Annotated in this window: 50 protein-coding genes and 5 tRNA genes (2 of these 55 only partly in view); 38 read left to right on the forward strand and 17 right to left on the reverse strand. The window is 63.4% G+C overall.

Annotated elements, in window-relative coordinates:
- The 3 genes from PQ627_RS07340 to bcp all read right to left on the reverse strand — a co-directional run.
- Nucleotides 1–73, reverse strand: partial view of an ABC transporter substrate-binding protein gene (locus PQ627_RS07340; RefSeq protein ID WP_274259764.1) — the 5' portion only. It extends 1,589 nt beyond the left edge of the window; only the first 73 of its 1,662 coding nucleotides appear in the window; it begins with the start codon at nucleotides 71–73; its stop codon lies off the left edge, out of view.
- A gap of 206 nt (nucleotides 74–279) precedes the next feature.
- Nucleotides 280–361 (reverse strand) — tRNA-Leu (locus tag PQ627_RS07345).
- Nucleotides 362–414: 53 nt separating this feature from the next.
- Entirely contained in the window at nucleotides 415–888 is a 474-nt protein-coding gene (gene bcp / locus PQ627_RS07350) for a thioredoxin-dependent thiol peroxidase (RefSeq protein WP_274259599.1), read from the reverse strand.
- Between the two features lie 85 nt (nucleotides 889–973).
- Here bcp and PQ627_RS07355 point away from each other — a divergent pair, with 85 nt between their 5' ends.
- Nucleotides 974–1,441 (forward strand): MarR family winged helix-turn-helix transcriptional regulator, encoded by a 468-nt coding sequence (locus tag PQ627_RS07355; RefSeq protein WP_274259601.1) that lies wholly within the window; start codon nucleotides 974–976, stop codon nucleotides 1,439–1,441.
- 95 nt (nucleotides 1,442–1,536) lie between these two features.
- On the opposite strand, the gene PQ627_RS07360 is transcribed toward PQ627_RS07355, so the two are convergent.
- The 4 genes from PQ627_RS07360 to PQ627_RS07375 form a co-directional block, all read right to left on the reverse strand.
- A tRNA-Lys gene (locus tag PQ627_RS07360) sits at nucleotides 1,537–1,612 on the reverse strand.
- A 173-nt stretch (nucleotides 1,613–1,785) separates the two neighbouring features.
- Nucleotides 1,786–1,861, reverse strand: a tRNA-Lys gene (locus PQ627_RS07365).
- A gap of 117 nt (nucleotides 1,862–1,978) precedes the next feature.
- The gene (locus PQ627_RS07370) at nucleotides 1,979–3,130 is read right to left on the reverse strand and encodes a PQQ-dependent sugar dehydrogenase (RefSeq protein WP_274259603.1); all 1,152 of its coding nucleotides are present in this window, start codon (nucleotides 3,128–3,130) and stop codon (nucleotides 1,979–1,981) included.
- A 38-nt stretch (nucleotides 3,131–3,168) separates the two neighbouring features.
- The gene (locus PQ627_RS07375) at nucleotides 3,169–4,092 is read right to left on the reverse strand and encodes a sunset domain-containing protein (RefSeq protein ID WP_274259605.1); all 924 of its coding nucleotides are present in this window, start codon (nucleotides 4,090–4,092) and stop codon (nucleotides 3,169–3,171) included.
- A 175-nt stretch (nucleotides 4,093–4,267) separates the two neighbouring features.
- Between PQ627_RS07375 and PQ627_RS07380 the strand changes: the two genes are divergently transcribed.
- The 9 genes from PQ627_RS07380 (at nucleotide 4,268) to metG (ending at nucleotide 18,105) form a co-directional block, all read left to right on the forward strand.
- Entirely contained in the window at nucleotides 4,268–5,200 is a 933-nt protein-coding gene (locus PQ627_RS07380) for a LysR family transcriptional regulator (RefSeq protein WP_274259606.1), read from the forward strand.
- Between the two features lie 106 nt (nucleotides 5,201–5,306).
- Nucleotides 5,307–7,025 (forward strand): dihydroxy-acid dehydratase, encoded by a 1,719-nt coding sequence (ilvD, locus tag PQ627_RS07385; RefSeq protein WP_144659936.1) that lies wholly within the window; start codon nucleotides 5,307–5,309, stop codon nucleotides 7,023–7,025.
- Nucleotides 7,026–7,312: 287 nt separating this feature from the next.
- Nucleotides 7,313–9,217: an acetolactate synthase large subunit gene (locus PQ627_RS07390; RefSeq protein WP_144659937.1), complete on the forward strand. Its 1,905-nt coding sequence runs from the start codon at nucleotides 7,313–7,315 to the stop codon at nucleotides 9,215–9,217.
- 2 nt (nucleotides 9,218–9,219) lie between these two features.
- Entirely contained in the window at nucleotides 9,220–9,732 is a 513-nt protein-coding gene (gene ilvN / locus PQ627_RS07395) for an acetolactate synthase small subunit (RefSeq protein ID WP_021470923.1), read from the forward strand.
- Nucleotides 9,733–9,812: 80 nt separating this feature from the next.
- The gene (ilvC, locus tag PQ627_RS07400; protein ID WP_144659938.1) at nucleotides 9,813–10,838 is read left to right on the forward strand and encodes a ketol-acid reductoisomerase; all 1,026 of its coding nucleotides are present in this window, start codon (nucleotides 9,813–9,815) and stop codon (nucleotides 10,836–10,838) included.
- 309 nt (nucleotides 10,839–11,147) lie between these two features.
- On the forward strand, nucleotides 11,148–12,743 hold the full coding sequence (gene serA / locus PQ627_RS07405) for a phosphoglycerate dehydrogenase (RefSeq protein WP_144659939.1): 1,596 nt from the start codon (nucleotides 11,148–11,150) through the stop codon (nucleotides 12,741–12,743).
- Nucleotides 12,744–12,948: 205 nt separating this feature from the next.
- Nucleotides 12,949–15,759 carry an FtsX-like permease family protein gene (locus tag PQ627_RS07410; RefSeq protein WP_144659940.1) on the forward strand — a complete coding sequence of 937 codons (2,811 nt, stop codon included), beginning with the start codon at nucleotides 12,949–12,951 and terminating at the stop codon, nucleotides 15,757–15,759.
- Nucleotides 15,756–16,511, forward strand: a complete 756-nt coding sequence (locus PQ627_RS07415) for an ABC transporter ATP-binding protein (protein ID WP_274259616.1) — start codon at nucleotides 15,756–15,758, stop codon at nucleotides 16,509–16,511. The genes PQ627_RS07410 and PQ627_RS07415 overlap by 4 nt, the downstream gene beginning before the upstream one ends.
- 34 nt (nucleotides 16,512–16,545) lie before the next feature.
- Nucleotides 16,546–18,105 (forward strand): methionine--tRNA ligase, encoded by a 1,560-nt coding sequence (gene metG, locus PQ627_RS07420; protein ID WP_274259618.1) that lies wholly within the window; start codon nucleotides 16,546–16,548, stop codon nucleotides 18,103–18,105.
- Nucleotides 18,106–18,224: 119 nt separating this feature from the next.
- Here the strand turns inward: metG and PQ627_RS07425 are convergent, their stop codons facing one another.
- The 4 genes from PQ627_RS07425 to PQ627_RS07440 form a co-directional block, all read right to left on the reverse strand.
- On the reverse strand, nucleotides 18,225–20,684 hold the full coding sequence (locus PQ627_RS07425; protein ID WP_274259620.1) for an ABC transporter permease: 2,460 nt from the start codon (nucleotides 20,682–20,684) through the stop codon (nucleotides 18,225–18,227).
- Between the two features lie 3 nt (nucleotides 20,685–20,687).
- A complete protein-coding gene (locus tag PQ627_RS07430) occupies nucleotides 20,688–21,476 on the reverse strand; it encodes an ABC transporter ATP-binding protein (protein ID WP_274259622.1) in 789 nt (262 codons plus the stop codon).
- A 90-nt stretch (nucleotides 21,477–21,566) separates the two neighbouring features.
- A complete protein-coding gene (locus PQ627_RS07435; protein ID WP_274259624.1) occupies nucleotides 21,567–22,280 on the reverse strand; it encodes a response regulator in 714 nt (237 codons plus the stop codon).
- 2 nt (nucleotides 22,281–22,282) lie between these two features.
- Entirely contained in the window at nucleotides 22,283–23,467 is a 1,185-nt protein-coding gene (locus PQ627_RS07440) for a sensor histidine kinase (protein ID WP_144659946.1), read from the reverse strand.
- Between the two features lie 123 nt (nucleotides 23,468–23,590).
- On the opposite strand from PQ627_RS07440, the gene PQ627_RS07445 reads away from it, so the two are divergent.
- The 10 genes from PQ627_RS07445 (at nucleotide 23,591) to PQ627_RS07490 (ending at nucleotide 34,141) form a co-directional block, all read left to right on the forward strand.
- Nucleotides 23,591–24,643, forward strand: a complete 1,053-nt coding sequence (locus tag PQ627_RS07445) for a 3-isopropylmalate dehydrogenase (protein WP_274259627.1) — start codon at nucleotides 23,591–23,593, stop codon at nucleotides 24,641–24,643.
- A gap of 119 nt (nucleotides 24,644–24,762) precedes the next feature.
- Entirely contained in the window at nucleotides 24,763–25,875 is a 1,113-nt protein-coding gene (locus PQ627_RS07450; RefSeq protein ID WP_144659948.1) for a branched-chain amino acid aminotransferase, read from the forward strand.
- Between the two features lie 344 nt (nucleotides 25,876–26,219).
- Nucleotides 26,220–27,038, forward strand: a complete 819-nt coding sequence (locus tag PQ627_RS07455; protein WP_373458757.1) for an MBL fold metallo-hydrolase — start codon at nucleotides 26,220–26,222, stop codon at nucleotides 27,036–27,038.
- Between the two features lie 23 nt (nucleotides 27,039–27,061).
- Nucleotides 27,062–27,838 (forward strand): fumarylacetoacetate hydrolase family protein, encoded by a 777-nt coding sequence (locus PQ627_RS07460; protein WP_274259631.1) that lies wholly within the window; start codon nucleotides 27,062–27,064, stop codon nucleotides 27,836–27,838.
- Nucleotides 27,839–27,958: 120 nt separating this feature from the next.
- A complete protein-coding gene (gene gltX / locus PQ627_RS07465; RefSeq protein ID WP_274259633.1) occupies nucleotides 27,959–29,479 on the forward strand; it encodes a glutamate--tRNA ligase in 1,521 nt (506 codons plus the stop codon).
- Nucleotides 29,480–29,493: 14 nt separating this feature from the next.
- Nucleotides 29,494–30,222, forward strand: coding sequence for an HAD family hydrolase (locus tag PQ627_RS07470; protein ID WP_144659952.1), 729 nt, complete (start codon nucleotides 29,494–29,496; stop codon nucleotides 30,220–30,222).
- A 138-nt stretch (nucleotides 30,223–30,360) separates the two neighbouring features.
- Nucleotides 30,361–30,432, forward strand: a tRNA-Gln gene (locus PQ627_RS07475).
- Between the two features lie 128 nt (nucleotides 30,433–30,560).
- Nucleotides 30,561–30,633 (forward strand) — tRNA-Glu (locus PQ627_RS07480).
- 98 nt (nucleotides 30,634–30,731) lie between these two features.
- Entirely contained in the window at nucleotides 30,732–32,525 is a 1,794-nt protein-coding gene (locus tag PQ627_RS07485) for a dynamin family protein (protein ID WP_400453388.1), read from the forward strand.
- On the forward strand, nucleotides 32,522–34,141 hold the full coding sequence (locus PQ627_RS07490; RefSeq protein ID WP_274259636.1) for a GTPase: 1,620 nt from the start codon (nucleotides 32,522–32,524) through the stop codon (nucleotides 34,139–34,141). Before PQ627_RS07485 ends, PQ627_RS07490 begins: the two co-directional genes overlap by 4 nt.
- Here PQ627_RS07490 and PQ627_RS07495 read toward each other — a convergent pair.
- Nucleotides 34,138–34,674 carry a DUF1697 domain-containing protein gene (locus PQ627_RS07495; protein WP_274259638.1) on the reverse strand — a complete coding sequence of 179 codons (537 nt, stop codon included), beginning with the start codon at nucleotides 34,672–34,674 and terminating at the stop codon, nucleotides 34,138–34,140. The two genes, PQ627_RS07490 and PQ627_RS07495, sit on opposite strands and share 4 nt — an antisense overlap.
- Nucleotides 34,675–34,676: 2 nt before the next feature.
- Nucleotides 34,677–35,396 (reverse strand): IclR family transcriptional regulator, encoded by a 720-nt coding sequence (locus PQ627_RS07500; RefSeq protein WP_014922101.1) that lies wholly within the window; start codon nucleotides 35,394–35,396, stop codon nucleotides 34,677–34,679.
- 110 nt (nucleotides 35,397–35,506) lie between these two features.
- On the opposite strand from PQ627_RS07500, the gene leuC reads away from it, so the two are divergent.
- From leuC to PQ627_RS07530, 6 genes are all read left to right on the forward strand, one after another.
- On the forward strand, nucleotides 35,507–36,958 hold the full coding sequence (gene leuC / locus PQ627_RS07505; protein ID WP_274259647.1) for a 3-isopropylmalate dehydratase large subunit: 1,452 nt from the start codon (nucleotides 35,507–35,509) through the stop codon (nucleotides 36,956–36,958).
- Nucleotides 36,959–36,967: 9 nt separating this feature from the next.
- On the forward strand, nucleotides 36,968–37,576 hold the full coding sequence (leuD, locus tag PQ627_RS07510) for a 3-isopropylmalate dehydratase small subunit (protein WP_144659957.1): 609 nt from the start codon (nucleotides 36,968–36,970) through the stop codon (nucleotides 37,574–37,576).
- A 208-nt stretch (nucleotides 37,577–37,784) separates the two neighbouring features.
- Nucleotides 37,785–39,110 carry a UDP-N-acetylglucosamine 1-carboxyvinyltransferase gene (murA, locus tag PQ627_RS07515; protein WP_144659958.1) on the forward strand — a complete coding sequence of 442 codons (1,326 nt, stop codon included), beginning with the start codon at nucleotides 37,785–37,787 and terminating at the stop codon, nucleotides 39,108–39,110.
- A gap of 11 nt (nucleotides 39,111–39,121) precedes the next feature.
- Nucleotides 39,122–39,895, forward strand: a complete 774-nt coding sequence (locus tag PQ627_RS07520) for a lysophospholipid acyltransferase family protein (RefSeq protein ID WP_274259650.1) — start codon at nucleotides 39,122–39,124, stop codon at nucleotides 39,893–39,895.
- Nucleotides 39,892–40,944 (forward strand): NAD(P)H-dependent glycerol-3-phosphate dehydrogenase, encoded by a 1,053-nt coding sequence (locus tag PQ627_RS07525; protein ID WP_274259652.1) that lies wholly within the window; start codon nucleotides 39,892–39,894, stop codon nucleotides 40,942–40,944. Before PQ627_RS07520 ends, PQ627_RS07525 begins: the two co-directional genes overlap by 4 nt.
- Complete coding sequence (locus PQ627_RS07530) at nucleotides 40,944–42,080, forward strand: D-alanine--D-alanine ligase family protein (protein ID WP_274259654.1); 1,137 nt, start codon at nucleotides 40,944–40,946, stop codon at nucleotides 42,078–42,080. The genes PQ627_RS07525 and PQ627_RS07530 overlap by 1 nt, the downstream gene beginning before the upstream one ends.
- Nucleotides 42,081–42,087: 7 nt before the next feature.
- Here PQ627_RS07530 and PQ627_RS07535 read toward each other — a convergent pair whose 3' ends face one another.
- The gene (locus tag PQ627_RS07535; protein ID WP_144659962.1) at nucleotides 42,088–42,597 is read right to left on the reverse strand and encodes a DUF3515 family protein; all 510 of its coding nucleotides are present in this window, start codon (nucleotides 42,595–42,597) and stop codon (nucleotides 42,088–42,090) included.
- 123 nt (nucleotides 42,598–42,720) lie between these two features.
- Between PQ627_RS07535 and thiL the strand changes: the two genes are divergently transcribed.
- The 4 genes from thiL to rsmD are packed head-to-tail and all read left to right on the forward strand — an operon-like array spanning nucleotide 42,721 to nucleotide 47,600.
- A complete protein-coding gene (gene thiL, locus PQ627_RS07540; protein WP_274259657.1) occupies nucleotides 42,721–43,734 on the forward strand; it encodes a thiamine-phosphate kinase in 1,014 nt (337 codons plus the stop codon).
- A gap of 22 nt (nucleotides 43,735–43,756) precedes the next feature.
- Nucleotides 43,757–44,755 carry a DAK2 domain-containing protein gene (locus PQ627_RS07545; protein ID WP_274259769.1) on the forward strand — a complete coding sequence of 333 codons (999 nt, stop codon included), beginning with the start codon at nucleotides 43,757–43,759 and terminating at the stop codon, nucleotides 44,753–44,755.
- The gene (locus tag PQ627_RS07550; RefSeq protein WP_274259659.1) at nucleotides 44,745–47,000 is read left to right on the forward strand and encodes an ATP-dependent DNA helicase RecG; all 2,256 of its coding nucleotides are present in this window, start codon (nucleotides 44,745–44,747) and stop codon (nucleotides 46,998–47,000) included. The genes PQ627_RS07545 and PQ627_RS07550 overlap by 11 nt, the downstream gene beginning before the upstream one ends.
- Nucleotides 47,001–47,033: 33 nt before the next feature.
- Nucleotides 47,034–47,600, forward strand: a complete 567-nt coding sequence (rsmD, locus tag PQ627_RS07555; protein WP_274259662.1) for a 16S rRNA (guanine(966)-N(2))-methyltransferase RsmD — start codon at nucleotides 47,034–47,036, stop codon at nucleotides 47,598–47,600.
- 1 nt (nucleotide 47,601) lies between these two features.
- Here rsmD and PQ627_RS07560 read toward each other — a convergent pair whose 3' ends face one another.
- Nucleotides 47,602–48,390, reverse strand: coding sequence for a spermidine synthase (locus tag PQ627_RS07560; RefSeq protein ID WP_274259664.1), 789 nt, complete (start codon nucleotides 48,388–48,390; stop codon nucleotides 47,602–47,604).
- Nucleotides 48,387–49,640: an aminotransferase class I/II-fold pyridoxal phosphate-dependent enzyme gene (locus PQ627_RS07565; RefSeq protein ID WP_274259666.1), complete on the reverse strand. Its 1,254-nt coding sequence runs from the start codon at nucleotides 49,638–49,640 to the stop codon at nucleotides 48,387–48,389. Before PQ627_RS07565 ends, PQ627_RS07560 begins: the two co-directional genes overlap by 4 nt.
- Nucleotides 49,641–49,675: 35 nt before the next feature.
- On the opposite strand from PQ627_RS07565, the gene coaD reads away from it, so the two are divergent.
- The 8 genes from coaD to PQ627_RS07605 all read left to right on the forward strand — a co-directional run bounded on the left by coaD (nucleotide 49,676) and on the right by PQ627_RS07605 (nucleotide 55,957).
- Nucleotides 49,676–50,176 (forward strand): pantetheine-phosphate adenylyltransferase, encoded by a 501-nt coding sequence (gene coaD, locus PQ627_RS07570; protein ID WP_144659968.1) that lies wholly within the window; start codon nucleotides 49,676–49,678, stop codon nucleotides 50,174–50,176.
- Nucleotides 50,177–50,342: 166 nt separating this feature from the next.
- A complete protein-coding gene (locus PQ627_RS07575; protein WP_144659969.1) occupies nucleotides 50,343–50,870 on the forward strand; it encodes a YceD family protein in 528 nt (175 codons plus the stop codon).
- Nucleotides 50,871–50,903: 33 nt separating this feature from the next.
- Entirely contained in the window at nucleotides 50,904–51,107 is a 204-nt protein-coding gene (gene rpmF / locus PQ627_RS07580; protein WP_011775139.1) for a 50S ribosomal protein L32, read from the forward strand.
- Between the two features lie 23 nt (nucleotides 51,108–51,130).
- Nucleotides 51,131–51,841: a ribonuclease III gene (gene rnc / locus PQ627_RS07585; RefSeq protein WP_144659970.1), complete on the forward strand. Its 711-nt coding sequence runs from the start codon at nucleotides 51,131–51,133 to the stop codon at nucleotides 51,839–51,841.
- Between the two features lie 6 nt (nucleotides 51,842–51,847).
- Nucleotides 51,848–52,819: a bifunctional DNA-formamidopyrimidine glycosylase/DNA-(apurinic or apyrimidinic site) lyase gene (gene mutM, locus PQ627_RS07590; protein WP_274259672.1), complete on the forward strand. Its 972-nt coding sequence runs from the start codon at nucleotides 51,848–51,850 to the stop codon at nucleotides 52,817–52,819.
- A gap of 87 nt (nucleotides 52,820–52,906) precedes the next feature.
- The gene (locus tag PQ627_RS07595) at nucleotides 52,907–53,620 is read left to right on the forward strand and encodes a hypothetical protein (protein ID WP_274259675.1); all 714 of its coding nucleotides are present in this window, start codon (nucleotides 52,907–52,909) and stop codon (nucleotides 53,618–53,620) included.
- Between the two features lie 7 nt (nucleotides 53,621–53,627).
- Nucleotides 53,628–54,929, forward strand: a complete 1,302-nt coding sequence (locus PQ627_RS07600) for an MFS transporter (RefSeq protein WP_373458756.1) — start codon at nucleotides 53,628–53,630, stop codon at nucleotides 54,927–54,929.
- On the forward strand, nucleotides 54,926–55,957 hold the full coding sequence (locus PQ627_RS07605) for a PD40 domain-containing protein (protein WP_144659973.1): 1,032 nt from the start codon (nucleotides 54,926–54,928) through the stop codon (nucleotides 55,955–55,957). The genes PQ627_RS07600 and PQ627_RS07605 overlap by 4 nt, the downstream gene beginning before the upstream one ends.
- A gap of 43 nt (nucleotides 55,958–56,000) precedes the next feature.
- On the opposite strand, the gene PQ627_RS07610 is transcribed toward PQ627_RS07605, so the two are convergent.
- On the reverse strand, nucleotides 56,001–57,671 hold the final stretch of the coding sequence (locus tag PQ627_RS07610) for a DUF4082 domain-containing protein (protein ID WP_274259677.1). Its footprint extends 3,240 nt past the window's final position; only the last 1,671 of its 4,911 coding nucleotides appear in the window; its start codon lies beyond the right edge, outside the window; its stop codon occupies nucleotides 56,001–56,003.

A 57,671-nucleotide genomic window follows, 5' to 3' on the forward strand; every position in this document is an offset into this window, starting at 1 on the left:
CGGTGCAGGCCGTCAACGCCAAAACGGCAAAGACGGAACCCGCCCTGAGCCACTGCACGGTCAGGCTCCGCATTTTGCTGCTTGCCACTCTTGTCCCCTCAAGCCGGTGTGAATGCCGTGGCCGACTTAGGCCAGACCGCGTTCCAGTCTAGTTGAACGTCCTGAATGCGCCTCCCAGCGCTTTTTCAGCCAACCAAGCACCTGGATGTGGAAAACCCCCAGATCTGCATGTGCGCAGCCGGGGGTTCCCTATGGCTCAAAGCCACGATTTTCATGCTGTGCGCAAGGGGGGACTTGAACCCCCACGCCCGAAGGCACAGGAACCTAAATCCTGCGTGTCTGCCAATTTCACCACTCGCGCTGGCTGGCAGCGGCTTATGCAGCCGGTGCCATATACGGCCTCAAGTGTACCCGCTACTTGTCCAGCTTGAGGTCCCGGCGCAGCTTGGCCACATGGCCGGTGGCGCGGACGTTGTACTGGGCCAAGGACACTTTTCCGTCAGGGTCGACCACAACGGTGGAACGGATAAGTCCCTGGTAGGTCCGGCCGTAGTTCTTCTTTTCCCCCCATGCACCGTAGACATCGGCCACGGCGTGTTCCTGGTCGGACAACAACGGGAAGGTGAGTTCTTCCTCCGAGGCGAACTTGGCCAGGGCATCGACAGGATCGGGGGAGATGCCTACTACTTCATAGCCGGCCGCCTGCAAGGATGCCAGAGTGTCGCGGAAGTCGCAGGCTTCCTTCGTGCATCCAGGCGTTGAGGCCGCCGGGTAGAAATAGACGATGGTTTTACGGCCTCGGAAGTCGGACAAGCTGACGCTTTTGCCCGTGGCATCCTGCAGGGTGAAGTCCGGTGCGGCGTCGCCCGGGATAAGTCGTTCAGCCAAAATATGCTCCTTGGTTTCGGTCGCGGTTTCCCATTTTAGACCGCAGAAGCCGCGTCTTCGGCCCTTGCGCGCATATACTGTCGGCATGCCAGATATGGAGAGATGGCCCACTACCCGATTGCTTTCGACAGCTGCGCGCCTGGTGGAAATCTCGTGGAACGAAAAATTGAAGTCCATCGGCCTTACCCACGCCGGTGTCATTGCCATGCAAGTTCTTGCAGCCAAGGGCGCAATTACCCAGGCGGCTTTGGCCGAGGTTGCACGGGTTAAGGCCCAGACCATGGGAACCACCCTTGCACGGCTTGAGCTGCACGGGCATGTCACACGCCAGCGTAGCGACTCCGATCGCAGGAGCCACGTCGTTACCTTGACGGAAGCAGGCAGTGCGGCCCTTGCAGAAGCTGTGAAGCTTGAGCAGGAAGTGTTGTCGCCCGTTGCCGTGGACACCGCCAGGTTGCGGGAGGAGCTCAGGATTGTTGTTCGCGGGCTTGCAGGCTTGCCGGCCCCGGAGCAGGAATCCTCCGGCGTCGAAACCGACATCCCGCAAGCATGATGTAGAAAGCACCCCGGCCGGCTTCCCGCGCGGAATTCCTGCCGGGCAAAAGCAAAGGCTCCGGATCGTGGTGAACGATCCGGAGCCTTTTTCAGTGGTGCACCCCCCGGGACTCGAACCCGGAACCCATTGATTAAGAGTCAATTGCTCTGCCAGTTGAGCTAGAGGTGCAGCTATTGTTGGGCGCCTTCCAGGGAATTCGCATTCCTTGTTGACCTCCGCAACGACAAATAACTCTACACCACAATTCGCTGCTTCAAAACCAAGCCCAATGGGCTGCCAGGGATTGCATTCCTTGGGGAAAACAAAAGGCCTTGGAGCGAAATCACTCCAAGGCCTTTCAGTGGTGCACCCCCCGGGACTCGAACCCGGAACCCATTGATTAAGAGTCAATTGCTCTGCCAGTTGAGCTAGAGGTGCAGCTGTTGATTTCGATCAACCGTGGGGCTTTTCTTTCCCCGGCGATCTCCGCAACGACATGTAACTCTACACGACTTGGCCCGAAGTGTGAAATCGGCCCGGCGTGGCGGTCCAGGCTCAGGACCTGACCCGCAAAATCAGCGCAAAGTCAGGGTTTTGATTGTTGCTGAGCACCCATAGATCTCCATTCGGGGCACGGGCCACGTCCCGCAGGCGACCGTATTCGCCTGTGAAATAGGCCACAGGGGTACCAGCGGTTTCGCCTTGCAAGGGGACCGACCAGAGGCGCTGCCCGCGCAGGGCGCCCGTATAGGCCACGCCGTCCACGATTTCCAGTCCGCTCGGGGAGGACTGGGACGTCGATGGCCAAACGACTTTCGCATCGATGAGGCCGTCCCTGCCGGGCGCCCCTGTCACCTGGGGCCATCCATAGTTGCCTCCCGGCGTGATCAGGTTCAGCTCATCATCAACATCCGGTCCAAATTCACTCGCCCAGAGCCTGCCCGCGCTGTCCCATGCCAGTCCTTGGACGTTCCGGTGGCCGTAGCTGTACACGGGGTTGTTCCCGAAGGGGTTGCCGGGCGCCGGCTTTCCTTCCGGGGTGAGGCGGAGGATCTTGCCGCCAAGGGCTCCCTTGTCCTGCGGTTGCTCTCGCCGCTGGGAGTCCCCGGTGCCGACATAGAGCATTCCGTCCGGCCCGAAACGGATGCGTCCGCCATTGTGGGTGGATGCCTTCGGGATGCCTTGGAAGATCACCTCCGGTGCACCGAGGCCGAGCACTCCTGACGCGCCTTCGGTGACCTGCATCCTTGCAACCCGGTTGTCATTTGCCGCCGTGAAGTAGGCATAAAGTTGCCGGTCAACGGCGAAAGACGGTGACAATGCCAGGCCCAGCAAGCCACCTTCCCCGCCGGGAACGACGCCGGACACCTTGCCGAGTGGGGCTGCCTTGCTGTCCCTGATCGCCACGACGTTCGCCGAGTCGCGCTCCGATACCAAGGCAGTGCCGTCCGGCAGGAACACAACGGACCATGGCAGCTGCAGGCCGGCGTCGAGCTTTCCGATAAGTTCAAGCGACCCCGGAGATGCCTGCGACGCCTGGCCGCTTCCGGGACCGACGGTCCCGGAAGCGGTCGGGTTCGGGGTGGCAGCGGTGCCGGGGGAGGACGTGCTTCCAGTGCACCCGGACAGTGTCATGGTCACGGCTACCGCGAGGGCGGCCACTTGTCCTGCTGCCCGGTGTCCGCCCGGGAGCGACTGCTTACCCATGACTTTGCTCCTGCGGCTGGCCTGGGGTGTGAACCGGTTCAGTGCCTGCTTCGCCGCGGCGGCCGGAAACCGGCTGCCTCAGCGTGTGCCGCCGAGATGAACCATACGTCCGCTTCGACGTCGTCGTAATCCGTGGCGTCCTCATCGTGGTACGTCATGGTGGCCGCAGTCGCCTTGACGGGGTGGTCCTCGCGGGGGGTGCTGGAGGATCCTGTTCCGTAGGGTTCTTCGGCTGCGAGGTGTCCGGTCAATGCCGCAGGGTCAGCGGAGGGGTCCGGGTCCTCCGCTGCGGCCGTCTCGGCGCCGGGCAAGGTGGGGGAGTGCGGATCGGTGTATTCGTGGTGGTGGACTGGAGCGCCTGCGGAGTCCGTCCACGAGGATTCCCATTCGGCCTTGTCGGCCGCCTTGTTTGCCTGTGCGGTGTCGGCCGCCCTGGTGTCCTCAGCCCGCGTGACGTCATCCGCGGTAGGAGCGGCCTGCCAGTCGTCCACATCGCCGGCATCAACGTCGCCGGCGTCGGCGGAGTGCAGTTTCGCCTCCGTATCCACCACCGGTTCGGCGACCACTGGTTCCTCGACAACGGGGGCCGCAACAACGGGTTCCTCGACCGTCAGCCCAGGGGTTGGCGACGCCCCGGAACGCCCGGCTGGTTCATCGGCAGGCGCCGGCTCAACGTCAGATACGTCTGCAGGGGGCTCAGCAGCAGCGGCTTCCTCGCGGGCAGGTTCATCTCCGGTGGGTCCGCTGCCCTCAGCGGCCGCTTTGCCCAGGTTTGTTACTCCGGCCAGCCCTGCTACCCCTGCGGTCACCGCGCCCGGATCCGGTACCGTCCCGGTATTGGTGGGCTCCATTGCCGCGGGAGCTTGGTTTGCCGTGGAATTCGGGGCTTTGTTGCGGCTCATGAGCCACCAAACAATCGCTACGACCAAAACAATGACAATGACCCAAATTAACCAATCCATGGCGGATGCCCTTCTGCTCACAGGGGTGCAGTACGTGGTATTTCCGACGTTACGTGCCTGCTAATGGGCTGTCCAGCGTTTGGGCGGCTGGTCCCGAAATTTATCAGTCTGCTTAGTAAGGGCTGGGCGGAAATTACTTTGGAGGGAATTCCGTCCAGTCACCTACTCTGGCTCCATGGACTTCAAAAGGCTGCAGATTCTGCGCGAGTTGGCGGACCGCCAAAGTGTGGGTGCCACAGCAGATGCCATGAATGTCACTGCTTCCGCCGTTTCGCAGCAGTTGAAGATCCTTCAGGCGGAATTGGGGGTGAGCCTGGTGGAAAAAGTCGGCAGGGGAGTGCAACTTACCGAAGCCGGGCAGGCCATGGCGGCCGCCGCGGCGGAAATCGCCACGGCCATGGCGCGCGCGGAGTCCACAGTGGACCGTTATCGACAGGGCTGGCAAACCCATGTTTCGGCAGCCTTCTTCCCCAGTGCCGCCGAGATGCTGCTGCCGGGAATGCTGCGTCGCGTTGCCGCTGTCCGGGGACTGGGCTTCGATGCCCATTTCGAGGATCCGGGCACAGCACACTTCGCTCCCTTGGTGGCCGACTACGACATTGTGCTGGCGCACAGTGTGGACGGGCCCGGGGTCTTCGCCACGAGCGGACTCGCTGTGGTTCCACTGTTGGAGGAAGCCCTCGATGTCGCAATGCCTGCCGGACATCCCTTGGCAGCCAAAGAACGGTTGACTCCGGAAGACGTGGTGGGCCATCCGTGGATCGGCGTTCCGGAGGGGTTCCCCTTCGACGCGGTTCTCCGGCAAATAGAGGTCCACGCGGGACGGCAGGCCTCGCGGGGCCAACGGTACCCGGACCTGAGGGTACTTGAAGCGCTGGTGGTGGCTGGTCACGGAATCTGCCTTTTGCCCCGCTATACGGCGCGGGCCAATGCCCGCAGGGGGCTTGTCCTTCGGCCTTTGACAGGCGTGAAGGCGAGCAGGAGCATCGTTGCCCTGGCACGGCAGGAGGTCGCTGCCCGGTCCACCATTGCCGGAGTCCTCGACATGCTCCAGGCCGAAGCTGCCGGGATTGCCAGGGAGTTGGATGACGCGCCCGCCCGGAAGTGAGCCCGCAGGGCGAAACTCCCACTGCCTCCCGCAATATTCGGCTGATGCTGCTTAACCCGGCGGGGAACAGGGCCTGGGGACGCGTGGTGCACATAGACTTTGGACCATGACCGACACCAGCACTGCTTCAGAGAACGCGCCGGACATCAAACCCCGTAGCCGGGCCGTCACCGATGGCATCCACGCCGCTCCTGCACGCGGCATGTTCAGGGCCGTCGGCATGGGCGATGACGACTTTGCCAAACCCCAAATCGGCGTGGCGAGTTCGTGGAATGAAATCACCCCCTGCAACCTCTCCCTCAACCGTCTTGCGCAGGGCGCCAAGGAAGGCGTTCACGCAGGCGGCGGCTTCCCGATGCAGTTCGGCACCATCTCCGTGTCCGACGGAATCTCCATGGGCCACGAGGGCATGCACTTCTCGCTCGTCTCCCGCGAAGTCATTGCCGACTCCGTGGAAACCGTCATGCAGGCAGAACGCATTGACGGCTCCGTGCTGTTGGCCGGCTGTGACAAGTCCCTTCCGGGGATGCTCATGGCCGCTGCCCGCCTGGACCTCGCTTCGGTTTTTCTCTACGCCGGATCGATCATGCCCGGTTGGGTCAAGCTTGAGGACGGCTCCGAAAAGGAAGTCACCCTCATTGACGCTTTTGAAGCAGTCGGAGCCTGTGCAGCGGGCAAAATGAGCATGGAGGACCTCACCCGCATCGAAAAGGCCATCTGTCCGGGTGAAGGTGCCTGCGGCGGCATGTACACCGCCAACACCATGGCCTGCATCGGAGAGGCCCTTGGCATGTCCCTTCCCGGGTCTGCCGCGCCGCCGTCGGCAGACCGCCGTCGTGATGATTTCGCACGCAAGTCCGGCGAAGCGGTGGTGAACCTGCTGCGCCTTGGCATCACCGCCCGCGACATCATGACCAAGAAGGCCTTCGAGAATGCCATTGCGGTCACCATGGCCTTCGGTGGCTCCACCAACGCAGTGCTCCATCTTCTGGCCATCGCCCGAGAGGCGAACGTGGAACTGACGCTGGATGACTTCAACCGGATCGGCGACAGGATCCCGCACCTGGGCGACCTCAAGCCTTTCGGCCGCTACGTCATGACCGACGTCGACAAGATCGGTGGCGTGCCGGTCATCATGAAGGCACTGCTCGACGCCGGGCTGCTGCATGGCGACTGCCTCACCGTGACGGGCAAGACCCTCGCCGAGAACCTCGCCTCGATCAACCCGCCGGACCTGGACGGCAAGATCCTGCGCGCGCTCGACAACCCCATCCACAAGACCGGAGGCATCACCATCCTTCACGGTTCACTGGCACCTGAGGGTGCCGTGGTGAAGACCGCCGGCTTCGACGCCGACGTCTTTGAGGGAACTGCACGTGTGTTTGAGCGCGAGCAGGGTGCGTTGGATGCCTTGGACAAGGGCGAAATCCACAAGGGTGATGTCGTCGTGATCCGCTACGAGGGTCCCAAGGGCGGGCCGGGAATGCGCGAAATGCTTGCCATCACCGGCGCCATCAAGGGCGCCGGCCTCGGGAAGGACGTCCTGCTCCTGACTGACGGCCGCTTCTCCGGAGGCACCACCGGTTTGTGCATCGGCCACGTTGCGCCCGAAGCGGTCGACGGCGGTCCCATCGCCTTTGTGAAGGACGGCGACCGCATCCGCGTCGACATCGCTGCCCGCTCGTTCGACCTCCTGGTGGACGAAGCCGAACTCGAGTCCCGGAAAGAGGGCTGGCAGCCGCTGCCGGCAAAGTTCACCAAGGGCGTCCTGGCCAAGTACGCAAAGCTCGTCCACAGCGCCTCCACGGGGGCCTACTGCGGATGATGTCCTGCCAGTGACTCCGCTCCACCCGAGGGGCGGAGTCCGGCAGGCGGACATCGCTGTCCAAATAGTGAGATACGATGGTGCTCAATTGACACGTATCTCACTTTGAGGGAACACTGAACGCATGATCACATTCGTTACCGTCGGCGTCGTCGTCCTTACCAAGCGCGTGGCTTAGCCCGACTGGTAACGAACCGTCACGCGCAAACCCCTCGAAGAGCCGGAAGGCTGAGGGGTTTTTTTATTTGCAAGACCCACCATTTGTAGATCCACTAAGGAAGAGTCCGATGAGCAAAGGATCGCCGATCAGCCCCTCGCTGATGGCTGCAAAGTCCGCTGGAGCCCACAAAGCTCCGGAAAAGGTCGACCGTACGGCTGAGGCCGTCGTCGTCGACGCTGCTGCACCTCTCTCTCCTGTACTTGGGCCGAACAACGTTGTACCCCCAACGGTGATGACCGGCTCGCAAGCAATTGTCCGTTCGCTCGAAGAACTCGGCGTGGACGATATTTTCGGTTTGCCCGGTGGCGCGATCCTGCCCACCTACGACCCCTTGATGGCCTCCAGCATGAATCACATCCTGGTCCGTCACGAACAGGGAGCCGGCCACGCCGCGCAAGGCTACGCCATGGTTACCGGACGGGTTGGCGTTTGCATCGCCACCTCGGGCCCCGGTGCCACCAACCTCGTTACCGCCATCATGGATGCCCACATGGACTCCGTGCCGATGGTGGCCATCACCGGCCAGGTATCCAGTGGAGTCATCGGCACCGATGCCTTCCAGGAAGCCGACATCGTGGGCATCACCATGCCCATCACCAAGCACTCGTTCCTGGTGACCGACCCCAACGACATCCCGCATGTCATGGCCGAGGCCTTCCACCTGGCCTCCACCGGCCGGCCCGGTCCCGTCCTGGTGGACATCGCCAAGGACGCACAGGTGGGCCAGATGACATTCTCCTGGCCTCCGAAAGTGGACCTGCCTGGATACCGACCCGTGGTCCGCGGCCACAACAAGCAGGTACGTGAGGCTGCCAAGCTGATCGCTGCGGCCAGCAAGCCTGTCCTGTACGTCGGTGGCGGCGTGGTCAAGGGCCACGCCTCCGCGGAGCTCATGGAGCTCGCTCTGGCTACCGGCGCTCCCGTGGTCACCACGCTCATGGCCCGCGGTGCGTTCCCCGACTCCCACCCCCAGCACGTTGGCATGCCCGGCATGCACGGGTCGGTTTCGGCCGTTACGGCACTTCAGCAGGCTGATCTGCTGATCACCCTCGGCGCCCGGTTCGATGACCGCGTCACAGGTGTCCTGAAGACTTTCGCTCCCTTTGCGAAGGTCATCCACGCTGACATCGACCCCGCCGAAATCTCAAAGAACCGGACGGCGGATGTCCCGATCGTAGGCTCGGTCAAGGAAATCATCCCGGAACTCACCGAGGCAGTGAAGACCCAGTTCGAGCTGAGCGGTGCACCGGACCTCGACTCCTGGTGGGCGTTCCTCGGCAACCTGCGCGAGACCTACCCGCTGGGTTGGACCGAGCCGGAAGACGGCCTGAGCGCGCCGCAGCGCGTGATCAAGCGCATCGGTGAGCTGACCGGACCTGAAGGCATCTACGTTGCGGGCGTGGGCCAGCACCAGATGTGGGCTGCCCAGTTCATCAAGTACGAGCGTCCGCACGCCTGGTTGAACTCGGGTGGAGCAGGCACCATGGGCTATTCCGTACCTGCCGCCATGGGCGCCAAGGTCGGCGAACCGGACCGCGTGGTCTGGGCCATCGATGGTGACGGCTGCTTCCAGATGACCAACCAGGAACTGGCCACCTGCGCCATCAACAACATCCCCATCAAGGTAGCCATCATCAACAACTCTTCGCTGGGCATGGTCCGCCAATGGCAGACCCTGTTCTACGAAGGCCGCTACTCCAACACGGACCTGAACACCGGCCATGACACCATCCGGATTCCGGACTTTGTCAAGCTGGCAGATGCCTACGGCTGCGCCGCACTGCGCTGCGAGCGTGACGAGGACATCGACGCGACCATCCAGAAGGCCCTTGAGATCAACGACCGCCCCGTGGTCATCGACTTCGTGGTGAGCCCCAACTCGATGGTCTGGCCGATGGTGCCCGCAGGCGTCAGCAATGACCAGATCCAGGTTGCCCGCAACATGACCCCGGAATGGGAAGAAGAGGACTAGGCATGACCCGTCACACACTGTCCGTTCTGGTAGAAGACAAGCCCGGCGTACTGACCCGCGTGGCCAGCCTCTTCGCCCGGCGTGCGTTCAACATCAACTCCCTCGCTGTGGGACCCACCGAGGTTCCCGGCATGTCCCGCATGACAGTGGTCGTCGACGCCGACGGCGACTTGATCGAGCAGGTCACCAAGCAGCTCAACAAGTTGGTCAACGTGATCAAGATTGTTGAACTGACTTCTGAATCTTCCGTACAACGCGACCACATCCTGGTCAAGGTACGTGCGGATGCCGCGACACGTCTGCAGGTTACCCAGGCTGCAGACCTGTTCCGTGCCGCCGTCGTCGACGTGTCCACAGACTCGTTGGTGATCGAGGCAACCGGTACCCCCGAGAAGCTCGCCGCACTCCTGTCAGTGCTCGAGCCATTCGGCATCCGTGAAATCGTGCAGTCCGGCACCTTGGCCGTTGGACGGGGATCCCGCTCCATGAGTGACAGGGCGCTTCGCTCCGCGTGAGCAATGCCTACGCGGGCAGTGCCCAGTACCGCAGCACCACAATCAATATCTAAGAAATCCACTCAAGAGGAGTTACGCAAGTGACTGAAATGTTCTACGACGACGACGCAGACCTGTCGATCATCCAGGGCCGCAAGGTAGCCATCGTTGGCTACGGTTCCCAGGGCCACGCCCACGCGCTCAACCTGCGCGATTCCGGCGTCGAGGTTGTCATCGCGCTCAAGGACGGCTCAAAGTCGGCCGCAAAGGCCGAAGACGCAGGCTTCACGGTCAAGAACGTTGCCGACGCTGCCGAATGGGCAGACGTCATCATGATCCTGGCACCGGACCAGCACCAGCGCTCGATCTACAACGACTCCATCAAGGACAAGCTGACCGAGGGCAAGGCCCTTGCCTTCGCACACGGCTTCAACATCCGCTTCGGTTACATCGAGGCTCCGGCCGGTGTCGACGTCATCCTGATCGCTCCGAAGGCACCGGGACACACCGTGCGCCGCGAATTCGAAGCCGGCCGTGGCATTCCGGACATCATCGCCGTCGAGCAGGACGCTTCCGGTTCCGCTTGGGACCTGGCCAAGTCCTACGCCAAGGCCATCGGCGGCACCCGCGCCGGCGTCATCAAGACCACCTTCACCGAAGAGACCGAAACGGACCTCTTCGGCGAGCAGTCCGTCCTCTGCGGCGGTGTCTCCCAGCTTGTCCAGTACGGCTTCGAGACCCTGACCGAGGCCGGCTACCAGCCGCAGATCGCCTACTTCGAGGTTCTTCACGAGCTCAAGCTCATCGTTGACCTCATGTGGGAGGGCGGCATCGCCAAGCAGCGCTGGAGCGTTTCCGACACCGCTGAGTACGGCGACTACGTCTCCGGCCCCCGCGTCATCACCCCCGAGGTGAAGGAAAACATGAAGGCTGTCCTCGCGGACATCCAGAACGGTGCTTTCGCCAAGCGCTTCATTGATGACCAGGACAACGGCGCAACCGAGTTCAAGGAACTCCGTGCCAAGGCCGAGAAGCACCCGATCGAAGAAGTTGGCCGCGAACTGCGCTCCCTCTTCTCCTGGCAGCAGCAGGACGCCGACTACGTCGAAGGCTCCGCAGCCCGCTGATTAACCACTGCCCGCTGATTAACCACTGTCCAGCAGTGATGCAGCAGCACTAAGCAACGACGCCCGCCCGGCAGGTTACAGCCGGGCGGGCTTCGCTGTTTCCCGACGCATTCCTCCACCGAATTGCCGGCACGCTGCTGCTGTGAACTTCTTCACATCCCCTCCGGTCCGGGCGTAACATCGCCCCCCGGCTGGCGGAAACACCGCCCGGATTCGATATTCTGGGCTGGTCCCGGCGCCGTGCCCCGGGCCACGCATCCGCTCCTTGTCCAGTTCTGTCCCACGTTCTCCAAAGTAAGGTGCCACCCCGTGTCAGCCAGCAAACCCGTAGTCCTCCTCGCTGAGGAACTTTCGCCCGCAACAGTCGAGGCACTGGGCCCGGATTTCGAAATCCGCCAGACCGACGGCGCCGACCGTTCCCAGCTGCTGTCTGCCATCGCCGACGTCGACGCCATCCTGGTCCGCTCCGCCACCCAGGTTGACGCCGAAGCCATCGCCGCGGCCAAGAACCTCAAGGTCATCGCCCGTGCAGGCGTCGGCCTGGACAACGTGGACATCAAGTCCGCCACGCAGGCCGGTGTCATGGTGGTCAACGCACCGACCTCCAACATCGTCTCGGCCGCTGAGCTCACCGTGGGACACATCCTCAGCCTCGCCCGCCACATCCCGCAGGCCAGCTCGGCGTTGAAGAACGGCGAATGGAAGCGATCCAAGTACACCGGCATCGAGCTCTTCGAAAAGAAGATCGGCATCATTGGCCTGGGCCGCATTGGCGCTTTGGTGGCGGCACGCCTGCAGGGCTTCGAAACTGAAATCCTGGCCTACGATCCCTACATCACCTCGGCCCGGGCAGCGCAGCTTGGCGTCAAGCTGGTCACGCTCGATGAACTCCTGGAGAACTCCGACTTCATCACCATCCACATGCCCAAGACCCCGGAGACGGTTGGCATGCTTGGGGCTGACGCCTTCCGCAAGATGAAGGAATCCGCCTACGTCATCAACGTCGCCCGTGGCGGCCTCGTGGACGAAGAAGCACTCTACGTTGCCCTGAAGGAAGGCCAGATTGCCGGCGCAGGCGTGGATGTCTTCGTCAAGGAGCCCAGCACCGACCTGCCGTTCTTCGAACTGGACAACGTCGTCGTCACCCCGCACCTGGGCGCCTCCACGGATGAAGCCCAGGAAAAGGCCGGCGTGTCCGTGGCAAAGTCCGTCCGCCTGGCGCTGGCCGGCGAACTGGTGCCGGATGCCGTGAACGTAGCCGGCGGCGTCATAGCCCCCGACGTCCGTCCGGGCATCCCGCTGATCGAAAAGCTGGGCCGGATCTTCACTGCGCTCACCCATGCATCGCTGACGCAGATCGACGTCGAAGTTGCCGGTGAGATCTCCGCTTTGGACGTCAAGGTGCTGGAGTTGGCAGCCCTGAAGGGTGTGTTCGCCGACGTCGTCACCGAGCAGGTTTCCTACGTGAACGCGCCCGTCATCGCCGAGCAGCGCGGCATCAACACCCGGCTTATCACCACTCCCGACGCCGAGGACTACCGGAACGTCCTGACCATCCGTGGTGCTCTCAGTGACGGTTCGCAGATCTCCGTGGCCGGTACCCTCACCGGTCCCAAGCAGGTGGAGAAGCTGGTGGGCGTCAATGGCTACGACGTCGAAATTCCGATCAGCGAGCACCTGGTCGTGGTGGCTTACTCGGACCGCCCCGGCGTGATCGGCACCATCGGCCACATCCTCGGCATGAACAACATCAACATTGGTGGCATGCAGGTTGCCCGCCAAACCGAGGGCGGCCAGGTGTTGGCGCTCCTGACCATCGACAGCTCTGTTCCGCAGCAGGTACTGGAGGCCATCAAGGCCGGTATCGGTGCCGACATGGTCCGCGAAGTGGACCTGGAAGACTGATCCACATCAGCTGAAGATCGCGTGCCGGCGACACACCCATGGCACGCAGAAGTGGCCGGTCTGCTTACAATGGCTGGGTCCGGGATTCGGACCCGGCAGCAGGCCGGCCACTACTTTCAGCACATTCAGCCCGGTATTCCGCTGTGTTTTTTCAGGAATCCCGGACAACGTGTGCGCGCCCGCTATCAAGGTCCCAGGGAGCCCAATGAACGCCGTCCAAAGGTTCATCAGAAGCCGTGTGCTGCTGCTGACCGCGGCCATTTTGATCGTCGCCATGTGCTTGTCCGTCCTCGTCCAGAGCCAGTCGCAGGCTGCTCTGAACAGGACAGTGGACGAGAACTCGCGGGGACTCTACGACATCCTGGTCCAGGCGAAGCCGGACCAGTCACAAAATGGCGACGGCGGTGCATTGATCCAGCCGGAAATCGCCAACGGCCAGGGTGGGATCAGCTTTGACCAGCTGGAGAAGATCCGCGGAATGGGCCAGACTGCCGTCGCAGCACCCATCAGCCTGGTCTCGCGGGTATCGCAGAACCTTGAAGCTCCGCGATTGAACGCGATGGACTACCTGGGCTACAACGCAGGCCTCGCCGGCGCTGTCACCGCCGGCGACCCGTCCGCCATGGACTCCAGCAAATGGCCGGCAGCGGAGTCGGTGTTCTCGGATTCACCCAAGAAGTACCGCTTGACTGCATCAGCCACCAGCTCCGACGGAGTCAAGGAGCAGACGCTCTTCAAGACCAGCGCCGAAGGCACCCTGGGCAAGGGACGCCTCGTGCAGGAGCAGGCAGCCGGTGGCAGCAACGTCCGGATTGCCGGTCCGGATGGCGAAACCGGCATCAAGTTCCCGGCTCCCGCCCTGGGCTCCGAGCACAACCTCTTCAATCTCTCCGTGGCGCTTCCCATGGCGCCTGAGGTGACCGAGTCCGTCGTCGCCGTCGATCCCGCCGCCGAAAGGGCGCTGCTGGGTTCTGCGGGAGACTTCCTTGCGCCGTTGGAGAAGGCTCCGCCGGCGGACGCCCGCGACGCCGGTGCGATCGGCCGCCATTTCGAAAGCCTCTTCACCACGGGCCTGAGCATGCAGCAACTGGAAGAGGGCCCTGATTTCCTTGGCGTGAAGCTCAAGTATTGGGCACCGCTGATGACGCAGTACCAGCAAGCCAAGCGCGACGGCCTGCTGACCGCTGATTCGAAAGCCATTCCCTTGATTGTCCGCACGGGCACGTCCTTGGACCTGAAGTACTCGGTGAAAATCGAGGAACTCGATTCCAACGGCAAGGTCGTCAAGGACGTGGGAACCGTCACCCGTTCCCTGGACAAGGACTACCTGCCCTTCGTCTCCAAGTCTCCGTTCGCCCTTGAATGGCCCGGCTCCACTGACCACAGCCAACTCCTGGGCAGCACCGCTGCTTTCGGCCAGGGCTTGTACAACCCGGCAACCTGGAGCACGACGTTCGCGGCGGCGCCGCAGTACAAGGACGGCGATGAGGCTGCCAACGGCGCTTCCGACAAGAGCGCGACGCCGGGGGACTGGGTTACCGTCAACCGCTTGCCTGAGAAGTCCTCTTTCGGTGCCGCTGTGGACCAGACGCAGCGCAAGCCCGTGGACGAGCGTTCGTACCGGGAAGACCTCGAGACGGGTAAAAAGCCTGCCGCGCCTTTGCCCATGGTTTACGGCACCTTCGATCCTTCCGCAGTCCAGGCCGCTGCCGGTGACGTCAACAAGTTGCCGTTGGGCGGTTATGATCCCACGCCCATGACGCTGACCAAGGATGCCGAAGGCAAGGATGTCGCCAGCGCGGAGCTCAAGCCTTCGCTCAGTGCAACGGGCCTCGTCAGCCAGTCTGCCGGTGCCATTACCGACTACTACGGCCTTGCAGCGGCGCGTGGCTACGACTCCAACGCCAATGTCATCGACGCCGTTCGGGTCCGCGCGAACGCCGCCGGCAACTGGAAGACGGCACAGCCCGAGGTCGAGAAGCTGGCATCCCAGATCCGCGACCTCGGCTTGGAAGCTACGGTCGTGGCAGGTTCGGCGCGTGAAGACGCCAACATCTTCGTTCCCGGCTACAGCAAGGACGACGCCGGCAAGGAGTCTGCTCTGGGCACGGTCCAGCAGTCCTGGGTCCGGCAGAACGCGGCCGACGCTGTGTCCGGCTCTCTGACCGGAACCAACATCACCTTGCTCTTCCTGACACTGCTCGGCGCCACCCTCCTGACCGGAGCGTCCACCGTCAGTTACATCCGCCAGCGCAGGAGCGAGGCAGGAATCCTCCGGGCCATGGGCTGGACGCAAAAGCGCATCCGCTCCTGGGTTTTGGAAGAGTTCGCCGTTGGTGCTGCCGCCCTGGCCGCAGCGGGCGTCATCTTGAGCTTGCTGAGCTGGAACATCGCCACCGTCATCGTCTCGGTGACCATGCTGCTCATCTACAGTGCCGCTGCCCTGCTCGCAGCCCAGCAGCTTCGGCACCGTGTGGTGATCGACCAGGAGCCGCAGCACGACGAGCGGCTGGTAACGGTGGACTCGCCCCTGACGTTCGCCAACAGGCAGCTGACTACCAACCGGTTCAACTCCATTTCCCTTGCTGTGGCAGTCGGCGTTTTCGGCGCTGCAGTCGGTGCCCTGATCGCCTTGCTGATCGACATCCCCCGGGCGGCAGGTGCCAGCGCCCTCAGTGGCCTGGCCGCAGCCAGCATCGCCCTGCCGAGCGTGACCCTTGCTGTCTTCGGCGTCGTAGTCGGCCTCCTGCTGACCCTGGTCACCGGAAGGTTCGAGCTCCACGCCAAGCGCGAGTACCTGGGTACGCTGCGGGCCATGGGCTGGAACCCGGACATGCTGGGCCAGGTCCGGTTCTTCGAAAACGCACTTGTCGGCACAGTGGCACTTCCCTTGGGTGTCCTCGGTGCCCTGGGGCTCGGTTTGCTCCTTGCCCCCTACGCAGCGCTGTGGGCCGGGCTCGCCGGCCTGCTGGCCGTAATTTGCTGGATTCCCATTGCAACGAAAGTAGTCAAATGACTGACAACCTCAACCCCGAGCTGAAGGCCACCCCGGAGACAACGGAAGATTCGCTGCAGACCCGCGCCAACACGATCGTCAGGGCTGCCGACCACGCAACCCCCCTGGAACTGAGCCGGGTCACCATCCACTACGGCGGCGACAAGGGCGGCGCGGAGGAAGTCGACGTCGTCGATGACTTCAACCTCACCCTGCACGCAGGCGAGATGCACTGTGTCGCCGGCCGAAGCGGCTCTGGCAAGACCAGTATCCTGACGGTCAGCGCGGGACTGACGCTGCCGACGTCGGGCAAGGTCTTCTGGGAGGGCCAGCCCCTGGACGGCATGGGCGACGACGAAATCGCCGACCGCCGCCGGGCACTGATCGGCTACGTGGACCAGGGCGGCGCCTTGATCGATGGCATGAGCGCCCTGGAGAACGTGCTGCTTCCCGCTGTCCCGGATGGCGAAGTTGAACAGCGCACCGAAATGGCAAAGGACCTCCTTGACCTGGTGGGCCTCGGGCGCCGTATGCGCCACCGCCCGGCCCAGCTCTCCGGCGGTGAGCGCCAGCGTGTGGCGATCGCGCGTGCCTTGATCCTCGGCACACGCGTGCTGGTGGTCGACGAACCCACGGCAAGCCTTGACCGGGCTGCAGCGAACCGCATCATCGGCATCCTCAAGGACACCACCAGCGATGGCATCGCTGTACTCGTCGCGTCACACGACCACGAGCTGGTCCGCCTCAGCGATACGCTGACGGAACTTAACTAAGCTATTTCATTCGAAAAAAAGGTAACTTCTTAGAGTGACGTCTCCAGAGAAATCCCCGTTCTACATCACCACCGCCATCAGTTACCCCAATGGTGTGCCGCACATCGGCCACGCCTATGAGGTCATTGCCACTGATGCCATGGCACGCTTCAAGCGCCTTGACGGCCATGAAGTGTTCTTCATGACGGGGACGGACGAGCACGGCCTCAAGATGCAGCAGTCGGCGGAGAAGGAAGGCATCTCCGCCAAGGAGCTGGCAGACCGGAACTCCGCAGCGTTCAAGCAGATGAGCCAGGACCTGGGCATCTCCTACGACCGCTTCATCCGCACCACCGACCAGGACCACTACGCGGCCTCGCAGGCCATCTGGAAAAAGATGGAAGCCAACGGCGACATCTACCTTTCCAAGTACGAAGGCTGGTACTCGGTCCGCGACGAGGCCTACTACGTCGAGGACGACACCGTAGTGAAGGAGGACGGTCTCCGCTACTCCAAGGAAACGGACACCCTGGTCAGCTGGACCGCGGAGGAAAGCTACTTCTTCCGGCTCTCCAACTACCAGGAAAAGCTCCTGGCGCTTTACGAAGAACAGCCTGAGTTCGGCGCGCCGCAGTCACGCTTCAACGAGGTCATCAGCTTTGTCAGGCGCGGACTGGAAGACCTGTCCATCAGCCGTACGACCTTCGATTGGGGTGTTCCGGTTCCGGGCGATGCGAAGCACGTCATGTATGTGTGGGTTGATGCCTTGACCAACTACCTGACAGGTGTGGGCTACCCGGACATCGAGTCAGAGTCGTTCAAGAAGTTCTGGCCAGCGGATGTGCATGTGATCGGCAAGGACATTTCGCGGTTCCACGCGATCTACTGGCCCGCGTTCCTGATGAGTGCGGGGCTGGAACTTCCGCAGCGCGTCATGATCCATGGCTTCCTGACCAACAACGGCGTGAAGATGTCCAAGTCGTTGGGCAACGTCGTGGCGCCCCAGGACTTCGTGGCACAGTACGGACTGGACCAGTGCCGTTACTTCTTCCTCCGCGAAGTTCCGTTTGGTGCTGACGGTAACTACAACCACGAAGCCATCGTGGGCCGCATGAATGCCGACCTTGCCAACAACTTCGGCAACCTTGCCCAGCGTTCCTTGTCCATGGTGGCGAAGAACTGCGATGGAAAGGTCCCGCAGCCAGGTGCCCTCACGGCCGAGGACGAAGCACTCCTTGCACAGGCAGGCGCCTTGCTGGAGACAGCGCGCAGTGCCTTTGAGAAGCAGGAGTTCAGCCGGGCGCTCGAAGCCATGTGGACGGTGTTGGGTGACACGAACGCCTACTTCGCCGAGCAGGCTCCGTGGGTACTGCGGAAGACCGACCTCGAGCGGATGAACACGGTCCTGTACGTCACGCTGGAGGTCGTGCGGATCATCGCGATCCTCGCCCAACCCGTGATGCCGTCGTCGTCCGCCAAGCTCCTGGATGTGCTGGGACAGCCCGAAGGTGAGGCACGCCAGTTCTCCGCCATTGCCACCTCCCTGGTGGCGGGGACCGAGCTGCCGGCGCCCGCACCGGTCTTCCCGCGCTACGAAGAACCCGCTGAGGCCTAAGCCCTAGACGCTCTCTCACGTAATACCAACAGAAAAGAAACGCTCTCTCACTTCCCGCCGGATTCGGCGGCAAAGTGAGAGAGCGTTTCTTGTAAGACCCGCCGAATGTGAGCGAGCGATCAGGCGGTGGCGAGGCCCTCCACCGGCGACAAGCGCGCCGCGCGCCGCGCCGGGATCACCGAGGCCAGGAGCCCTGCCACCACGGCCACCCCAAACACGGCAGCCAACTGCAGCCAAGGCACCGTGGGAACCACGTTGGCCAAGTCGCCCAAGGTCGCCTGCGCGCCGAGCCATCCGTACACAATCCCCATGCCGGCGCCCATGACGGCCGCAACACCTGCAACGAGCACGGCCTCGATGGCCAACATCCCGCGCAGCTGACCGGTCGTCAGGCCGAGGGCACGCAACAGCGAGTTCTCGCGGGTCCGCTCCAGGACTGACAGGGACAAGGTGTTGGCTACGCCGATCAACGCAATCACGACGGCGACACCCAGCAGACCTGTAACCACCAACAGCAGGACATCGATGATGCTGTTGAACGTCACGCGCTCGATGGCCGCACCGCTGACGGTCCGTTCGTGGACTCCCAGGGCCGAAGCGATGTCCTTCTGGATGGCTTGGACACGGTCACCGGAGACGGAATCATCCAGCTTCACCCACACCATCCCGGGGGTTTCCGGCAGGGGACCGGAACTGATGCTGGAGGACTCGACGAATGCCGGAACATGGCGCGTCCGCAGGACCTTCGAGTCGAGCGTGACGTTGCCGCCCGCCGTCGTCATGCCTGCTGCACCCTCCGGTGAATCTTCGGGCAGGTAGACCGTACCGGGAACCGGCTTGAGGTTGTTATCGCGCAGTACTGACGCGGCATCGCCGGCGGACAGACCATAAACCGTGGCGGCACCACCGCTCGTGTCGTCATGGATAGTCCCGAGCGGCTGAAGCAGGACCGCTGCGCTGACGCCGTCGAGCCCTTTGATCCGGGCGACTGCCTGCGCGGTATCTGCCGATCCGGCCGTCTGTGCGGCGAGGTCCACGGGGTAGTTCTCAGCAAGCGTGTCGTTGAATGCCTGACGGGAGGTAGCTGCGCCGGTCATCATGAGGGACACCAGAGTGACGCCGATCAGCAGCGCGGCAGCAGTCGCCGAGGTGCGGGCCGGATTGCGCGTGGCGTTCACCGCTGCGAGCTTGCCCGGAACACCGGCCGGTGCCGCGAGACGCCCGGCCAAGGCAACCACTCCGGGAATGAACAGCGTAGAACACAGCAGGATGCCCACGAAGGAGACCGCACCGCCCAGCAGGGCAACCCCAAGGACCACGTTGACGCTGCCGTACACCAGCAGGGCAGCTCCGCCCACCAAGGCCAGCAGACCCACGAACAGCCTGACCTTGCCGCGACGGTTCCGCACTGACGCGTCGTCCGCAGGCCGCAAGGCGGCAAGAGGCGCGATGGCGGTGGCCGCCTTCGCGGGGACCAGCGCCGCAACGACTGTCAGGAACGTTCCGGCCACCAAACCGGCAATAATGGCCGACGGCGGTACGGCCAACGTAGCGAAGGCCTGCTCGGGCTGCGACTTGGCCCAGGCGATCAGGGCAGTCATCAAGCCTGTGGCGGCCAGGACGCCCAATACCGAGGAGACGACTCCGACAACCAGCGCCTCCAGCATCACCGAGCCCCGGATCTGGCCGCGCCCTGCGCCCAGGCACCGCAGGAGCGCCAATTCCCTGGTCCGCTGCGCCACCAGGACAGAGAACGTATTGGCAACCACCAGGGTGGAGACCAATATGGCAATCCCGGCGAAGGCAAGGAGGACAATCGTCAACTGGTCTTGCCCGGCGCTCAGCATGGCCACTGTCGAAGTGACTTTCTCCTGGGCTGTTTCCAGTACAGGCCCCACCGCGCCGGCAGCCTCCATGCGATGGGCGATGTAGTCCTTGGCAGCGGAAACGTCTTCACCGGGTTTGAGGGCGAATTGCAGGCTCGAGTATCCCGCGCCAGCGTCCTGGACTGCATTCAGGACGGACTCGGAGGAAAGCAGTTGGGCAGCCGAAGAAGAGAACGGGTCATTGGTGGCCTGGATCAAGCCCGAGATAGTAACTTTGGCGTTCTTGACCGGACCTCCGCCATGCAATTCCAGTGTGCTGCCTACTGCCAGGCCGAGGTGCTCGGCGGACTTGACGTCAATGGCTGCTTCCAAGGCGCTGCCGGGCATGGAGCCCGAGGCAAGCACAGCACTTTCCAAGGATGCCGGCGCAGTATTCCGCAGCTTCCCGTATTGCTCGCCGCCGCCGGCCTCAAAGGTCACGTACGTGGAGCGTTCGGCGTAGCTGGCTTCCACAGCAGGGGAGGAAGCTGCAGCATCCACGGCGGCCTGGGAGAAAGCTTCACCACTCTTCGACGTAGCCACCAGATCGGCGTTTCGATAAGCCTCCCCGATGCTGGCCCCCAGAGAAGCATTGGTGCTCGCGCCCACCATGAGCGTTGAGGAAAGGAACATGACGGACAGCATCACGGCAAGCCCGATGGCTATGAAACGCCGGTAATGCGTCGTCAATTGGGACAGGGCAACCCGCAACATGCTTCAGGCCCCCAGCTTGCCAAGGGCGGTCAGGACGGAGTCCGCCGTGGGCTGGTGGATCTCGCCCACCAGGCCGCCGTCGCTCATCAACACCACACGGTCTGCGTAACTGGCCGCTACGGGGTCATGGGTAACCATGATGATGGTCTGGCCCATCTCCAGGCTGCTGCGGCGCAGCAGCGCCAGCACCTCGCCTCCCGCTCTGGAGTCCAGGTTGCCCGTGGGTTCGTCACCGAATACGACGTCGGGACGGGTCAGCAGCGCCCGGGCTACTGCCACGCGTTGCTGTTGGCCGCCGGAGAGCTCGTGGGGGCGGTGCTTCAACCTGTCCTTCAACCCAAGGGTGGTTACGACCGTATCCAGCCAACCGGCGTCGGCCGTTGTTCCCGCCAAGCCGAGCGGCAGCGTGATGTTCTGCTCGGCCGTCAGGGTAGGGACCAGGTTGAAGGCCTGGAACACGAAGCCGATCCGTTCCCGCCGGAGAGCTGTGAGCTGTCGGTCACTGAGTCCGGTGAGCTCGGTTCCACCCAGGAGGATGCGGCCCGAGTCAGCGTTATCCAGCCCCGCCAGGCAGTGCATCAGCGTGGACTTGCCCGAACCTGAGGGACCCATGATGGCCGTGAACTTCCCGGCGTCGAAACTCACCGAGACTTCGTTCAAGGCGGTCACTCTGGTGTCGGCGCGACCGTAGCTCTTGGTCAGTTTGAAAGCCTCGACGGCGGGACGGGCGGTGTCCGACGCCGCCTGATGGCCGGTTCCGGGAGGGTGGGGGAGAGGCGTGAATGTCGTCATGGTTCCACGCTATTGTCGGGCCCGGGCCTGCGGGATCGGGCTGTGGACCCATTGTCGCCGGCCGGTGCTCATACCCTGGTCTGAGCCGGCCTAGGTCCCCGGGGCCACAACGCCCGTCTCATAGGCGATGACCACCACCTGGACACGGTCCCGGGCTCCCAGCTTGGCCAGGATATGTCCCACATGTGTTTTCACCGTGGCTTCGGACAGGAAAAGCCCCGCCGCGATTTCCGGATTGGACTTGCCCTGGGCGATGAGCTGGAACACCTCGCGCTCGCGGTTCGTGAGGGTTTCGACGGCGGCCGCGTGCTCGCTTTGCTCGGGGGTCTGGGTCCTGAGCAGGGGTGCCACGTGGTCCAGCAGGCGGCGGGTGGTCGATGGTGCGATCACCGCGTCGCCCCGGTAGACAGTGCGGATGGCTTCGAGCAGTTCTTCAGGCGGGGCATCTTTCAGGAGGAACCCGCTGGCACCGGCCTGGATGGCTGCCAGCGCATACTCGTCCAGGTCGAACGTCGTGAGGACAACGATCTTGATGTCCGCACGTTGTGAACCAGCAGGTTGGGCTGCTGCCTGTTCCAGGATGCGCCTGGTTGCCTCGATTCCGTCCATGCCGGGCATGCGGACGTCCATGAGGACCACGTCGGCGGTGGTGGCGCCCAGTGCTTGGATGGCTTCAATCCCGTTGCCTGCCTCGGCTACCACCTCGAGATCGGGTTGCGAGTTGATGAGCATCCCAAGGCCCGAACGGACCAGCTGCTGGTCATCGACGAGGGCAACCCGGATGGGTGCGGGCAGTTCAGGCATTGCTAGGCCTCCGAATAGGGAATGAATGCGGACACTCGAAAGCCACCGCCTTGTTCGGGGCCGGCTGTCAAGGAACCATCGTAGAGCGAGACGCGCTCAGCCATTCCCGGCAGCCCGTTGCCGCCACCTGCAGCCGGCGGATCGGCAGCGGCGCCCCGGCCGTCGTCGACGATGTCCAGCTGCAGGCCCCGGGCCTGCCAGCTCAGCGTCAAGTTGGCCGTTGCCTTGGGACCCGCGTGCTTCATGACGTTGGTCAGGGCCTCTTGGATGATGCGGTACGCAGTGAGTTCCGCCCCGGCGGGAAGAGGCCGTCGAGGTGTCCCGACGTGCTGGTAGCCCACTTGGAGACTGGCCGCCCGGAAGCCCAGGAGCAGTTCATCCAGGTCCGAAAGCCTTGGCTGCGGACGCGTGGTGGAATCGCCGTCTGAGCGCAGGATGCCGAGCAAGCGCCGCATCTCACCCAGCGAATCCCTTCCCGTGGCGGCGATGGTGGCCAGGGCTTCGGTGGCAAGTTCGGGTTTCGCTGCGGCGGCGTATCTTGCACCGTCTGCCTGCGTGATGATGACAGACAGCGAGTGCGCCACGATGTCGTGCATCTCTCGGGCGATGTGGGAGCGTTCGTCGGCGGCGGCCAGTTTCCGTTCCTGGGACTGCTCCACTTCCATCCGGCGGGTACGGTCCTCGAGGGCCTGGAGCTGGAGCCTGCGTACGCGGGTGAGGTCACCGAGCGTCCAGCTCACCAGGACCAGCATCCAGATCAGCACCGTGTAGAGCGCCCCGATGGTCAGGCCCATGATGCCCGACTCCACGCTGCCGGTGTATTCGCGCGTCGTGAGCATCACCCCACCCACCAGGCCGGCGACCAGTACTGTGCGGCTTGCCCACGTCGGACCATAAGCAGCGGTGGCATAGATGATCAGCGGAACGGCAATTTGGCCGGCTACAGGTTCAGCGCCGACGGCCCACTGGATAAGGCACACGAGGATGACGACGCCGGCCGCCACTGCCGGGCGCGTCCGTCGCCACGCGAGCGGCAACAGAAGGGCGCAGGACAGGACGAACAGCCAAGGCCGGTCGGCGAGCAGGTAGACGGGACCGAAGAGCAGAATGAGAAGGCAGGTTGCCGTCAAGTCCACTGTGAAGCGGTTGATCCGAAACCATTCATATACTGCGTGCCTTCTGTCCACGCTATGACTCTATGCGTTGTGTCCGGGCGCGGGCATCATGCCCTGGTTGGATGTCCCGACGCGGCCTGTTCAAGGAGTGAGACGATTTTGACCAGCATGTGGATTGCTTGGCTAGATAGACCTATGAGTGCATCGTCCATCAATCTCGCTGTCATCCCCGGCGACGGCATCGGCCCGGAGGTCATCGCCGAAGCCGTCAAGGTCCTTGAAAAGGCCGTCGCCGCCGAAGGCGTCACCCTTGAGCAGACCCACTACAAGCTCGGTGCCCAGCACTGGCTTGAGACAGGCGAGACCCTGCCCGACGAGGTTCTTGAAGATCTCCGGACGCGCGATGCCATCCTCTTCGGCGCCGTGGGCGCAGCACCTGGTGATACCCGCATTCCCTCAGGCATCATCGAACGCGAGATGCTGCTCAAGCTCCGCTTCAGCCTGGACCACTATGTGAACCTGCGTCCTTCCCGACTGTACGGAACAATAGGCAGCCCCTTGGCCGACCCCGGAACCATTGACTTCATTGTGGTCCGCGAAGGAACCGAAGGACCCTACGTCGGCAACGGCGGCACCTTGCGCGGCGGAACACCGCACGAGGTAGCTACCGAAGTTTCGCTCAACACCGCCCATGGAGTGGAGCGCGTGGTCCGGGACGCCTTCCGTCGGGCCAACGAACGCCCACGCAAGCACGTCACCCTCGTGCACAAGCACAATGTCCTGGTTTTCGCAGGGCATCTGTGGAAGCGCACGGTGGAAGCAGTGGCGCAGGAGTTCCCTGACGTCACCCACGATTACCTGCACATCGACGCGGCCACTATCTTCATGGTGACCAACCCTTCGCGCTTCGATGTGATCGTCACCGACAACCTGTTTGGCGACATCCTCACCGACCTCGCTGCTGCCGTCACGGGCGGCATCGGCTTGGCGGCCTCCGGGAACATCAACATGGACCGCACAGCACCGTCCATGTTCGAACCCGTCCACGGCTCAGCTCCGGATATCGCCGGACAGCAAAAAGCCGATCCCACCGCGGCCATCCTCTCCGCAGTGCTCCTTTTGGACCACCTTGGCTACACCACGGCGGCCCGAAAGATCGAAGCGGCAGTTGTTGCCGACGTCGAGAACCGCACCGGCGAACCGCGCAGCACCGCTGCCATCGGTGACGCCATCGCGGCCGCACTTTAGGCCCATTACGCAGGCGTAAGCTTGTCTTGAATTATTTATCTGCTTCCCTGGTCCATCGCTGAACCACACCCTTTTTGGGGCCCGGTTCGCCATGCCAGGTAGCTGACTGTGGAGGAAACATGACTCAGACTGCCCATGGCGTCGAATTCAGCCAGCAGCTCTCGGAAAACCCGAAGTCTGCTGAGGAGCGTGCAGCCATCCTGGCGAACCCAGGCTTTGGCGACTACTTCACCGACCACACCGCCGTCGTCGACTACAAAGTCGACGCCGATGGCAATGGCGGTTGGCAGAATGCCCGGATCGAGCCCTACGGCCCCATCTCCCTGGATCCTTCGGCGGCGGTCCTGCACTACGGCCAGGAGATCTTCGAGGGCCTCAAGGCCTACCGTCACGCCGATGGTTCCGTGTGGACCTTCCGTCCCGAGGCCAACGCGGCACGCCTGAACAAGTCGGCCCGCCGGCTTGCCCTTCCGGAACTGCCCGAAGAGTACTTCCTGGGCGCCATCCGCGAACTCGTGCAGGCGGACCAGGAATGGGTTCCCTCCGGCGACGGCGAGGCTCTGTACCTTCGTCCGTTCATGATCGCCACGGAGGCCTTCCTGGGTGTTCGGGCCGCACGCGAAGTGTCCTTCCGCGTCATCGCATCGCCTGCCGGCAACTACTTCGGCGGCGAGCTCAAGCCGGTCTCCATCTGGATCTCCCGTGAGTATGCCCGTGCTGGCCGTGGCGGAACTGGAGCGGCCAAGTGCGGCGGCAACTACGCCGCTTCGCTGATCGCGCAGCAGGAAGCCGAAGCCAACGGCTGCAAGCAGGTTTTGTTCCTGGACCACTTCAACGACGACGCCGTGGAAGAACTTGGCGGCATGAACGTCTTCTTCGTCATGAAGGACGGTTCCTTGGTGACTCCCGCCCTCAGCGGCACCATCCTCGAGGGCGTTACGCGTATGTCGGTGATCCAGGTGGCCAAGGACATGGGCCGCGAGGTTTCCGAGCGCAAGATCACCTTGGACGAATGGCGCGACGGCGTTGCTTCCGGTGAGATCACCGAAGTGTTCGCCTGCGGTACTGCAGCCGTGATCACGCCGATCGGTGTCCTCAAGGATGCCACCGAATTCATTGGCGCAGAAGATGCCAAGGCCGGAGAAACCACCATGGCCATCCGCGAGAAGCTTCTGGGTATCCAGACCGGAACGGTCGAGGACACCCACGGCTGGCTGACCCGCCTGGTCTAGCCACCCGAACACACGACGGCGGCCGGTCACCTTTGATTCGCAGAGGTGACCGGCCGCCGTCGTGCGTTCCAGACGCTCGCTCACATCCCACCGGTTTGGTCCAGACGCTCGCTCACACCCCGCCCGCTTTGATTCAATCGCTCGCTCATATCCCACCGGTTTGATTGAATCGCTCGCTCACGTCCCACCGGTTTGATCCAGACTCTCGCTCACGCCCCGCCCGTTTGATCCAGACGCTCGCTCACGTCCCGGGCGTCCTTGGGCCTCGGTCTTGGTGTGATTGAGGGTTGGGGTGAAGGGGTGGGGATGTGATGGAGGGTTGGAAGTAGTGCCAAGATGGGATGGTGACTTCTGAACCAACGGCGACTCCGGATGGCCCGTCCCCAACCGACGGCACTTCTTCCCTGCAGCGCAGCAGCGAGCTGACGCGCTTCCGGCTCGCTCCGAACCCCGGTCCGATGAGCCTGGACGGAACCAACTCCTACGTGATCGGTGTGCCGGGTTCCGGCCATGTGGCCGTTGTGGACCCGGGCCCCAGCGACGAGCAGCACCTGGCGGAGTTGGCGGCCGCCGGCGTGGTCGACGTCGTCCTCATCACCCACCGTCATGCCGACCACACCGAAGCATCCGCACGCTTCCACGAACTCACGGGCGCACCGGTCCGGGCAGCCTTGGAAGAGCATTGCCACGGCGGTGAAATACTCATCGACAGTGAGGTCCTGAACGCAGGCGGCGTCGAAATCCGTGTCCTGGCAACCCCCGGCCACACCTCGGATTCGCTCTGTTTCCACTTGCCGGATGACGGACCGCATGGATCGGTCCTCACCGGCGACACCATTCTTGGACGGGGCACCACCGTGCTGGACTATCCGGATGGCCGGCTGGGGGATTACCTTAACAGCCTGGACCGCCTCGAAGCGCTCGGCCCGGCAACGCTGCTCCCTGCCCACGGACCGGTTCTGCCCGCCGTCGATGAGAAGTGCCGTGAGTACCGCAATCATCGCCAGCAGCGACTGGACCAGATCAGGACGGCCCTCGAGCAAGTTGGCGCTCACGCCACCGTCGCACAAGTGACGGACGTGGTGTACGCCGACGTCGATCCTTCCGTCCGGTGGGCGGCTGAAACGTCGGTGGCGGCGCAGCTGGATTACCTTCGAAGCTAAGCCATGACTGTAGGCTTGAGCCCATGCGTATCGCCCGGTTTGTAGTTGATTCTGATCCCCTTTACGGCGTTGTCGAAGGCGAGCCCGGCAGTGAGGAAATCACTGTCATCAACGGCGACCCTTTCTTCAACGGCGTCGAACGTACCCACGTGAAGCACAAGCTGGAAGACGTGCGGCTCCTGGCCCCGATCATTCCGCGCAGCAAGGTGATTGGCGTTGGCCGGAACTTCGCAGAGCACGCCGCGGAACTCGGCAATGAAGTCCCGCAGCAGCCGTTGCTTTTCCTCAAGCCGAACACCTCGGTAATCGGTCCGAACGATCCCATCGTCCTTCCCGAGTTCTCGGAGGAAGTCTCCTTCGAAGCGGAGCTCTGCGTCGTGATCGGCCGGATTTGCAAAGACGTTCCGGAAGATCGCGTGGACGACGTCATCTTCGGCTACACCTGCGGCAACGACCTCACGGCCCGCGACGTACAGAAGACGGACCTCCAATGGGCACGCGCCAAGGGCTTCGACACCTCGGCACCCCTTGGGCCGTGGATCGAAACAGAGCTCGACCACGAGGACCTCTCCATCCAGGGCCGGCTGAACGGCGAGATCCGCCAGGACGGCAGCACCAACCAGATGATCCGCGGCGTCCGCGAGCTCGTGTCGATCGTCTCGCACGCATTCACGCTGCTCCCCGGGGACGTCATCATGACCGGAACCCCGGCCGGCGTCGGTCTTGTCAGCGAAGGTGACCGCTTCGAGGTCGAGATCGAAGGCATTGGACGCCTGTCCAACCCGGTCGTCCGCCGCTAGGCGGAACACGGCCAAAGCACGACGGCGGCAGTCACCTTTTCGCAAGGAAGGCGACTGCCGCCGTCGTCCGCATTAATCCGGGAAACTGAGTCGGTGCCAAGCGGTAAAGTTGGAACTACTATGACTACTGCTTCTGCGTCGAACGCTGCCTCCAGCGCCATCCCTGCCGTCAACGCCGAGACCCCGGTCCGCGTCCGTTTTTGCCCTTCACCTACGGGTACCCCGCACGTTGGCCTGATCCGCACAGCCCTGTTCAACTGGGCCTATGCACGCCACACCGGCGGCAAGTTGATCTTCCGCATCGAGGACACGGACTCTGCCCGCGACAGCGAGGAGAGCTACCACCAGTTGCTCGATGCCCTGAAGTGGCTCGGCATCAACTGGGATGAGGGTGTGGAAGTCGGCGGTCCGCATGAGCCGTACCGCCAGTCGCAGCGCGGCGATATCTATCAGGACGTCATCGCCAAGCTCAAGGCCGGGGGACATGTCTACGAGTCGTACTCCACGCCGGATGAGATCGAAGCCCGCCACAGGGCTGCAGGCCGCGATCCCAAGCTGGGCTACGACGGTTTCGACCGCCACCTCACCGAGGAGCAGCTCGCCCAGTTCAAGGCCGAAGGCAGGGAAGCTGTCCTGCGCCTCCGGATGCCGGATGAGGACCTGACGTTCAACGACCTCGTTCGGGGTGAAATCACGTTCAAGGCCGGTTCGGTACCCGACTTCGCAGTGGTCCGGGCCAACGGCGCTCCGCTGTACACCTTGGTGAACCCCGTGGATGATGCGCTGATGGGCATCACCCATGTCCTGCGCGGCGAGGACCTGCTGAGCTCCACCCCGCGCCAGATCGCACTGTACCGTGCGCTCTACGCTATCGGTGTCGCCGAATACATGCCGGAGTTCGGCCACTTGCCGTACGTGATGGGCCAGGGCAACAAGAAACTCTCGAAGCGCGATCCCGAGTCCAGCTTGTTCCTGCACCGCGAACGTGGCTTCATCCCCGAGGGCCTCCTCAACTACCTCTCGCTTCTGGGCTGGTCCCTCAGCGCTGACGAGGACATCTTCACGGTGGAGCAGCTCGTGGCCAACTTCGACATCCACGATGTCCTGGGCAACCCTGCCCGTTTCGACCTCAAGAAGGCCGAGGCCATCAACGGAACCCACGTCCGCATGCTTGCACCCGAGGACTTCAAGGAGCGGCTCGTTCCTTACCTCCGCGCTGCCGGTTTCGTTGGCGAGATCCTCACTCCACGGCAGGAGGAGATTCTTGCCGAGGCGGCGCCGCTGGTCCAGGAGCGCATCACCTTGCTCGGCGAGGCTCCCGAGATGCTTGCCTTCCTTTTCAAGGCAGACGACGCAATCGACATCGCAGACGACGCCCGAAAGGGCCTGCCTGCCAACCTCGAAGAAGTTCTCGACGCGGCTCTGGCCGCTTTGGAACGCATTGAGGAATGGACTGCGGAGAACATCCAGACCGCGCTGAAGCAGGCGCTGGTGGAAGATCTGGGCATCAAGCCCCGCGCTGCCTTCGGACCTGTGCGCACGGCGATCTCGGGCCGCCGGATTTCCCCGCCGCTGTTCGAGTCCATGGTGATCCTGGGCAAGGATTCCTCCTTGGCCCGCGTTCGCGCTTTCCGCGGCTAGGAGCGGCACCCGTCATGGCTATTGCAACTTCCTTTGGCACCATCCGCGGTGTCCTCTTCGACATCGATGACACCTTGGTGGATCTTGAGTACGCCATGACGACCGCGTTGCGTGACGTCAGCGAACATCTCCTGCCCGGCCTGGACCAGGCCGGGTGGGTGAAGTTCGGCCGCATCTTCACGCATGAGACCACGCATTTTTACGACCGCTACCTGGCTGGCGAGCTGACCTTCAACGAGCAGAGGCTGCTCCGCGGACGCGCTGCTTTGGGGCACTTCGGCGTCGAGCTTGAGGACGGCGAGGAGTCCCAGGCCTGGGTGGCTGAGTACCACAAACGCCAAACGGCCTACGTCCGGGCCTTCAACGACGTGGAAGAAGTGCTCGACGCCCTGGATGCGGCCGGCGTCCCTTATGGCGCGGTGAGCAACAACGTCCACGACTACCAGCGTGCAAAGTTGGACGGCGCCGGCCTGGAACGGATCAGGATCCTGGTCGGCACCGACACCGTGGGTGTCGCCAAGCCGGATCCTGCGATTTACCTGGAGGGTGTACGCCTTCTGGGCACCACGCCGGGGGAGACCCTCTACGTAGGCGATAACCGCTTGCTCGACGCCGATGGCGCGACGGCGGCCGGCTTGGTGGGCGTGTGGCTCAACAGGGTGGGTGAAGAGGTAGCCGGGTTCAGTGGCCGCCAAGTGGATTCGCTCCGGCAGCTCCTTGCCACGGCCCCGGCGGCCACCTGATTTTGCATGTGATGCAGGTAACGCCTTACGGATTTGTGCAGGTGGCAAGACTCCGGTAGAGTCATTACTCGTGCTGAGGGGCACGGAGGGAAAAGCCAAGGGAAACCGGGGCGAGGAACTCCGGTCCGAAAGTCACTTTGGGATATGGTGTAATTGGCAACACTACGGTTTCTGGTACCGTCATTCTAGGTTCGAGTCCTGGTATCCCAGCTCTGAAAATCCGCGTAATCACGCTGGAAATTCGGAAGTTTCAAGCCGCGAAAGCGATTTGGAACAGAGCTGAAAGTATGAAATACTCATTCAGCTTGATCGCCGGAAACGGTGATAAGAAAGTGCAAGGCCCCATCGTATAGCGGCCTAGTACGCCGCCCTCTCACGGCGGTAACGCGGGTTCGAATCCCGCTGGGGTCACAAGCAAATCCCCCGGAACGCATGTTCCGGGGGATTTCTTTTTGCCCTTTGCGCCTGCCCGCCGTTGGTATGGAGTGCCGGACTGGCATGATGATGCTGTGACTGCACACGAAGACCCGTCAGCCTCCCGGGCCAACCCCGAGCCGCGCGTTGCCCCACAAGGGGTGGCCGCCGCCGTCGAGACGTTGGAAGCTGCCCGGGCCGAACTCGCGGCCACCGCTCTTCCTTTGGCAGTGCCCGAAGCGCAGGAAGCCCGCCAGTGGATCCGGGAGTCGTTGGCCCAGCTGGACGACTACATCATTCCCCGCTACCGCAGCCTGGATGCCCCGCTGCTGGCCGTCGTCGGTGGTTCAACCGGCGCCGGCAAGTCCACGCTGGTCAACGCCCTGGTGGGCTTTCCTGTGACCCGTGCGGGCGCGATCAGACCCACAACCCGCCAGCCGATCCTCCTCCATCACCCCGAGGACGCAGAGTGGTTCGAAGGGCAACGGATACTGCCCGGCCTGCAGCGGATCCGCGGGACGGTGTCGTCGGTTCCCGTCCCGGCCAACCAGGCAGGCGCGGCTCCCGATCCGCAAGCGATCACGTCGTTGGTGCTGGCTGCGCATGACACGGTACCCCAAGGCATAGCGCTCCTGGACGCGCCGGATGTGGACTCCATCTCAGACGACAACCGCCGGCTCGCCGGTCAACTGCTGGCAGCAGCTGACCTGTGGATCTTTGTCACCACCGCCAACCGCTATGCCGACGCCGTTCCGTGGCGGCTGCTCGTCGACGCGGCTTCGCGGGACATCACCGTAGCCGTGGTCCTGGACCGCGTGCCCGCGGCGGCCGAGGAGGAAGTGAAAACCGATCTTCAAGCAATGTTGGACCGACAAGGACTCGGCCAGGCAAAGCTCTTTGTCGTGCGGGAGAGTGCCTTGGACGGGTTGGGCATGCTCCCGGCGGAATCGGTGGAACCCCTGCGGATATGGCTCGGAGCCTTGGCTGCCAACGCGGCCGGCCGCGCCGACGTCGCCCGCCGGACACTCAACGGCGCCGTGAAAGCGGTAGGTCACCGGCTGGAAGGCATTGCTGCCGCCGCCAGCGCACAGGAAGCTGCAGCACGTGACCTCGGGCGTTTGTGCGAGGAGGAATATGAACACGCGCTGGCCCGCATCCTGGACGCCACGAAGGACGGGGCACTACTGCGCGGCGAAGTCCTGGCCCGGTGGCAGGACTTCGTGGGAACGGGGGAGTTCTTCCGCGGCCTCGAACAGAACATCGGACGCATGAGGGACCGGATGGGCGCTTTCTTCCGCGGCGAACCGGCTCCAGCCGTGAAGGTGGAGACCGCAATCGAAACAGGGCTCCAGGCCGTGATCCTGGACGAAGCTGCGAACGCGGCCGAAAACGTTGACAGGCGTTGGCGTTCGGACCCTGCGGGCCGCCAGCTATTAGGTACCGATGACCTGTCGGGAACAAGTGAGGGATTTGATACGAAGGCGGCCGCTGCAATTCGTACGTGGCAGGAGGGCCTGATGGAGATGATCCGCACACAAGGCCAAGGTAAACGGACCCAGGCGAGGTGGTTGTCCTTCGGCGTCAACGGACTGGGTGCCGCGCTCATGGTCGTGGTGTTCTCGATGACGGCCGGACTGAGCGGACTGGAAATTGGCATCGCGGGTGGAACGGCCGTGGTCGGCCAGAAGCTGCTGGAAGCAGTGTTCGGCGAGGACGCGGTCCGTCGCCTGGCCCAGCAGGCAAGGCAGGATCTGCACACGCAGTGCCAGCGCCTCCTGGATGAAGAGCGGCAGCGCTTCCTCAGCAGGATCGAGGCTGCCCCGACAGGCTCCGGCGTTGACCTGCTCAGGCATGCCACGGCGCTCGGCCGACTGGCAGGGGCCGCATGAGCCGCCACAGCCAGGTCCGTGAATCGTCCCAGTTACAGCGACAGCTCGAAGCCTTGAACACCGCCCGCGAGCTCGCCGAGGGTGTCCTTCCGGATCAGGTGCTCCAGTCCGTCTATGACGTCCTGGAACGGGCGGCATCGCGGCGTTCATTGTCGGCGGGGCATACCGTAGTGGGCTTCTTCGGTGCCACCGGCAGTGGAAAGTCATCGTTGTTCAACGCAGTGTCCGGCAGTGATGTGGCCACTGCGGCTGCGCGTAGGCCAACGACGTCGGAGCCTATGGCGGGCATCTGGGGCGAAGAGGGCAGCGGCCCGCTGCTGGATTGGCTGGAAGTGAAGGAGCGTCACGTGTTGCAGGCGGTGCCGGGGTTCGCCGACGACGACGCCGGGCTGGTGCTCCTTGATTTGCCGGACTTCGATTCGACCCGACTGGAAAACCGGGAGATTGTCCAGCGGATGGTCGGGATGGTGGATGTCCTGGTGTGGGTCCTGGACCCGCAGAAGTATGCTGATGCAGCGGTGCACAACGGGTTTCTCCGACCGATGGCCTCCCACGGCGCTGTCACCTTGGTCGTGTTGAACCAGGTGGACAAGCTCAGCGCCCCGGATGCTGCCGCAGTCATGGAGTCGTTGAAGGGGATCCTTGCCCGCGATGGTCTGGAGAAGGTCCGCGTCATGGGTGCGTCAGCCCTGACGGGCGACGGCGTACCAACCGTCCGCGCTGCCATCAGGAACGTCGTGGTCCAGCGGGCCGCCACCACACAGCGCCTGGCCGCCGATGTCGCCACGGCTGCCGCCGGATTGAGCGAAGTGTCCGGCGACGGGGAAGCGAAGGGCATCACCAGTGGCGCGAAGTCCCGCCTGGCCCAGGAGTTGGCGACGGCGGCCAACGTGCCAGTGGTGGTGGACGCGGTCCAGCGTTCTTTCCGGAGGGAATCGGCGCGCAGGACGGGGTGGCCTGTGACGCGATGGTTGCTGCGGTTCCGGTCCGACCCCCTGCGGAGGCTGAACCTTGGGCGAAGCGACACCAAGCCCGAGTTGAGCCGGACGTCCTTGCCGCCTGCCGGCGCGCCGCAGCGCGCGCGGTCCGATGCGGCTGTCAGGGATTTCGCCGATGAGGCATCAGCTGGTGCTCCCGGTCCCTGGCGCGCAGCAATCCGTGCAGCTGCACGGGAAGGGCGCGAACAGCTGCCGGATGCGCTGGACCAAGCCATCGCTGGAACGGACCTGAAAACCGCGAAACGACCCTTGTGGTGGATGCTGTTCAATACGCTGCAGTGGATTGCGCTCCTGCTGGCGGTAGGAGGCCTTGGCTGGCTCGGTGTCCTGGCGGCCCTTGGCTACTTCCAGATGCCTGTGCCGGAGGTGCCCCGGACCGAAGGGTGGCCGTGGCCCACGCTCATGGTTGCCGGGGGAGTCGCGCTGGGCGTGCTGTTGGCCATCCTTGGTCGTGTTCTGGGTGGCTGGGCGGCCCGCGCCAGGGCGGCGGGGGCGGCGAAGCGGTTGAGGGCAGCGGTTGCGGTGGTGGCCGAGCGAAGGATCGTCGAACCGGTTGATGTTGAAGTCACGCGGTTGCGGGCCTTCAACGCTGCCCTGAAGGCTGCCCGGACGAATTAGAGGGCTGCGGCGGCGTCGCTGACTTTGACCAGGGTACGGAGGTTCCGGGTAGTGGTGCTTGCCTTGTACCGCGGCTTGGATGACAGCTTGCTGAAAGGGCTGTCCAACGTCCCGCCGGCAGGAGCCAACCAGGCCATTGCCTCCGGTCCCAGGCGTGTTTGTTCCACGCCATCCAAGGTTTTGCCGGCCTCGAAGAGCTCATCGAGCATTGCACTGTCAGAAGCCAACGTGACGTAGCTGTGCGTGGACTTGTCATCGGCCGGGTAGGGGCATGCCTCAACCAGCCGGGCCACGCGATCCGCTGTCAGGACCACCACCCAGGCGTCATAGCCAAAGGAATCACGGAGGCACTTCTCGAATTGTGCCTTGACGTCCTTGGCGGTGAGTTCGCTTTGCAGCACTACGTTTCCGCTGGCCAGCAGGGTCTTGACCTTGGAGAACGGGTAGTCCTGAAGGGCGTCCTTGAGATCGGCCATCTTGATATTGATGCCGCCCACATTGATTCCGCGCAGGAACACGGCGTAGCTGTGCATGACTAGTCGTTGTTCTTCCGCAATGCCTCAGTCAGGACCCGCGCAGCGTTGCAGACGACTTCGGCATGCAGGCGGCCGGGCTGGCGGGTGAGTCGTTCGATGGGACCCGAAATCGACACGGCCGCGATCACCCGCCCGGAAGGGCCCCGCACGGGTGCCGAAACCGAGGCGACCCCCGGCTCGCGTTCGCCGAGGCTCTGACCCCAGCCCCGGCGTCGTACTCCTGCCAGGACGGTCGGGGTGAACCGCGCGTTCTGCAACCCTTCCAGGAGGCGGTCGTGGTCTTCCCACGCCAGCAGCACCTGGGCTGCCGAGCCGGCCTTCATGGACAACTGGGTGCCCACCGGAATGGTGTCGCGGAGGCCGATGGGACGTTCCGCTGATGCCACGCAAACGCGCCAGTCGCCTTGGCGGCGGAAGATCTGGGCGCTCTCTCCGGTCGCGTCACGGAGCTGGATGAGTACGGGGCCGGCGGAGGCGATCAGGCGGTCTTCGCCGGCGGCGGAGGCCAGCTCAACGAGGCGGCTTCCCAGGACGAAGCGTCCTTGGATGTCGCGGCTTACCAGGCGGTGGTGGACCAGGGCCAGGGCGAGGCGGTGAACCGTGGGTCGGGCGAGTCCGGTGGCTGCTACGAGCTGCGCAAGTGTCGTTGGTCCGGCCTCGAGGGCATCAAGCACTTGGGCCGCTTTATCAATGACACCGACTCCACTAGAATTGTCCATGTAATGATATTGCCGTCTCAATATCTGAGATGCAAGTTGTTTCACTGGCCTATTTTGCAGCGGTGCTGCTTCAGTGGATGTAGAACAACCAACAGTGAAGGGAGCAGGCCGTGGGAAAGACACTGGCCGAGAAAGTCTGGGACGCGCACGTTGTGCGCAAGGGTGAAGGCGAAGGAGCCAACGCCCAGCCCGATCTTCTCTTCATCGACCTGCACCTGGTCCACGAAGTGACGTCTCCGCAGGCCTTCGAAGGTTTGCGCCTGGCCGGCCGAAAGCTGCGCCGCGTGGACCTGACGATCGCCACGGAAGACCACAACACTCCGACGCTGGATATCGACAAGCCGATTGCAGACCTCACCAGCCGCACGCAGATCGAAACGCTGCGCGCCAACTGCAAGGAATTCGGTGTACGCCTACATTCGTTGGGTGACAAGGAACAGGGCATCGTGCACGTCGTGGGCCCGCAGCTGGGCCTGACCCAGCCCGGCATGACGGTGGTTTGCGGCGACTCGCACACTTCCACGCACGGCGCCTTCGGAGCGCTGGCCATGGGCATCGGAACTTCTGAAGTCGAGCACGTCATGGCTACCCAGACGTTGTCCCTGAAGCCGTTCAAGACCATGGCAATCAACGTCGAGGGCACGCTGCGCCCGGGTGTTACTGCCAAGGACATCATCCTGGCAGTCATCGCGAAGATTGGAACCGGCGGTGGCCAGGGCTATGTCCTGGAATACCGCGGTTCAGCCATCCGTGCGTTGTCCATGGATGCCCGCATGACCATCTGCAACATGTCCATCGAGGCCGGAGCCCGTGCCGGCATGGTCGCTCCGGACCAGACGACGTACGAATACATGAAGGGCCGTCCGCACGCGCCGCAGGGCGCTGACTGGGACGCCGCCGTCCAGTACTGGAACACGCTTCACACCGACGAGGACGCGACGTTCGACGTCGAAGTGGACCTGGATGCCGACACATTGGAACCGTTCGTAACCTGGGGAACCAACCCAGGCCAGGGCGTTTCCCTCTCCGCGAAGGTTCCTTCCCCGGAGGACTTCGGCGACGAGAACGCCAAGCTGGCCGCTGAGCGCGCACTGACCTACATGGGTCTGGAAGCTGGAACGCCCATGAAGGACATCCGGGTGGACACCGTGTTCCTGGGTTCCTGCACGAACTCCCGCATCGAGGACCTGAGCGCAGCCGCGGACATTATCCGCGGCCGCGAAAAGGACCCCAACGTGCGCATGCTGGTGGTGCCGGGTTCGGCCCGTGTCCGTTTGGAGGCCGAAGCAATGGGCCTGGACAAGGTGTTCAAAGACTTCGGTGCCGAATGGCGTTTCGCTGGTTGCTCCATGTGCTTGGGCATGAACCCTGACCAGTTGGCGCCGGGGGAGCGTTGCGCCTCGACGTCGAACCGCAACTTCGAGGGCCGGCAGGGCAAGGGCGGACGCACCCACCTGGTCTCGCCCGTCGTTGCCGCAGCCACCGCCATCCGCGGAACGTTGAGCTCGCCGTCGGACCTTGAGCCGGCCTCGGCCGGAACGCTGACCGGAACCGCAGTCTAGGAGGACCCCATGGAAAAATTCACCACCCACACCGGCATCGGGGTCCCGCTGCGCCAGAGCAACGTCGACACCGACCAGATCATCCCCGCTGTCTACCTCAAGCGCATCACCCGCACCGGCTTCGAGGATGCCCTCTTCGCCGGATGGCGCAAGGACGAATCCTTCATCCTTAACCAGGCTCCGTTCAACGCCGGCTCCGTGCTGGTGGCCGGTCCGGACTTCGGCACGGGATCTTCCAGGGAACACGCTGTGTGGGCACTGAAGGATTATGGGTTCAAGGCCGTCCTGTCCTCGCGGTTCGCCGACATCTTCCGCGGCAACTCAGGCAAGCAAGGCCTGCTGGCCGCCCAGGTTGCCCAGGACGACATAGAACTCATCTGGAAGGTGCTGGAAAACAACCCCGGCACGGAGGTCAAGGTGGACCTGGTGTCCAAGACTGTTGAATGCGGCAATGTCGTGGCACCCTTCGAGATCGACGACTACACCCGCTGGCGCCTCCTGGAGGGACTGGACGACATCGGCCTGACGCTCCAGCACGAAGAAGACATCACCGCCTACGAAGCCACCCGGCCATCTTTCAAGCCCCGGACGCTTCCGGCGAAAGCGGACGCCGTCTAACCGTTGACGGATCAGCGGAAATTACGCTGGCAGAGGACCGTCGGACCCCGAGGAAAGGGGCTGGCGGTCCTTTTTTGCGCTGGATTTACGGACGCCGGATCCGTGTGGCGCGGGGCGGGTCCATTTCGGTTCGGTAACGTGAGCTTCTATGCTTAGCTGGAGCCTTTGTCAGTTTGGGGGGCGAGTAGTCGTGAGGAAACCGGTATAGATGAGTAGTGTTCTGACAATCCGCGGTGGCGTCCCGTTAACCGGACGAGTGACCGTCCGCGGTGCCAAGAACCTTGTGCCCAAGGCCATGGTGGCCGCGTTGCTGGGCAGTGAACCATCGGTGCTGAGGAACGTGCCGGAAATCAAGGATGTAGAGGTTGTCACCAGCCTCCTGCAGCTGCACGGAGTGACTGTCGTCAAGGATCCGGTGACGGGCGACCTCACCCTGGATCCCACGGAAGCCAAGACAGCGTCCAGCACGGCCATTGATGCGCATGCAGGGGACTCCCGCATTCCCATCTTGCTCTGCGGACCGCTGATCCACGCGATCGGCGAAGCCTTCATCCCGGACCTTGGCGGTTGCAAGATCGGTGACCGGCCCATCGACTACCACCTGAATGTGCTCCGGCAGTTCGGTGCCGTCGTGGAAAAGCGTCCGGGCGGCATCCACATTTCAGCCCCGCATGGCCTTCATGGTGCCAAGATTTCGCTTCCTTATCCGTCGGTGGGAGCTACCGAGCAGGTTTTGCTCAGCGCAACCCGTGCCGAAGGCATCACCGAGCTCATCGGTGCGGCAACCGAACCGGAGATCATTGATCTGATCGCTGTCCTGCAGAAAATGGGCGCCATCATCAGCGTCCAAACGGACCGCACCATCCGCATCGAGGGCGTCAAGGACCTGCGCGGATACAACCACCGAGCGCTTCCGGACAGGAACGAGTCCGCTTCCTGGGCCTCTGCTGCCTTGGTGACCCGGGGCGACATCTTCGTTGAAGGCGCCTCCCAGCGCGACATGATGACGTTCCTGAACACCTACCGCAAAGTCGGCGGCGGGATGGACATCGGCGATGACGGCATCCGTTTTTACCACCCGGGCGGAAAACTCACTCCGCTGGTCCTCGAAACTGACGTCCACCCTGGCTTCATGACCGACTGGCAGCAGCCGCTGGTGGTCGCGTTGACCCAGGCCGAGGGCGTGTCGATTGTCCACGAGACCGTCTACGAGAACCGCTTTGGCTTCACCGAGGCCCTCGCCCGCATGGGAGCGAACATCCAGGTGCACCGCGAGTGCCTTGGCAGCGTGCCGTGCCGCTTCGGCCAGCGCAACTTCCTGCACTCCGCCGTGATCTCCGGCCCCACCCCACTCCGGGGCACGGACATCGACATTCCTGACCTTCGTGGCGGCTTCAGCCACCTCATTGCAGCCTTGGCCGCAACGGGAACATCCAAGGTCACCGGGATCGATATCATCAACCGCGGTTACGAGCGCTTCACCGAGAAGCTGGCTGCCTTGGGTGCCGATTTCGACATCACCACCATCAAGTAGCGGGGGATCCTTTGAAGGAATCGGCCACGAGCCGTGCCGTGTTCACGTTGCTGGCGGGGATTGCACGCCCGGCAATGAACCTGTTGATGGCCAAGAAGTGGGAAGGCCTGGAAAATCTTCCTGCCGGTGGTTTCATCGCGGTGCCCAATCACTGCACCGAGATCGACCCCATCGTTGTGGGGCATATGGTGTACAACCAGAAGCGTCCGCCGCACTTCCTGGCCAAATCGGGACTTTTCAAGGTGCCCGTGCTGGGGGGCCTGTTGCGCGCCACAAACCAGATTCCGGTTGAACGCTCGACGGCGGGGGCGAACCGCTCGCTGCAGCTCGCCAAAGAGGTGGTGGACGCCGGCGGCGCCATCATCATCTATCCGGAAGGTACGCTGACCCGCGATCCCGGTCTCTGGCCCATGAAGGGCCATACCGGGGCTGCCCGCCTGGCTCTGCAAACGGGGGCGCCTGTGGTTCCCGTAGCGCACTGGGGTGCGCAGGAGGTGTTCCCCAGGTACGCCAAGCGTTTCCACGTCTTTCCGCGAAAGACTGTCCGGGTGCTGGTCGGAGAACCGGTGGATTTGAGTTCCTTTACTGACCGCCCCCTTGACCGCGGTACCCTCACGGAAGCCACCGAGGTGATCATGGACGCCATCACGGCTCTCCTGGAGACGGTTCGCGGCGAAGAGGCGCCGGCTGAGCGATGGGACCCCGCGCTCCACAAGCAGAGCAAGCATGGCCGTCTCGTTGAAGGTGCACCTGATGAGGATGAGGACCCGGAGGCTGGAAAGTGACGCTGATCGAAAGCCCGGCGTTTGTGCCCACCACAGTGGCCGTGCTGGGCGCCGGGTCCTGGGGCACCACGTTTGCGAAAATCCTTGCTGACGCTGCAACAGCTGCCGGAGTCGAGCGCACGATCCGTATCTGGGGACGCCGCGCCGAAGTAGTGGAGCAGATCAACTCGGCCCACCTCAATGAGCAGTACTTGAAGGACATTGAGTTGCCGGCGTCCATCACCGCATCCACGGACGTGGAAGAAGTACTGAAGGATGCCTCTTTGGTGGTCCTCGCGGTACCCGCGCAGTCGCTGAGGCCCCAGCTGCGTGACTGGAAAGCGCTGTTGGCCCCCGACGCCGTGGTGGTGTCCCTCATGAAGGGCCTGGAACTGGGTACGGATGCCCGCATGAGCGAAGTGATAGCCCAGGAGCTTGGCCTTCCGGAATCGCGGGTTGCGGTGGTTTCCGGACCCAACCTGGCCATGGAGATTGCCCGCGAGCAGCCAACCGCCTCCGTTGTTGCTTGCAGCGACGCCGACACAGCCGCTGCCATTGCCCTGTGCTGCACGGCGCCCTACTTCCGTCCCTACACCAGTACTGACGTTGTCGGCGTGGAAATCGGCGGCATTGTCAAGAACGTCATCGCCTTGGCTGTGGGGATCTGTGAAGGCCGCCAAATGGGCGACAACACCAAGGCCTCCGTCATCACCCGTGGACTCGCCGAAACGTCAAGGCTCGCTCTGGCGCTGGGCGGGGAAGCCCACACGATGGCCGGACTTGCCGGGCTCGGTGACCTCGTAGCCACCTGCTCGTCCGCACTCTCAAGGAATCACACTGCCGGACGGCTGCTCGGTGAAGGGCTCAGCTTGGAGCAGGTGGCGGAAGAAATGACGCAGACCGCCGAAGGCATCAAGTCCGGCCCTGCCGTGCATGAACTGGCGGGGAAACTGAACGTTGAAATGCCCATCACCGCGGCGGTAGTGGCCGTGCTGGAAGGCAGAATGTCCGTTGATGACCTGGGGCCGCGATTGCTGGCCCGGGCACTGAAGTCCGAAGGCGACTACTGATGGTGATTGAAGAACCCGCGGCTGTGAAGGCCAAACCCCGCGTAGCGATCCTTTTCGGGGGCCGCTCAAGCGAGCACGCCGTCAGTTGCGTTACAGCCGCTGGTGTCATGGGCGCCATCGATACGAACAAGTACGAGGTCATCCCGATCGGCATCGCCAAGTCCGGTCAATGGGTTTTGGCATCGGGCGACACCAGCCAGTGGTCCTTGAGCTCGACGTCCCTTCCCGAGGTTGCGGCGTCGGGCAGAACCGTCACCCTGGCCGAAGTCGGCGGCGAACACCAGTTGATCGTCACAGCGCCCAATGCCGTTCCGGAGGAATTGGGCAGCGTGGACGTGGTGTTTCCGCTGCTGCACGGTCCATGGGGGGAGGACGGAACCATCCAAGGCCTGCTGGAATTGTCCGACACCCGTTATGTAGGCGCCGGCGTGCTGGCCTCTGCAGTGGGAATGGACAAGCACTTCATGAAGGTGGTCTTCGAGTCCGCCGGACTGAAGGTGGGCCCCTACATAGCCGTGACGGACCGCGAATGGGTGACCGACCCCGAGGCTGTCCGCAAACGCGTGGACAAGCTCGGTTTCCCGGTGTTCGTCAAGCCGGCACGTGCTGGTTCTTCCATGGGAATTTCCAAGGTTGATTCGCTGGAAGGCCTCGATGCCGCCGTCGAAGAGGCGCGCCGCCACGACCTGAAGCTGGTCATCGAGGCCGGGATCGTTGGACGTGAGATCGAATGTGCAGTCCTGCAGGGACGCGGGACCGATGCACCACGCACCTCCATGCCGGGGGAGATCGCGGTTGCTGCCGGGGAACACCAGTTCTACGACTTCGCTGCCAAGTACGTGGAGGATGGGGCGGCTGCCCTCAGCTGCCCGGCCGACATGCCGGACGAAGCAATCGCACGAGTCAGGGAATTGGCCGCAGTGGCTTTCGACGCCGTGGGCGCCGAAGGCCTGAGCCGCGTGGACTTCTTCTACACTGCTGCGGGAGAGCTGATCATCAATGAGATCAACACCATGCCCGGCTTTACTCCCAAGAGCATGTACCCGCAGATGTGGGCTGCCTCAGGACTGGGTTACGCAGAGCTCATTGACGAACTCATCCACTTGGCATTGACCCGGAAGACGGGCCTGCGCTAGATCGCGCCTACTTGCTCGAAGGCAGGTTCTGCAGGTCCTCCTGGCCGACGCACTTGCCGGTGGGCTTGATTTTTCCAACGGCGGCCGCGAGCTCGGTCAGGACTGTCGCGGAACTGATGTTGGCCGCTTCCAACTTGACCGGATCGATCAGTATCTCCGTGGCGGGTACACGGCCAAAAGTAGTCAGCGTGTACACGGGATCGCCTTCCTTGATGACCCAGTCGACGTCGTTGACGCTGACACAGCGGTCCGTGGTGGGTCCGGGCACGTTCACACCGCAGCGGAGAATGACCTGCGAGGGATCTCCCCAGGCAGCCGTAGCCTGGCTGTTCGTCTTGCGGAGCGCAGCATCGCCGATCTTGTCGGGCAGGGCCACCATCATGGGGGCACAGGCAGGGTTGGCTGCGTCCGCGGCTGCGGTAACGTCAACGGCAGGTGAACAGGCCGACAAAGCCAGGACGGATGCAGAGGCCAGGGAAACGGCCAGCGCAGTGCGGCGGAGGGTCTTTCGATGCATCCCTCCAGCCTATCCCGCACGCACGGGCCGAACGGGCGTGGGTAGCCCCGGTCACATTGCTGCGAAGCCGGCGGTGCATCGCTGCGTCGTTATCCTGTCAGGGGATCGCGATAGCGTAGAGCCGTGCCAGCAGAACAAGAGACCGTCCAAGACCTTTCCGAGTCCGAGCTCCTTGCCCGGATCTTTCCCCGGCTGAACAGCAGTGCCGGCGTTCTGCTGGGTCCCGGTGATGATGCCGCCCTGGTAGCCGCTCCGGATGGCCGCACCCTGATTTCCATCGACACGCAAACCCAGGACCAGGACTTCAGGCTCCAGTGGAATAACGGCTACGGGACCACCGGGTACGACGTCGGGTGGAAGGCCGCCGCACAGAACCTCAGTGACATCAATGCCATGGGCGGCAGTGCTTCTTCCCTCGTCGTCAGCCTGACCATGCCGCCGTCCACACCTGTCGACTGGGTGGAAGCTTTTGCGGATGGACTGACCGCCGCCATCGTTGAGTTGGGTGCCCTGGATTGCTCTGTTGTCGGAGGTGACCTTGGACGCGGCCGCGAAATCGCGGTGACAGTCGCCGTCGTCGGGACCCTTGCCGGAGTCGCACCGGTGCTGCGCTCCGGCGCGATGGCGGGCGATGTCGTAGCGGTGGCCGGCACCTTGGGGCGGGCGGCCGCGGGCTGGGCGTTGCTTGAAAGCGATGTTCCCTACGAGAGCCTCAGCGAAGAGCTCAAGGGCCTTGTGGAGCACCAATGCAGGCCTCTGCCGCCTCTGGCGGCGGGACCGGAGGCGGCCAGGGCCGGCGCAACTGCCATGTTGGACATCTCCGACGGTTTGCTGCGCGACGGCGGACGGCTCGCCGCTGCCAGCAATGCCGTGCTCGACTTCGACCCCCTGGCACTGAAAAAGTATGCCGCCGTGCTCGAACCAGCGGCTGCGTTGCTGGATCTTGATGCCCTGCCCTGGGTACTTGGCGGGGGAGAGGACCATGGGTTGCTGGCCACGTTCCCAGCAGGAATTCAGCTGCCTCAGGGCTTCACTGCGATAGGCTCAGTTCAAGCCGTTGTCGAGCCGACAGGCAGCGGCGTCCGGATCGCCGGGCATGCTGCTGACACCGTTGGATGGGATCACTTTGCAGACTAAGATCGCCGCGAACGCGCACGCCATGAAACGTTGGCTCGGCAAGGCGGAAGTGGTCCTCGGAAACCACAGTGACCGCCTTAACGCGATCAACATCTTTCCCGTCGCCGACGGAGACACGGGAACCAACCTCTACCTCACAGTACGTGCTGCTGCTTCGGTTTTTGATGAATCGGAAGCTCCCGATGCCGCCCATGATGTCGGCGCTGTGCTCTCGAAAGCCGGCCAAGCAGCCATGGAGCAGGCGAGGGGCAACTCGGGAACTCTGTTCGCAGTATTCCTGTGCGCCGCAGCCGAGCCTTTGGCCGGCAAGAGCAGGCTCAGTGCTCCGCTTCTGGCCACAGCGCTGAACCGGGCCCAAATCCGTGCCTGGTCAGCACTCAGCGAACCGGTGGCTGGAACCATGCTCTCTGTCCTGGAGGCCGCCGCGCATGCCGCGCAGCGGGTCGACGCTGAACAAGACGGCGACGACAGCAACCATGCGCTGGGTCTGTCGCTGGACGCCGTGGTGGATGCCGCCTATCAGGCAGTGCTGCGCACCGAGGACGAGCTGGTCCAGTTGCAGGAGGCGCACGTGGTCGACGCCGGCGGGGTGGGCATGCTGCTGGTGCTGGACTGCCTCCGATCCGCCGTGCTGGGCGAGGAACTGCAGGACGAGCTCCTGGACGACTTGCACGGCTACAAACTGCAGGATCCGCACATCCATGAGCACATGCCGGCCGACGACGGGGTGGAGGTCATGTGCACCATCAGCCTTTCCCCGCTCAATGCCGCCATCCTGCGTCAACGCCTGGATGAAATGGGCGATTCTGTCATCATGAGCCAGGTTGGCGGCGCGCAGGCCAACGATGATGACGAGGAATCCACGCTGGAGGCCAGCTACCGGTGGCGCGTCCACGTCCACGTCCCCGACCCGGCTCCCGCCGTCGAGTTGATTCGTTCCCTGGGTGATCCCACCGACATCGCCGTCAGCCAGCTGGCCCTGCCGCGACACGATACCGACCAGCCACGGCATGACTACTGAACTGGAATTGCCGCTCGAACGCAGGATCGGCAAGCGGTCAGCGGCGGTTATCGAGAAACACCTGGGGCTCAAGACCTGCGGTGCCCTGCTGAACTACTTCCCGCGGCGTTATCTGAGCCGGGGCGAACTGACTCCCATCAGCAAGCTGCCGCTCGATGAGGAGGTCACGCTCATAGCCCGTGTGGTGTCCAACAGCACCCGCCAGATGCGCGCCCGCCGGGGCTCCATCACCGATGTCGTCGTTACCGATGAGGCCGGCGGGAGCGGTGTTCCCGGGACACTGAAGGTCAGCTTCTTCAATGGTTTCCGGGCCAAGGCTGAACTCCTGGCCGGACGGCGGGCGATGTTTTCAGGCAAGGTCACCCGTTATGGCGGTGCCCTGGGCCTGACCAATCCGGACTTCCTCCTGTTGGACGAGGATCCGGAGGCTGAGGACTCCGTTGACCCCGCCAAGCTCGCGGCGATGCCGATTCCGGTGTACCCGGCCACGGCGAAGCTGACCAGCTGGTCCATCCACAAGGTGGTTGCCTCCCTGCTACAAACCCTGGACCTCGACGCGTTGGAGGACCCGATCCCGGAGCGTATTGCTGCCAGGGACGGGCTGCTCAGCGTCGCCGAATCATACCGGCTGATCCACTCGCCGGAGACGCCGAAGGATTGGCAGCGGGCGCAGGAACGCTTCCGCTACCAGGAAGCTTTGGTCCTTCAAACTGCCTTGGCCCGCAGGCGTGCCCAACTCGCGGCCGAAGAAGCCACCGCCAGGCGTCCCACAGCAGATGGCCTGCTCAGCAGCTTCGACCGGAGCCTGCCCTTTACCCTGACCGCCGGCCAAGCCGCCGTCGGAAAGACCCTTGCCGAAGAGCTGGGCCGCGACACCCCCATGAACAGGCTCCTGCAGGGAGAGGTGGGTTCCGGCAAGACCATCGTTGCCCTGCGCGCCATGCTCCAGGTGGTCGATGCCGGTGGCCAGGCTGCGCTCCTTGCCCCTACCGAGGTCCTGGCCGCCCAACACTTCGATTCGATTCGGCGCACGCTCGGCACCCTGGCCCGCGACACCATGTTTGGCGGCGCGGGCATGCTGGGTGGAGACCTCTCCCAACAGTCCGTGCAGGTAACGCTTCTGACCGGTTCCATGCCTACTGCCGCGAGGAAGCAGGCGATGCTGGACGCTGCTTCGGGAAGTGCGGGAATCGTCATTGGTACGCATGCCCTGCTGAGCGACAAGACCAGTTTCCAGGATCTCGGGCTGATCGTGGTGGATGAGCAGCATCGCTTCGGAGTTGAGCAGCGTGACGCCCTCCGGGCAAAAGCCCAACGGCCACCGCACTTGTTGGTGATGACTGCAACGCCTATTCCCCGCACTGTGGCAATGACTGTTTTCGGCGACCTTGAGACGTCCATCCTCGATGAACTTCCGGCCGGCCGCGCGCCCATTTCCACCCACGTGGTGGGGCTGGCGGAAAACCCTGGCTGGGCGGACCGAATTTGGAAGCGTTCGCGGGAGGAAGTCGATGCCGGGCATCAGGTCTACGTGGTGTGCCCCAAGATCGGATCGGACGACGACGGCGACTTCAGTCCGGGCGAAGCGGAACCAAGCGACGCGGCGCTGTCGGACGAGGGTTCGGCCCGGGAACTCGCGTCGGTGACCGCCGTCGTCGAGAGCCTCGCGCAGGAGCCGTCCCTGGGCGGCGTGCCGGTGGCACCGCTTCATGGCCGGCAGGACCCACAGGTGAAGTCGGAAACCATGGCGTCGTTTGCCTCCAACCAGACCAAGGTGCTGGTTTCCACAACGGTCATCGAAGTCGGTGTGGACGTCCACAATGCCACCTTGATGGTCATCCTCGATGCTGACCGCTTTGGCATTTCACAACTCCACCAGCTGCGGGGGCGGGTGGGTCGTGGCGGCCTTCCCGGCACGTGCCTCTTGGTAACTACCCTGGAGCCTGGCCATCCGAGCCGCCGCCGGCTGGAAGCCGTTGCCTCCACCACAGACGGTTTCGAGTTATCGCAGGAGGACCTTAAGATTCGTCGTGAAGGCGACATCCTGGGTGCCTCGCAATCCGGTGGGCGCTCGACGTTGAAGTTGCTCCGGGTCCTTGAGCACGAGGACATCATCGCCCGCGCTCGGGCCGATGCCCAAGCGTTGGTGGGCCAGGATCCTACTTTGCAGGACCAGCCGGCCCTTTCCGCTGCGATCGACCAGTACTTGAATCCCGAGAAGGAGGCGTTCCTTGAACGCGGTTAGTAGTCCCGGACAGCGTCGACGGGGAGTTGCCCAGTGAGCCGGATAATCGCCGGAGTTGCCGGTGGAAACCCCTTGGCAAGTGTTCCCGGGACTGCGACACGGCCCACCACTGACCGCGTCAAGGAAGCGCTGTTCTCGAGGCTGGAGTCGTTGGCAGTCATCGACGACGCCAGGGTCCTTGACCTTTATGCCGGTTCCGGTTCGCTGGGCGTTGAGAGTGCCAGCAGGGGTGCGCGCAGCGTGGACCTGGTGGAGTTCGATGCCCGGGCCAGCGACGTCTGCCAGCGGAATGCGGACCTGGTCAACCAGAGCCTGGGGACCAAGAAGGTTTCCGTCCACCGCTCCAAAGTGGAGTCCTTCCTTGAACGGGCAGGCGAGTCTTCCGTATGGGATCTGGTCTTTCTCGATCCGCCCTACCCCTTGGACGAGCAGGCCTTGAGCGCAGTGCTCGAAAAATTGGCGCCGCACCTGGACGATGCTGCCGTGGTAGTGGTGGAGCGGAGTTCCCGCAGTCCTGAACCCGCATGGCCTGACGCCTTGGAAAGCTTCGCTGATAAGAAATATGGCGAGACCAAGTTGTGGTTCGCCGAACCTGCCTGAGTCAGCCCGTAATCTGGTCCAGATCCACGCCGTGGAGGACGGTGGCAGGGTGCGGCCCCTTGGCCAGCAGCTCGGCTGTCCACTCCGCAGGCCATGGCGTCCGGGTGCCTGCCAAAATAATGTTGCCCGGATAACGGCCCGCGAACATCCCGGTTTCCGCAAAAGCAGCGACGTCCTCCATGGCCGCCCGAAGGGCCGAGACCTGGCTGCGGACCAGCGTCAGCGCAGGCTCGTCTCCGACGTTCACTATCAGGACGCCGTCAGGAGCCAGCCGTGCGGCGGCTTCTTCGTAGAAGTCACGGCACGCGATATGGGCAGGAGCCTCGGGCCCGGAGAAGATGTCAAGGATCACGACGTCGAATCCCACCTCTGCGGGCAGCTCAGCCAAGGCGGCACGTGCGTCGCCAATATGGGTGGTCAACCTGGTGCCTTCGGGCAGGGGCAGTTTTTGGAGGACGAAGTCCAGGAGTTCACGTTCCAGTTCAACTGCGTACTGTTCCGAGCCCGGGCGGGTGGCCTGGATGTAACGTGCCAGGGTGAGCGCTCCTGCGCCCAGATGAAGGGCCCGGACGGCTTGTCCGGGAGGGGCGGCCAGATCCACCAGCGACCCGATCCTGCGAAGGTACTCGTAGAAGATCTCCTCCGGCGCAGCCAGGTTCACGTGCGACTGTTCGGCGCCGCCGATGCTCAGGATGAAGCTGCCCTCAACCAACTCATCCGGTGCGATAGTGGCGTGCTGGCCGGTGGTTCTCAGGAAGCGCTCGGCGTGACCCCGGTCCTTTGGCCTCACAGCCGGTCCTTCAGGCTGGCAAGTCGCCCAGCTGCTTCTTCAAGGACGTCGATCTTCTTGCAGAAGGCGAAGCGCAGCAGGCTTCTGGTGCGTTCGGCGCCTTCCGGGTGGCAAAAGACGGGAACAGGGATTGCGGCCACGCCCACGAGTCCGGGCAGGCGCCGTGCAAGATCAACGGAGTCCTGGATGCCAAGGGGTGCGGTGTCGACATTGATGAAGTAGGTGCCGCTGGGGTTGTAGACGCCAAAGCCGGCGGCACGAAGACCTTCGGCGAGGATATCGCGTTTTTGCTGCAGGGTTTCGGCGATGCCCTGGTAGAAAGCGTCAGGAAGCCCCAGCCCGACTGCGATTGCACCCTGGAACGGCGTGCCGGAGCTGTAGGTGAGGAATTGCTTCACCGTGCGGACTGCGGCCACCAAGTGCGACGGACCGGTGAGCCAGCCGATCTTCCAGCCTGTGAAAGAGAAAGTCTTACCGGCTGAGGAGATGGTGATGGTCCGTTCAGCGGCACCGGGGAGGGAGGTCACCGGGATGTGCTCCACTCCGAAGGTGAGGTGTTCATACACTTCGTCACTGACGATGATGGCGTCGTATTTGGCGGCAAGCTCCACGATCGTGGTGAGCACACTCTCCGGAAAGACTGCTCCCGTGGGGTTGTGGGGGTTGTTGAGGAGGACGATTTTCGTCCTGTTGCTGAAGGACGCTTCCAGCGTTGCGGGGTCGGGCAGGAAGTCCGGTGCCAGCAGGGGAGCGGTCACATGCTTGGCGCCGGCCATCCCGATGATCGCCCCATAAGAATCGTAGAAAGGCTCGAAGGTCAGGACTTCGTCGCCGGGTTGGATGAAGGCCAGCAGCGCGGCAGCGATGGCCTCGGTTGCCCCTGTGGTGACCAGGACTTCGGTCTCGGGATCGGGGTCAAGGCCGTAGAAGCGCTGCTGATGCGCGGAGACGGCTTCCCGTAGGGCGGCAATACCTTTACCGGGTGCGTATTGGTTGGCGCCGTCGGCGATGGCAGCCCGCGCAGCGGCTTTGATCTCGGCCGGACCGTCCTCGTCGGGGAATCCCTGCCCCAGGTTGATGGCGCCGGTGGACATGGCCAACGTTGTCATTTCCTCGAAGATGGTGACGCCCAGGCCGCCGTCGGGCGACAACAAATTGGCTCCAAGCGCAGCACGTTTCCAGGGGGCCGGAGCCCCGGTGGTTGTTCCGGAGAAGGGGGTGCTGCTGCCTGCTGATGCCATGGGAGCCATGGTATCCCGGTGAAGCGATGGGGTAGGTTCGTCTCATGAGACGCGCGGTATGCCCTGGATCCTTTGACCCCATCCACAACGGACACCTCGAAGTCATTGCCCGGGCCGCCGGCCTGTTTGACGAAGTCATCGTTGCCGTGTCCACCAACTACGCCAAGAAGTACAGGTTCGGCCTCGAAGAGCGCATGGAGATGGCTCGCGAGACGCTGGCTTCCCTGCGTGGCATCATCGTTGAGCCCATGGGAGAAGGCCTGCTGGCCGAGTACTGCCGACGCAGGGGCATCTCGGCGATCGTCAAGGGCCTGCGCTCCTCCTCGGATTTCGACTACGAGTTGCCGATGGCCACCATGAACCGACAGTTGACCGGCGTCGAAACGGTCTTTCTGCCCGCCGAAGCGCATTATGTGCACCTGTCGTCAACCCTGATCAAGGAAGTCAACGTCCTCGGGGGCGACATCTCCGACTTCGTGCCCAAGTCGGTGTTGAAGAGGCTCCTTGCAGGCGAGTCGCCCAGCGAACCTCCCCGCAAAGGGTAGTCTGGTGGGAGTACCTGCGGCTTCACGCAGAGTTCCCCATTCCGGAATCAGCGTGCTCCTCCGCGCGCTTGGCGCCGGTTTGAGTCCTCACGCGTGATCAGGCTAAGATGGTACGTCGGTCATATGTTCTACAGGAGTTCTCATTAAGCGAGATGCAAGTTCGCCCTTGGCGCTGTTGGTCAAGGACCTCGGACGCAGTCCGGGGACCATGCGGACACTCAACGAGCATGTACCTGCACCAAGTGACCTTGGTGTGGCGCTCATTGGCGTAAAGGAAGGCTCGGATATCGAGCTCGATCTTCGTCTTGAGGCCGTACACGAAGGAATTCTGGTATCCGGATCCGCGGTCGTCGAAGTAACCGGCGAATGCGGTCGATGCCTGGATCCCCTTGCGTATGACCTTGAGGTCAATGTGCAAGAACTTTTCTTCTACGAAGGCGCTGAGCTTTCCGCCGAAGAAGACGATGAAGAGCAACGTCGAGTCGAGTACGATCTGATCGATCTTGAGCCGGTGTTGCGGGACGCAGTTGTCACCATGCTGCCGTTCCAGCCGGTGTGCCGGGAAGACTGCCAGGGTCTGTGCTCCGAATGTGGAGTGCGTCTGGAAGACGAGCCGGGGCACCACCACGAGGTCATTGACCCTCGCTGGGCTGCCCTAGCTGATCTGGCTAAGACTGACCGGCAAACCGATTAGTAAGTGTTCGTCTAAGAGAGAAATGAGATAGCCGTGGCTGTTCCCAAGCGGAAAATGTCTCGCGCAAATACACGCGCCCGCCGTGCCCAGTGGAAGGCAACTGCCCCCAACCTGGTCAAGACCATCGAAAACGGCCAGGTTACCTACAGCCTGCCGCACCAGGCAAAGGTCGTTACCGACTCTGCCGGCACCGCGCTGTTCCTTGAATACAAGGGCCGCAAGGTCGCAGACGCCTAATCTGCCGTAGAGGCTGACAAAGGATGTCTTCAACTGAAGAGCTTCTGAAGCGTCTCGGTGTCTGGATTGACACCGAGACGCTTCGTCTTGCTCTCACACATCGCTCATACGCGTATGAGAACGGCGGGATCCCCACCAACGAGCGCCTCGAGTTCCTCGGCGACTCCATTCTGGGTTTCTCCGTGACCGATTCCCTCTACCGTGAGAACCCCGAACTGCCCGAGGGCGAGCTCGCCAAGCGGCGCTCCGCCGTCGTCAGTACGCGCGCCCTGGCTGGGATCGGCCGGGAGATCGGTATCGGCGAGTTTATCTACCTCGGACAGGGCGAAAAGCTCACCGATGGCAAGAACAAGGCCTCCATCCTGGCTGACACCATGGAAGCACTGATCGGTGCGACCTATCTGTCCAACGACATCGAGACGGCGCGCCAGCTGGTGATGCGCCTGGTGGGCCCGCTCCTGAAGGACGCAGGCGCCCTCGGAGCAGGAACCGACTGGAAGACAAGCATCCAGGAACTCACCGCCAGCCGGCAGCTGGGTGCCATCCACTACGCGGTGGAAGGCTCCGGACCTGACCATGCGCGGACCTTCGAAGCTGTCCTGAACATCGGCGGAACACCCTATGGACGCGGTTCCGGACACTCAAAGAAGGAAGCTGAACAGGAAGCGGCAGCGGACGCCTGGCGCGCCCTGACTGCCCTGGACTCTGCTCCTGCCGGTCCCGCCTCCGCTTGAGCCTCCATGCCTGAGCTTCCCGAAGTAGAAGTGGTCCGTCGCGGACTCGCCAAGTGGGTTCGCGGGCGGACCATAACGGGTGTCGAAGTACTTGACCCGCGTTCGATCCGGCGCCACGCCTTGGGCACCGAAGACTTCATGGGGAACCTCGAGCACGCTACCGTCCTCGACGTCGTCCGGCGCGGTAAGTTCCTTTGGATGCCGCTGTCCATGAACGGCTTCCAGGACAGCGCGCCCACGATAACCGGTGAAGCGTTGCCGAAGGTGGCGTTGATGGCGCACCTGGGGATGAGCGGGCAACTGCTGATGCAGGACCCGGAGGTGGCGGATGAAAAGCACCTCAAGGTCAGGATCACTTTGAGCCCGGTGGACGGCATGCCGGAGCAACTGCGGTTCGTGGACCAGCGGATTTTCGGCGGGCTCTTTGTCACTTCGCTCGTGCCCACTCCAGACGCCGGACCAGGCGGCCTCGGCGAGACACCGCTGCCCGAGATAGCCGAAGAAGCCTCGCACATCGCCCGGGACCCGTTGGACCCGCATTTCTCCCTCGACGACTTCTACCGGAAGATCAAAAAGCGGAAGACCGGCCTCAAACGGGCGCTCCTCGACCAAGGGCTGATCTCCGGGATCGGCAACATCTACGCCGACGAAGCGCTGTGGCAGGCAAAGCTCCACTATGCGCGGGCTACCGATACCTTGCGCCGGGCAGACGCAGAGCGGCTCATCACGGCAGTGAGGGACGTCATGGAGGCTGCTTTGGCGGCCGGTGGCACCAGCTTCGATTCGCTGTACGTCAACGTCAACGGCGATTCCGGATACTTTGCCCGTTCCCTCAACGCTTATGGGCGGGCCGGTGAATACTGCACCCGATGTGCGGAATTGGGCCTCCAAAGCGTCATCAAACGGGAGCAATTCATGAACCGCTCGAGCTACTTCTGCCCCACGTGTCAGCCACGCCCAAGGAATGGTCGCTGGTAGGTCCAAAACTGTTCCGGATTTCCGGTGCGGATGGCAGACTGTCCCCATGAAACGCTCGGCGCGGCACAACGTTTTTGCGGGAACGCCATGATGGCGCGACGGCTGGTCATCGCGGGCGTATGCCTGGCTGTGCTGATTGCCGCCGTCGCACTTCTCTTTGACCAGTTGGCTGCGAAGCCGGGACCTGTCGCGCAAAGTACGTCATCGCCGGCTTCAAGCCATAGCCCGGGATCCAGGTCCAGTGCTCCATCGGGCACCACCTCCCAAGGCGCCGAGGCACCCACCTCCGGAAGTTCGCCGTCGGGCGGTTCATCGGGCGGAAGCACTGACGGCGGTGGCGACGGCGGCGCCCCCTCCGGCGGCCAGGCGCTGGAAGTCCTCCCGCCTGTCACAGCAACCCCCACAGGTCTGCCCGAGCCGACGCCTCCCGCTCCACTGATCACCGGAGCCTTGCCGGAGCCCGGTACGGCGTCCGGGCAAGTGGTGGACGGATGGCCCGCAGGAGTCCTGACGCTGCCTGCCGGAACAACCATTGGCTCGACCTCGGTGTCGACCTCAGGAAACGTCCTCCAGGTTGCCGCCGACGGCATCGTTGACAAGCCACGGGCAGAAGTATTGGGGTCCTTCCGCGACTCCTTGGTCTCCCATGGATTTTGGACCGAAGATGCGCCCGCCGGCGAGGGGGCGATGGCCGCCCGGTTCGTCCGTGGCACGGATACAGTAACGGTTTCGGTATCGACCACGGGAACGGGCAGCTCGCGCTTCCAGCTTTTGGGCAGCCTGCACACGAGCGCGGACTGAGGTACCCATGTACATTTCCCTTTCGGACCGCAGCGGCGGCAAACGGGACAAGCCACAGAGGACAGGAACGGCACTATCAACCGAGGTGCCGTTCCGCTTGTCTCCGGTCATCCTGTGGCTCGGCATTGTCAGTATGGTCACGGATGTGTCCTCGGAATCGGTGTCGGCGATCCTGCCCTTGTACGTGACGGGTTTCCTGGGCCTGTCGACCATTGCCTTCGGCTTTATTGATGGCATCAACCAAGGTGCCAGTGCCATCGTCCGGATCGCTGCAGGATGGGCATCGGACCGCAGCGGCCACCCCAAGCGGGTAGCTCTGGCCGGTTACGGACTGTCCATGGTTGCCAGGATCGGATTCCTGTTCGCCGGAGGTTTTTGGGCCATTGCGGCCATTGTGACCGGTGACCGCATCGGAAAAGGTATCCGCACGGCGCCCCGGGACGCGCTCATTTCCACGTCGGCGCAACCCGAGCATCTGGCCAGGTCCTTCGGCGTGCACCGGATGCTCGACAATATTGGAGCGGCAGCTGGGCCTTTGATCGCCTTCGTTGTGCTGTTGCTGATTCCCAATGGCTTCAGCACGGTTTTCGTAGTGTCTCTGGCCTTTGCGGTGATCGGTGTCGCCGTCCTCGCCTTGGTAGTCCCCGATGTCCAGGCGCGGGCACTAAAGGGGGCGGGGGTACGGGAGGGGCGCCGGCTTTTCGCCTTCTCCTGGAGCCATCTCAGGGAACCGGGCTTGGGCAGGTTGCTCATCGCCGCGGGGCTTCTGGGCCTGGTGACCATTGGCGACGGGTTCATCTATCTGGTGTTGCAGGACAGGGATTCGTTCGCCGTCCAGTGGTTTCCGCTGCTGTTCGTCGGGACCAATGTGGTGTTTCTCGCTTTGGCCATCCCGCTGGGAAGGTTGGCGGACAAGGTAGGCAAGATCCCGGTTTTCTTGGCGGGGCATGGTGCGTTGCTGGCCACCTACTTGTTGGCGGCGGCACCCTTCGGGGGGCTGTGGGCAACAGCGGCCTGCTTGGTCCTGCTGGGGGCTTTCTACGCAGGCACTGATGGGGTGCTTGCCGCGCTCGCCAGTCAGCTGACGCCGTCGGGGAAGCTCGCGACGGGGATCGCCTCCGCTCAAACCGTCGTCGCCCTGAGCCGGATGGCCGCCTCCGCCGGCTTCGGCGTGTTGTGGTACGCGGTGGGTGCTTCCACGGCGATGGCAGTGGCAGGGGTACTGCTGGCCTGTGCAATTGTGGCGGTGTTCTTCATCCTCCGAGGTGCCCGCAGTGCAGCCCCTGTCGATGTGGACGACGCCGTATGAAGGATCAGCCCGCCGAAGGCAAGGCGCGGTGGGGCGCCCTCCTGGCGGTCACGATAGTGGTCCTGGTTGCTGCTGGAATTTATGCCGTGGGAGCGTACCAACGCTTCGAAGAGAGCCGGACGGCGGCCTCTTCCGTGGGAACCTCGGAGGGCGGTCAACTTCCACGGACTCCGTTTGTGCTCTTCCGGAACACGGCAACCGGACAGGGATACGGACATGCCGCAACGGTCTCATTGTCAGCCCCTGACGGCACCCGGGCCATCAGCGACCAGGAGTGTGATCGCGTATATGGCTCCATGGAGAGCGTCGTGTGCCTGCGAACCAACAGAGGGCTGGTCACTTCCTTTGAAGCCCGGCTTTTCAACAGCACCTGGGAGCAGCAAAGGGCCTGGCCGCTGCCCGGGATACCCAGCAGGACCAGGGTAACTCCCGATGGTTCCAGGATTGCCACCACCGTGTTCGTCACGGGCCACTCTTATGCCACGGCGGGCTTTTCCACCGCCACGGAAATCACCATCCCCGGGGGCACGTCGTCAGGCAACCTCGAGGATTTCGCCCTGCTTGTCAACGGGGAGCGGCTCCAGGCCACCGACCGGAACATTTGGGGTGTGACCTTCGTCCCGGGCCAGCCCGACGCCTTCTATGCCACAGCGGCCTCCTCCGGACGCATCTGGCTGGTGCGGGGGAGCCTGTCCGCGAAGACGCTGACGGCTGTCCATGACAACGTCGAATGCCCCTCCATCTCACCGGACGGCACCCGGATCGCGTACAAGAAGAACGACGGCGGTGCGCTGGCAGCGCATTGGAAGGTCGCCGTTCTTGACCTCGCTACGGGACGCGAGAATGTCCTCGCTGAAAAGCGCAGTGTCGATGATCAGATCGAATGGCTGGATAACCAGAGCCTTTTGTACGGGCTGCCCGACGAGACCACCGATGGCGACAGCAACATCTGGAAGCTGGGCACCGAGCCCGGGGCGCAGCCAAGCATGTTCATTGCCCATGCTTGGTCGCCCAGTGTTGTTCGGTAAACGATGTCCATGCGGGCCAACCGCCCGTCCTGTGACCGGGAGGTCAGCAGAGCCGGAGCACCCCGCACACGAGTCCGCCTGACTGCGTCGGGCTGGGAGACGGACTCGGCGTCGGAGTAGCTGTTGACGTCGTTGTTGCTGCTGCAGTTGCTGTTGGCGTCGCTGTCGCCGTCGGAGTGGCCGTGGTGGAGGGAGACGCGGTCGCCGCCTGCTGGGCTGGAGCGCTGGTGGAGTACACCACGTCCACGAAGTAGTTCGTGGCGTTCCAGGAGTTCGTCGGCATGACGCCGCCCGAGCCGTACCGATAGCGGCCGTTATTCGGTCCCGATGCCGTGAACACTCCGCTGGTCCATGTTTGGTTGAAGAACCCTGGAGTGGAGGAGTAGTGGCCATTCGGCGCCCGGTAGGAAACCACGTACGTTTGGCCGACGGACAACGCCACGGGGGTGCCGAGGGTGGCCGTCTGCCAGCCGGTGCTTGTTTCATTGGTGAATGTCACCTGCGCCAGCCGGGTACCTGCGGAATTCCAGAGCGAACCTACGTGCGTACCGGTGTTTCCGGTTCCTTTGTAGAACCGGATCCCAGTGACATTTCCCGCTTGGGACACGGTGAAGGCTGTCCCCAGCTCGACTGACAGCGAATCGGAGTTGGATGCCACCTGGGGAAGCAGCGAGCCAAAAATGGTTGATTGCTGGACAGCTGCCGCTGCTGTGGTGAATTGCCAGGTGGTTGGGGGCAGGGTTTGCCCCTGGGGGGTTGCCACGGCCGAAACGTTGACCGTTATCTGGGTGCTGGCAGGCAGGGCCGCGGCCGGAGTGAACGTGATGGTGCGTGCGTCAGCTGACAATGCCGCCGTTCCTGCCACCGACGAGCCGTTCGCAGTCAGCGTGAACGTTGCGCCCGGATTGATGGCAGTAGAGAACGTGATCGAGGGCTTGACGTCGGTTGGAATGGCCGTGGCTCCCGGAGCGGGCACCTGCGAGGTGACGGTCAGCGGTGGGACCGCCACGGTGAAGACCAGATCCACCAGGTAGCTGGCAGTCGACGCCGTGTTCGGGAAGTCGCTGCTATAGGAGTAGGCCCCGGAATCGGGTTGGGTCTTCAAGGGGCCCCGGGTGAAGCCATCGCCGAAGCCTCCAGCAGTGTAGGAATACTTACCGGTGGTGGTCTTGTAGGCGGCTATGTACTCTGTGTCGGCTTGAATGTTCACCGGCTGGCTGAACGTAGCCGTTTGCCACCCGGTGCTGGATTCGTTGGAGAACGTCACTGTCGCCAGGACCTGGCCGCCCACCGTGTACAGGTACCCGGTGTGGGTGCCGGTATTGCCGACCGACTTGTAGAAGCGTACGCCCGTCACTTGTCCGGCAGTGTCGCTGGTGAACCTGACGCCCAGGGTCAACGGCACGCCATCATTGACCTCTTGGGTGGTTGGAGTCACCGAGTCGTCGTACAGAGTGCAGGGGCAGGAACCGGGTGTACCCGCGGGCTGGACCGTGGTGAACTGCCACGTACCGCCGGAGGACATCGGTTGTCCGGACGACGCCGTCGCCGTCACCGTGGCTGTGTAGGACGTAGCCGCCGCCAGGGCAGCCGCCGGAGTGAAGGTGACCTTGCGGGTGGTTGTGTCATACGTGGTGGTTCCGGCAACCGCAGCGCCGGCCGCGGTCTTCAGGGTCAGCCCGACGCTTGAGGCAACTGCTGCTTCTGAAAGAAC

The sequence above is a fragment of the Paenarthrobacter sp. AB444 genome, assembly GCF_028736865.1.
Taxonomy (GTDB): domain Bacteria; phylum Actinomycetota; class Actinomycetes; order Actinomycetales; family Micrococcaceae; genus Arthrobacter; species Arthrobacter nicotinovorans_B.

Excerpts from the sequence above, each read along its gene's own strand:
- PQ627_RS07390 (WP_144659937.1), top strand. The coding sequence starts at position 7,313 with ATGAGCAAAGGATCGCCGATCAGCCCCTCGCTGATGGCTGCAAAGTCC.
- PQ627_RS07370 (WP_274259603.1), bottom strand. The coding sequence starts at position 3,130 with ATGGGTAAGCAGTCGCTCCCGGGCGGACACCGGGCAGCAGGACAAGTG.
- PQ627_RS07430 (WP_274259622.1), bottom strand. The coding sequence starts at position 21,476 with ATGACGACATTCACGCCTCTCCCCCACCCTCCCGGAACCGGCCATCAG.
- ilvN (WP_021470923.1), top strand. The coding sequence starts at position 9,220 with ATGACCCGTCACACACTGTCCGTTCTGGTAGAAGACAAGCCCGGCGTA.
- PQ627_RS07550 (WP_274259659.1), top strand. The coding sequence starts at position 44,745 with ATGACTACTGAACTGGAATTGCCGCTCGAACGCAGGATCGGCAAGCGG.
- PQ627_RS07495 (WP_274259638.1), bottom strand. The coding sequence starts at position 34,674 with ATGCACAGCTACGCCGTGTTCCTGCGCGGAATCAATGTGGGCGGCATC.
- mutM (WP_274259672.1), top strand. The coding sequence starts at position 51,848 with ATGCCTGAGCTTCCCGAAGTAGAAGTGGTCCGTCGCGGACTCGCCAAG.
- PQ627_RS07355 (WP_274259601.1), top strand. The coding sequence starts at position 974 with ATGCCAGATATGGAGAGATGGCCCACTACCCGATTGCTTTCGACAGCT.
- PQ627_RS07545 (WP_274259769.1), top strand. The coding sequence starts at position 43,757 with ATGAAACGTTGGCTCGGCAAGGCGGAAGTGGTCCTCGGAAACCACAGT.
- PQ627_RS07600 (WP_373458756.1), top strand. The coding sequence starts at position 53,628 with ATGTACATTTCCCTTTCGGACCGCAGCGGCGGCAAACGGGACAAGCCA.
- ilvD (WP_144659936.1), top strand. The coding sequence starts at position 5,307 with ATGACCGACACCAGCACTGCTTCAGAGAACGCGCCGGACATCAAACCC.
- PQ627_RS07470 (WP_144659952.1), top strand. The coding sequence starts at position 29,494 with ATGGCTATTGCAACTTCCTTTGGCACCATCCGCGGTGTCCTCTTCGAC.
- PQ627_RS07490 (WP_274259636.1), top strand. The coding sequence starts at position 32,522 with ATGAGCCGCCACAGCCAGGTCCGTGAATCGTCCCAGTTACAGCGACAG.
- PQ627_RS07375 (WP_274259605.1), bottom strand. The coding sequence starts at position 4,092 with ATGGATTGGTTAATTTGGGTCATTGTCATTGTTTTGGTCGTAGCGATT.
- murA (WP_144659958.1), top strand. The coding sequence starts at position 37,785 with ATGAGTAGTGTTCTGACAATCCGCGGTGGCGTCCCGTTAACCGGACGA.
- PQ627_RS07535 (WP_144659962.1), bottom strand. The coding sequence starts at position 42,597 with ATGCATCGAAAGACCCTCCGCCGCACTGCGCTGGCCGTTTCCCTGGCC.
- PQ627_RS07410 (WP_144659940.1), top strand. The coding sequence starts at position 12,949 with ATGAACGCCGTCCAAAGGTTCATCAGAAGCCGTGTGCTGCTGCTGACC.
- coaD (WP_144659968.1), top strand. The coding sequence starts at position 49,676 with ATGAGACGCGCGGTATGCCCTGGATCCTTTGACCCCATCCACAACGGA.
- PQ627_RS07450 (WP_144659948.1), top strand. The coding sequence starts at position 24,763 with ATGACTCAGACTGCCCATGGCGTCGAATTCAGCCAGCAGCTCTCGGAA.
- PQ627_RS07605 (WP_144659973.1), top strand. The coding sequence starts at position 54,926 with ATGAAGGATCAGCCCGCCGAAGGCAAGGCGCGGTGGGGCGCCCTCCTG.
- PQ627_RS07425 (WP_274259620.1), bottom strand. The coding sequence starts at position 20,684 with ATGTTGCGGGTTGCCCTGTCCCAATTGACGACGCATTACCGGCGTTTC.
- PQ627_RS07380 (WP_274259606.1), top strand. The coding sequence starts at position 4,268 with ATGGACTTCAAAAGGCTGCAGATTCTGCGCGAGTTGGCGGACCGCCAA.
- PQ627_RS07530 (WP_274259654.1), top strand. The coding sequence starts at position 40,944 with ATGGTGATTGAAGAACCCGCGGCTGTGAAGGCCAAACCCCGCGTAGCG.
- PQ627_RS07565 (WP_274259666.1), bottom strand. The coding sequence starts at position 49,640 with ATGGCTCCCATGGCATCAGCAGGCAGCAGCACCCCCTTCTCCGGAACA.
- PQ627_RS07595 (WP_274259675.1), top strand. The coding sequence starts at position 52,907 with ATGATGGCGCGACGGCTGGTCATCGCGGGCGTATGCCTGGCTGTGCTG.
- PQ627_RS07445 (WP_274259627.1), top strand. The coding sequence starts at position 23,591 with ATGAGTGCATCGTCCATCAATCTCGCTGTCATCCCCGGCGACGGCATC.
- rnc (WP_144659970.1), top strand. The coding sequence starts at position 51,131 with ATGTCTTCAACTGAAGAGCTTCTGAAGCGTCTCGGTGTCTGGATTGAC.
- PQ627_RS07500 (WP_014922101.1), bottom strand. The coding sequence starts at position 35,396 with ATGGACAATTCTAGTGGAGTCGGTGTCATTGATAAAGCGGCCCAAGTG.
- PQ627_RS07415 (WP_274259616.1), top strand. The coding sequence starts at position 15,756 with ATGACTGACAACCTCAACCCCGAGCTGAAGGCCACCCCGGAGACAACG.
- leuD (WP_144659957.1), top strand. The coding sequence starts at position 36,968 with ATGGAAAAATTCACCACCCACACCGGCATCGGGGTCCCGCTGCGCCAG.
- PQ627_RS07460 (WP_274259631.1), top strand. The coding sequence starts at position 27,062 with ATGCGTATCGCCCGGTTTGTAGTTGATTCTGATCCCCTTTACGGCGTT.
- PQ627_RS07435 (WP_274259624.1), bottom strand. The coding sequence starts at position 22,280 with ATGCCTGAACTGCCCGCACCCATCCGGGTTGCCCTCGTCGATGACCAG.
- gltX (WP_274259633.1), top strand. The coding sequence starts at position 27,959 with ATGACTACTGCTTCTGCGTCGAACGCTGCCTCCAGCGCCATCCCTGCC.